The organism is Flavobacterium sp. GT3P67, from assembly GCF_004349155.1.
GTDB lineage: Bacteria > Bacteroidota > Bacteroidia > Flavobacteriales > Flavobacteriaceae > Flavobacterium > Flavobacterium ranwuense.
The window spans coordinates 1-57,671 of the sequence record NZ_SMLF01000006.1 but is presented as its reverse complement, the minus strand read 5'-3'; the positions used below and the strand labels follow the sequence as shown (position 1 = coordinate 57,671).

At 32.0% G+C, this 57,671-nt stretch carries 49 protein-coding genes and 1 other RNA gene (1 of these 50 running past the window's edge); 31 read left to right on the top strand and 19 right to left on the bottom strand.

Features of this window, described 5'->3' with window-relative positions; all coding sequences use genetic code 11:
* The 7 genes from E0H99_RS10845 to tsaD all read right to left on the bottom strand — a co-directional run.
* Positions 1-756: the 5' portion of a THUMP-like domain-containing protein gene (locus E0H99_RS10845; RefSeq protein WP_131995151.1), read on the bottom strand. The gene continues 426 nt to the left of window position 1, outside the view; 756 of the gene's 1,182 nt are visible here — the first part of the coding sequence; the start codon lies at positions 754-756; its stop codon lies off the left edge, out of view.
* Between the two features lie 2 nt (positions 757-758).
* Complete coding sequence (locus E0H99_RS10840) at positions 759-1,850, bottom strand: AI-2E family transporter (RefSeq protein WP_131995148.1); 1,092 nt, start codon at positions 1,848-1,850, stop codon at positions 759-761.
* Between the two features lie 76 nt (positions 1,851-1,926).
* Positions 1,927-2,874, bottom strand: coding sequence for a zinc metalloprotease (locus tag E0H99_RS10835; protein WP_131995145.1), 948 nt, complete (start codon positions 2,872-2,874; stop codon positions 1,927-1,929).
* Between the two features lie 219 nt (positions 2,875-3,093).
* Positions 3,094-4,038, bottom strand: coding sequence for a zinc metalloprotease (locus E0H99_RS10830; RefSeq protein ID WP_131995142.1), 945 nt, complete (start codon positions 4,036-4,038; stop codon positions 3,094-3,096).
* A gap of 509 nt (positions 4,039-4,547) precedes the next feature.
* Positions 4,548-5,186, bottom strand: a complete 639-nt coding sequence (locus tag E0H99_RS10825) for a DUF4159 domain-containing protein (RefSeq protein WP_131995139.1) — start codon at positions 5,184-5,186, stop codon at positions 4,548-4,550.
* A 19-nt stretch (positions 5,187-5,205) separates the two neighbouring features.
* On the bottom strand, positions 5,206-5,916 hold the full coding sequence (locus tag E0H99_RS10820) for a 16S rRNA (uracil(1498)-N(3))-methyltransferase (protein WP_131995136.1): 711 nt from the start codon (positions 5,914-5,916) through the stop codon (positions 5,206-5,208).
* A gap of 3 nt (positions 5,917-5,919) precedes the next feature.
* Entirely contained in the window at positions 5,920-6,942 is a 1,023-nt protein-coding gene (gene tsaD / locus E0H99_RS10815) for a tRNA (adenosine(37)-N6)-threonylcarbamoyltransferase complex transferase subunit TsaD (protein WP_131995133.1), read from the bottom strand.
* 225 nt (positions 6,943-7,167) lie between these two features.
* On the opposite strand from tsaD, the gene E0H99_RS10810 reads away from it, so the two are divergent.
* The 5 genes from E0H99_RS10810 (at position 7,168) to E0H99_RS10790 (ending at position 15,394) form a co-directional block, all read left to right on the top strand.
* Positions 7,168-11,574, top strand: a complete 4,407-nt coding sequence (locus tag E0H99_RS10810; protein ID WP_131995130.1) for a translocation/assembly module TamB domain-containing protein — start codon at positions 7,168-7,170, stop codon at positions 11,572-11,574.
* A gap of 386 nt (positions 11,575-11,960) precedes the next feature.
* On the top strand, positions 11,961-12,947 hold the full coding sequence (gene pfkA, locus E0H99_RS10805) for a 6-phosphofructokinase (protein ID WP_131995127.1): 987 nt from the start codon (positions 11,961-11,963) through the stop codon (positions 12,945-12,947).
* 73 nt (positions 12,948-13,020) lie between these two features.
* Positions 13,021-14,025 (top strand): type I glyceraldehyde-3-phosphate dehydrogenase, encoded by a 1,005-nt coding sequence (gene gap / locus E0H99_RS10800; protein ID WP_131995124.1) that lies wholly within the window; start codon positions 13,021-13,023, stop codon positions 14,023-14,025.
* Between the two features lie 139 nt (positions 14,026-14,164).
* Positions 14,165-15,016 carry an N-acetylglucosamine kinase gene (locus tag E0H99_RS10795; protein WP_131995121.1) on the top strand — a complete coding sequence of 284 codons (852 nt, stop codon included), beginning with the start codon at positions 14,165-14,167 and terminating at the stop codon, positions 15,014-15,016.
* 3 nt (positions 15,017-15,019) lie between these two features.
* On the top strand, positions 15,020-15,394 hold the full coding sequence (locus tag E0H99_RS10790; protein WP_131995118.1) for a methylglyoxal synthase: 375 nt from the start codon (positions 15,020-15,022) through the stop codon (positions 15,392-15,394).
* Here the strand turns inward: E0H99_RS10790 and E0H99_RS10785 are convergent.
* Together E0H99_RS10785 and E0H99_RS10780 are read right to left on the bottom strand one after the other, a co-directional pair.
* Complete coding sequence (locus E0H99_RS10785; RefSeq protein WP_131995115.1) at positions 15,375-15,755, bottom strand: RidA family protein; 381 nt, start codon at positions 15,753-15,755, stop codon at positions 15,375-15,377. The two genes, E0H99_RS10790 and E0H99_RS10785, sit on opposite strands and share 20 nt — an antisense overlap.
* A 39-nt stretch (positions 15,756-15,794) precedes the next feature.
* The gene (locus E0H99_RS10780; protein WP_131995583.1) at positions 15,795-18,545 is read right to left on the bottom strand and encodes a putative LPS assembly protein LptD; all 2,751 of its coding nucleotides are present in this window, start codon (positions 18,543-18,545) and stop codon (positions 15,795-15,797) included.
* An 83-nt stretch (positions 18,546-18,628) separates the two neighbouring features.
* On the opposite strand from E0H99_RS10780, the gene E0H99_RS10775 reads away from it, so the two are divergent.
* From E0H99_RS10775 to E0H99_RS10730, 10 genes are all read left to right on the top strand, one after another.
* Positions 18,629-19,798: an N-acetylmuramoyl-L-alanine amidase gene (locus E0H99_RS10775; protein WP_131995112.1), complete on the top strand. Its 1,170-nt coding sequence runs from the start codon at positions 18,629-18,631 to the stop codon at positions 19,796-19,798.
* A gap of 49 nt (positions 19,799-19,847) precedes the next feature.
* Complete coding sequence (locus E0H99_RS10770) at positions 19,848-21,017, top strand: N-acetylmuramoyl-L-alanine amidase (protein ID WP_131995109.1); 1,170 nt, start codon at positions 19,848-19,850, stop codon at positions 21,015-21,017.
* 50 nt (positions 21,018-21,067) lie between these two features.
* On the top strand, positions 21,068-22,033 hold the full coding sequence (locus tag E0H99_RS10765; RefSeq protein ID WP_131995106.1) for an MlaD family protein: 966 nt from the start codon (positions 21,068-21,070) through the stop codon (positions 22,031-22,033).
* 5 nt (positions 22,034-22,038) lie between these two features.
* On the top strand, positions 22,039-23,370 hold the full coding sequence (locus E0H99_RS10760; RefSeq protein ID WP_131995103.1) for a (Fe-S)-binding protein: 1,332 nt from the start codon (positions 22,039-22,041) through the stop codon (positions 23,368-23,370).
* 129 nt (positions 23,371-23,499) lie between these two features.
* Positions 23,500-24,291: a (Fe-S)-binding protein gene (locus E0H99_RS10755; protein ID WP_131995100.1), complete on the top strand. Its 792-nt coding sequence runs from the start codon at positions 23,500-23,502 to the stop codon at positions 24,289-24,291.
* Positions 24,292-24,362: 71 nt separating this feature from the next.
* A complete protein-coding gene (locus tag E0H99_RS10750; protein WP_131995097.1) occupies positions 24,363-24,845 on the top strand; it encodes an ABC transporter ATPase in 483 nt (160 codons plus the stop codon).
* A gap of 13 nt (positions 24,846-24,858) precedes the next feature.
* Positions 24,859-27,855, top strand: coding sequence for a glycoside hydrolase family 3 N-terminal domain-containing protein (locus E0H99_RS10745; protein WP_131995094.1), 2,997 nt, complete (start codon positions 24,859-24,861; stop codon positions 27,853-27,855).
* A 156-nt stretch (positions 27,856-28,011) separates the two neighbouring features.
* On the top strand, positions 28,012-28,632 hold the full coding sequence (locus E0H99_RS10740; RefSeq protein ID WP_131995091.1) for a phosphatase PAP2 family protein: 621 nt from the start codon (positions 28,012-28,014) through the stop codon (positions 28,630-28,632).
* A gap of 97 nt (positions 28,633-28,729) precedes the next feature.
* Positions 28,730-29,863, top strand: coding sequence for an N-acetyl-alpha-D-glucosaminyl L-malate synthase BshA (gene bshA / locus E0H99_RS10735; RefSeq protein WP_131995088.1), 1,134 nt, complete (start codon positions 28,730-28,732; stop codon positions 29,861-29,863).
* Positions 29,864-29,934: 71 nt separating this feature from the next.
* Complete coding sequence (locus E0H99_RS10730; RefSeq protein ID WP_131995085.1) at positions 29,935-30,363, top strand: protease complex subunit PrcB family protein; 429 nt, start codon at positions 29,935-29,937, stop codon at positions 30,361-30,363.
* Positions 30,364-30,411: 48 nt separating this feature from the next.
* Here the strand turns inward: E0H99_RS10730 and E0H99_RS10725 are convergent, their stop codons facing one another.
* Positions 30,412-30,918 (bottom strand): hypothetical protein, encoded by a 507-nt coding sequence (locus E0H99_RS10725; RefSeq protein ID WP_131995082.1) that lies wholly within the window; start codon positions 30,916-30,918, stop codon positions 30,412-30,414.
* Positions 30,919-31,035: 117 nt separating this feature from the next.
* Positions 31,036-31,875 (bottom strand): UDP-2,3-diacylglucosamine diphosphatase, encoded by an 840-nt coding sequence (locus E0H99_RS10720; protein WP_131995080.1) that lies wholly within the window; start codon positions 31,873-31,875, stop codon positions 31,036-31,038.
* Between the two features lie 194 nt (positions 31,876-32,069).
* On the opposite strand from E0H99_RS10720, the gene aroC reads away from it, so the two are divergent.
* From aroC to E0H99_RS10705, 3 genes are all read left to right on the top strand, one after another.
* Entirely contained in the window at positions 32,070-33,128 is a 1,059-nt protein-coding gene (gene aroC, locus E0H99_RS10715; RefSeq protein WP_131995077.1) for a chorismate synthase, read from the top strand.
* Between the two features lie 150 nt (positions 33,129-33,278).
* A complete protein-coding gene (locus E0H99_RS10710; RefSeq protein WP_131995074.1) occupies positions 33,279-34,559 on the top strand; it encodes a dicarboxylate/amino acid:cation symporter in 1,281 nt (426 codons plus the stop codon).
* A gap of 222 nt (positions 34,560-34,781) precedes the next feature.
* On the top strand, positions 34,782-36,989 hold the full coding sequence (locus tag E0H99_RS10705; RefSeq protein WP_131995071.1) for a response regulator: 2,208 nt from the start codon (positions 34,782-34,784) through the stop codon (positions 36,987-36,989).
* 124 nt (positions 36,990-37,113) lie between these two features.
* On the opposite strand, the gene E0H99_RS10700 is transcribed toward E0H99_RS10705, so the two are convergent.
* Together E0H99_RS10700 and E0H99_RS10695 are read right to left on the bottom strand one after the other, a co-directional pair.
* Entirely contained in the window at positions 37,114-38,367 is a 1,254-nt protein-coding gene (locus tag E0H99_RS10700) for a DEAD/DEAH box helicase (RefSeq protein ID WP_131995068.1), read from the bottom strand.
* Positions 38,368-38,479: 112 nt separating this feature from the next.
* Entirely contained in the window at positions 38,480-39,517 is a 1,038-nt protein-coding gene (locus tag E0H99_RS10695) for a formimidoylglutamase (protein ID WP_131995065.1), read from the bottom strand.
* A gap of 104 nt (positions 39,518-39,621) precedes the next feature.
* Here E0H99_RS10695 and E0H99_RS10690 point away from each other — a divergent pair, with 104 nt between their 5' ends.
* Positions 39,622-40,506, top strand: coding sequence for a hypothetical protein (locus E0H99_RS10690; protein ID WP_131995062.1), 885 nt, complete (start codon positions 39,622-39,624; stop codon positions 40,504-40,506).
* Between the two features lie 50 nt (positions 40,507-40,556).
* On the opposite strand, the gene hutI is transcribed toward E0H99_RS10690, so the two are convergent.
* A complete protein-coding gene (gene hutI / locus E0H99_RS10685) occupies positions 40,557-41,795 on the bottom strand; it encodes an imidazolonepropionase (RefSeq protein ID WP_131995059.1) in 1,239 nt (412 codons plus the stop codon).
* Positions 41,796-41,807: 12 nt separating this feature from the next.
* Positions 41,808-42,857 carry a glutaminyl-peptide cyclotransferase gene (locus tag E0H99_RS10680; RefSeq protein ID WP_131995056.1) on the bottom strand — a complete coding sequence of 350 codons (1,050 nt, stop codon included), beginning with the start codon at positions 42,855-42,857 and terminating at the stop codon, positions 41,808-41,810.
* An 88-nt stretch (positions 42,858-42,945) separates the two neighbouring features.
* Here E0H99_RS10680 and ffs point away from each other — a divergent pair.
* From ffs to fsa, 3 genes are all read left to right on the top strand, one after another.
* An RNA gene (gene ffs / locus E0H99_RS10675) (signal recognition particle sRNA small type) lies at positions 42,946-43,043 on the top strand.
* Positions 43,044-43,122: 79 nt separating this feature from the next.
* Positions 43,123-43,926 carry an SDR family oxidoreductase gene (locus E0H99_RS10670; protein ID WP_131995053.1) on the top strand — a complete coding sequence of 268 codons (804 nt, stop codon included), beginning with the start codon at positions 43,123-43,125 and terminating at the stop codon, positions 43,924-43,926.
* Positions 43,927-44,080: 154 nt separating this feature from the next.
* A complete protein-coding gene (gene fsa, locus E0H99_RS10665; RefSeq protein ID WP_066078774.1) occupies positions 44,081-44,737 on the top strand; it encodes a fructose-6-phosphate aldolase in 657 nt (218 codons plus the stop codon).
* 162 nt (positions 44,738-44,899) lie between these two features.
* Here the strand turns inward: fsa and E0H99_RS10660 are convergent, their stop codons facing one another.
* The 3 genes from E0H99_RS10660 to E0H99_RS10650 all read right to left on the bottom strand — a co-directional run bounded on the left by E0H99_RS10660 (position 44,900) and on the right by E0H99_RS10650 (position 47,414).
* The gene (locus E0H99_RS10660) at positions 44,900-46,339 is read right to left on the bottom strand and encodes an MFS transporter (RefSeq protein WP_131995050.1); all 1,440 of its coding nucleotides are present in this window, start codon (positions 46,337-46,339) and stop codon (positions 44,900-44,902) included.
* Positions 46,340-46,537: 198 nt separating this feature from the next.
* Positions 46,538-47,239, bottom strand: coding sequence for a LytR/AlgR family response regulator transcription factor (locus E0H99_RS10655; RefSeq protein ID WP_131995047.1), 702 nt, complete (start codon positions 47,237-47,239; stop codon positions 46,538-46,540).
* The gene (locus E0H99_RS10650) at positions 47,229-47,414 is read right to left on the bottom strand and encodes a hypothetical protein (RefSeq protein ID WP_131995044.1); all 186 of its coding nucleotides are present in this window, start codon (positions 47,412-47,414) and stop codon (positions 47,229-47,231) included. The genes E0H99_RS10655 and E0H99_RS10650 overlap by 11 nt, the downstream gene beginning before the upstream one ends.
* Positions 47,415-47,607: 193 nt before the next feature.
* Here E0H99_RS10650 and nagB point away from each other — a divergent pair, with 193 nt between their 5' ends.
* Both nagB and E0H99_RS10640 read left to right on the top strand, forming a co-directional pair.
* Entirely contained in the window at positions 47,608-49,545 is a 1,938-nt protein-coding gene (nagB, locus tag E0H99_RS10645; protein ID WP_131995041.1) for a glucosamine-6-phosphate deaminase, read from the top strand.
* Positions 49,546-49,848: 303 nt separating this feature from the next.
* Complete coding sequence (locus E0H99_RS10640) at positions 49,849-51,468, top strand: ABC-F family ATP-binding cassette domain-containing protein (protein ID WP_131995038.1); 1,620 nt, start codon at positions 49,849-49,851, stop codon at positions 51,466-51,468.
* A gap of 97 nt (positions 51,469-51,565) precedes the next feature.
* Here the strand turns inward: E0H99_RS10640 and E0H99_RS17230 are convergent, their stop codons facing one another.
* Positions 51,566-51,739, bottom strand: a complete 174-nt coding sequence (locus tag E0H99_RS17230; RefSeq protein ID WP_165930225.1) for a hypothetical protein — start codon at positions 51,737-51,739, stop codon at positions 51,566-51,568.
* A 214-nt stretch (positions 51,740-51,953) separates the two neighbouring features.
* Here E0H99_RS17230 and pyrR point away from each other — a divergent pair, with 214 nt between their 5' ends.
* The 7 genes from pyrR to E0H99_RS10605 all read left to right on the top strand — a co-directional run bounded on the left by pyrR (position 51,954) and on the right by E0H99_RS10605 (position 57,412).
* Positions 51,954-52,493 carry a bifunctional pyr operon transcriptional regulator/uracil phosphoribosyltransferase PyrR gene (gene pyrR, locus E0H99_RS10635; RefSeq protein WP_131995035.1) on the top strand — a complete coding sequence of 180 codons (540 nt, stop codon included), beginning with the start codon at positions 51,954-51,956 and terminating at the stop codon, positions 52,491-52,493.
* 52 nt (positions 52,494-52,545) lie between these two features.
* A complete protein-coding gene (locus E0H99_RS10630) occupies positions 52,546-53,472 on the top strand; it encodes an aspartate carbamoyltransferase catalytic subunit (RefSeq protein ID WP_131915943.1) in 927 nt (308 codons plus the stop codon).
* Between the two features lie 71 nt (positions 53,473-53,543).
* Positions 53,544-53,876: a ribonuclease Z gene (locus E0H99_RS10625; RefSeq protein ID WP_131995032.1), complete on the top strand. Its 333-nt coding sequence runs from the start codon at positions 53,544-53,546 to the stop codon at positions 53,874-53,876.
* A 294-nt stretch (positions 53,877-54,170) separates the two neighbouring features.
* The gene (locus E0H99_RS10620; protein WP_131995029.1) at positions 54,171-55,076 is read left to right on the top strand and encodes a ribonuclease Z; all 906 of its coding nucleotides are present in this window, start codon (positions 54,171-54,173) and stop codon (positions 55,074-55,076) included.
* A 101-nt stretch (positions 55,077-55,177) separates the two neighbouring features.
* A complete protein-coding gene (gene pdxH, locus E0H99_RS10615) occupies positions 55,178-55,822 on the top strand; it encodes a pyridoxamine 5'-phosphate oxidase (protein WP_131995026.1) in 645 nt (214 codons plus the stop codon).
* Between the two features lie 121 nt (positions 55,823-55,943).
* On the top strand, positions 55,944-56,486 hold the full coding sequence (locus E0H99_RS10610; protein WP_240723479.1) for a CAP domain-containing protein: 543 nt from the start codon (positions 55,944-55,946) through the stop codon (positions 56,484-56,486).
* 422 nt (positions 56,487-56,908) lie between these two features.
* Positions 56,909-57,412 (top strand): CAP domain-containing protein, encoded by a 504-nt coding sequence (locus E0H99_RS10605; protein ID WP_131995023.1) that lies wholly within the window; start codon positions 56,909-56,911, stop codon positions 57,410-57,412.
* Positions 57,413-57,671: the final 259 nt, after the last annotated feature.

Genomic DNA, 57,671 nt, shown 5'->3' with positions numbered 1-57,671 from the left:
AACAATGTTAACGGTTTTGATATTTATATTTCCAAAATAATCTTTGTGCAATTCCCATAATAATTCTTTTACTTCATTCTCTAAGGCTACGATATGAATGGTTTTTACATGTTTTAATTCAGATAAACCCGCTGATATATCAAGAAGAGGGGCAGTTTTTATTAGAACAGCATTTGAATTGGTAAAATAAAAATCAAGATTTTCCGGAACATTAGGTAAACAATCTTTAAGCATAAATACTTTTCCCTTGTCATCATTTCGTCTGGAAGGATCAATGTAAATCCAGTCCCATTTTAAATTTAAAGAAGACAAAGTTGCTAAGCTGTCTCCAGTGTAACAGGTGATATTGGAAACATTTAATTGTTTGAAATTGTGTTTTACTAGATTTGACAGCTCTGGATTGATTTCGCAATGTGCAACTGTTTTTATTTTTTTTGCAAAATAGTAATCATCAACTCCAAAACCTCCTGTTAAATCAATTAGAGATTCGCCATTTACAATTGAAGCTTTATAGGCTGCTGTTTTTTCGGATGAAGTTTGTTCTATTGAAATTTTACTTGGATAAATAATGTTTTTGGTTGAGAACCAATTCGGCAATTTATCTTTTGCTTTTGTTTTAGCTTCAATTTGGTTCAAAATAGAAATCCAATCTACATCTGGAAATGGATTTTTTTGCAGTGCTAACTTCGAAATGCTTTTGCTAATATTGTCATTGATAAACGTCTGTATTTCGACATTTAGAATCCTTATATCCAAAATTAAATATCTTTAGTTAATAGTTGAATGATTTTGTTTTCCGGGAAGAATTCTTTACCTATTACTTTAATTATGGTGTATAAAGGAACTGCCACAATCATTCCTAGTATTCCAAAAAGGAAACCTGCAATTAAGATTACAAGAAATATTTCCAGCGGATGTGAACTTACGCTTTTAGAAAAAATAATTGGCTGAGATAAATTATTATCGATAATTTGAACAATCCAAAAACCAATTAAAACATAAATGGTGGTCGGTAAAATTTCAGATTGGAAATCACTTCCCAGATTGCTTAACATAGTTAGAATTGCCGCTAAAAAGGATGCTATAAGAGGACCAATGTATGGGATAATGTTCAAAACCGCACATAAAAATGCAATAACAAGGGCATTTGGAACTCCAAAAATAAACAATACAATTAGGTATAAAAGGAATACAATAAATAATTGAAGTAATAATCCAATAAAATAACGCGACAACAAGTAGTTTATTTTTTCTAAAGAATTTAAAATCTGATCTTCATGGTTATTTTGGATTAATTTTTTTGCTCCTAAAATGAATATTAACCGGTCTTTCAGAAAGAAAAAAGTAATAAATAGTACTGAACCTAATCCTACACTCAAACTACTAATTGTGCCTAGAATTGTATTTAAAAAGTTAGGGATGAAATTAAAATTTATTTTAGAGGTAATGTTTGCTTCCTTTAAAACTTGTGCGGAATCAATTTGGTGGTTGTCTAAAAAAACAGTGATTTGATTGATTAACTGGACTATGTTTTTTTCAATTTCTGTTGTATTTAAAAGCGACAAATTTTCTCCTTGAGATAAAATCAAAGGAATGAACATCATTATAAAACCGAATATGATTAGTATAAAAATAAACAAAGTTGCTATTGTTGCAAAGAGATGATTGAACTTTAATCTTTTTTTGAAAAAGTCTAAAATAGGATTTCCAATTAATGTAAGTATAAAAGATACAACTAGATAAATTAGTACAGATTGAATTTTATAGAAGAAGAACAAGATTAAACCAACTAAAACCGTTGTTATTAATGCTTTGAGAATGCCATTTGAAATGGTTTTAGATGTAATCATATTGCTATTTTAGGTTATAAAGATAAAAAAAACTCGCTAACAAGTAGCGAGTTTTAAATTCTAAAAAATTAAAAAATTATATTCCGAAACCTGCTCTTGCTCCGCCTGAAACAAAAATTGCAGCCATTCTTGATTTTTGACCGTTAGAGAACATGTACATTCCTGCATCATCAGTATAATCCATGTAGTTCATTGTCATTTCTACTGGATTACCAGTACAAGTGCTATAATGTGGGTAAGCTGGAACACCATAATTAGCCGTGTTGTGTGTAGGTGTGTCAGAAACCAAATCACTTCCGCAAGTTGCATCGCCCCAAATGTGACGTAAGTTCATCCAGTGGCCCACTTCGTGGGTTGCAGTTCGTCCTAAATCAAATGGTGCAGAAGCTGTTCCTGTATTTCCGAATGCATTATCATCGATAACAATTCCGTCTGTAGAAGGAGCTCCGCCTGGGAACTGTGCATAACCTAAAATACCTCCACCCATATTACAAGACCACATGTTCAATACGGTTGTAGGTGTTGTAGGAGCGATTCCTTTTGCTGACTTCTTCATGGCGTTATTTGTCGACCATGAAGTTGTATTTGTAGATTTTCTAACGACACTTTGCAATACAAAAGTAATTCCTACATTGGCTTTTACACCTGAAAATAAAGCAGGAACTGAATTATAATCTGAGTTAGTCGCATTGAAATCTTGATTCAACACATCAATTTGAGACTGAATTTGTGCCAATGAAATGTTTTGAGCTGCTGTTCTGTACAATACATTCACTACAACCGGAATTTCAACTTTACCGTTTACCAAACGATTGGCTAACATCGCTTTTTGTGTAAAAGCTTCAATTTCGTTCATTCTTAAAGCTAATGTTGGATCGGCTTTCAATTGCGCTTCCAGTACTTCGTGTGATGCACAACCACGTTGAACGATTGAGTTTGTTGATGGAGCGGTTGATTCGGTTTCTTCATTTTGACATGAAAAAAGCATTATAAATGCCGTTGCGGATAAAATAATTTTTTTCATAATTGCAGTTTTTTATGTTGTAAATTGCTCTTTATCAGGTTAATGATAAGCAATTTACGATTATTTTCTCATTATAATGCTAAGGAGGCGTAAAATAATTGACTGCAAATCAGGGTTTTAGAAATTGTTTTTTTATAAATCACAAATTGATTGTTCATTATTCAAAACAAAAAAACTCGCTAACAAGTAGCGAGTTTTAAATTCTAAAAGACTAAAAAATTATATTCCGAAACCTGCTCTTGCTCCACCTGAAACAAAAATTGCAGCCATTCTTGATTTTTGACCGTTAGAGAACATGTACATTCCTCTATCGTCAGTATAATCCATGTAGTTCATTGTCATTTCTACTGGAGTACCAGTACAAGTGCTGTAATGTGGGTAAGCTGGAACGCCATAGTTAGCAGTGTTGTGTGTAGGTGTGTCAGAAACTAAATCACTTCCGCAAGTTGCATCACCCCAAATGTGACGTAAGTTCATCCAGTGACCTACTTCGTGAGTAGCTGTTCTTCCTAAATTGTAAACACCAGAAACTGTTCCGACACGTCCAAAAGCATTGTTGTCCATTACAACTCCATCAGTAGCAGAAGCTCCGCCAGGAAATTGTGCATAACCAAGAATACCACCACCCATATTACATGACCACATGTTTAAAACTGTAGTAGGTGTTGTAGGAGCAATCCCTTTTGGTAATTTTTTCATAGCATCATTTGTAGACCATGATGTTGTAGTAGTAGATTTTCTAACAACACTTTGTAAAACGAAAGTTATACCAACATTTGCAGCAACTCCAGAGAATAAAGCAGGAGTACTGCTGAAATCTGAATTAGTTGCATTGAAATCTTCATTCAATACATCAATTTGAGATTGGATTTGAGCATCAGAAATGTTTTCTGCAGCAGTTTTGTACAATACATTTACTACTACAGGAATTTCAACTTTTCCATTTACTAAACGACCAGTTAGCATTGCTTTTTGAGTAAATGCTTCAATTTCGTTCATTCTTAAAGCTAATTTTGGGTCAGCTTTTAGTTGTGCAGCTAGAACTTCTTGAGATGCACAACCGCGTCGTGCTAAAGCACTAGTTTCTGGTGCTGCTTCTGTTGTGTCATTTTGACAAGAGAAAAGCATCAATAATGCTCCGGCAGATAAAAGAATTTTTTTCATAAAATTTTTGTTATAAATTAATAGATTTGGTTAATTATTTCACAATTTTATAACAATTTTTTCACAAAAAAAATTTTATTAAAAAAAAAATTTAAAAAAAATTTAAAAAAAAAATCATTCTATTGATTTTACTGCTTTTAGCTAATTTCACGATTTTTGATTTAGAAGTACTTTCATACAATTTTTTTTAGTAAAATTCTAAATCTAAAAAATATAGTTATAATGAAGTCATTTAAGAGATGTTTTGCCATTAAATAAAATAATGTCATAAATGTATATGAAATTAATGTTTTTTATTTTTGTTGGAAGTAAACTTTTGGATGTTATTTTTAATAATTGTAGGTGTAACATCTATTTCTTTGAGAGATTTTTTTGTCCATCCGAATTCGGAATTTTTTTTAAATTATTTAGATCAAACAAATAAAAAAATATCATTTATAAAGAAAACGACCTATTCAAATCTAAATTTGAATAGGTCGTTTTGAAATGGAATCTTGAAAACAGAACTCTTAATTATTAAAAATATAACTAATAATATTGGCACCCATTTTTAATGCTTTCTCCCGAACATCAATCGGGTCGTTATTGACTTCTGGATCTTCCCAACCGTCCCCTAAATCACATTCATAGGTGTAAAGCAACACTAATTTATTTTCTACAAATATTCCGAAGGCTTGTGGTCGTTTTCCATCGTGCTCATGTATTTTTGGCAATCCGTTTGGGAATGAATACGGTTTTTGAAAAATGGCATGATTGGCTGGGATTTCGATTAAGTCACTATTGGGGAATATTTTTTTTATTTCTTTTCGAATATATTGATCCATACCATAGTTATCATCAATATGAAGAAACCCTCCGGCGAGTAAATAATTTTTAAGATTATTAGTGTCAGCATCATTAAAAACAACATTTCCATGTCCTGTCATGTGGATGTACGGATACGAAAATAAATCTGGGCTGCTGGGTTCAACAGTTGACGGTTTTATTTTTATTTTGGTATTGATATTGGCATTGCAATATTTTATCAAATTGGGTAAAGAAGTAGGATTTGCATACCAATCACCACCACCGCTATATTTAACCAAAGCAATTTCTTGTGAAAATGTTGGTATTGAAAATAATAACAGTAGATAAAATATTTTTTTCATAATTATATAAAATCAGTTCTTATTTTTCTTCATTGACAAAAATTACACTATGACAGGCAACAATTGCTGCGGTTTCAGTTCTTAATCTAGTATTGCCTAATGAAACTGGTATAAAATTATTTTCAAGTGCTAAAGCAATTTCTTTTTCCGAAAAGTCACCTTCTGGACCTATGAGTAATGTTATATTCTCATTGGGTTTCAAAACTGATTTTAGTGTTTTTTTCTCTGTTTCTTCGCAATGTGCAATCAGTTTTAAACCTCCTTTTTCAAGTTTAATAAATTCTTTGAAAGTTACAGCATCATTTAATTTGGGCAAATATAATTCATTAGATTGCTTCATAGCTACCAACAAAATTTTATCAAATCGTTCATTATTAATGACTTTTCGCTCAGAATGATCACAGATAATAGGTGTGATTTCGTGTATGCCTATTTCGGTTGCTTTCTCCAGAAACCATTCATAACGATCATTCATTTTAGTTGGTGCTACCGCCAAATGCAAATGAAATTTTGAAGCTGGTGCTTTTTCAAATGAAAGAATTTTAACGGTGCATTTGCTATCCGAAGCTAATGTAATTTCTGTTTTAAATAAAAAACCTAATCCATTGGTTACAAATAATATATCTGTATCTTTCTTGCGTAGTACTTTAATGATATGTTTGCTTTCTTCTTTTTCAAAAGAAAAAGTTTCTGTAGATTCAGTAATATTTGGATTGTAGAATAATTGCATAATTTATAATTGTATTCTTGCTTTAGAAACGACAGAAGAAGTTTCAAATTTTTGTGATAAAAACTTTTGATAACCTACAATTCCAATCATTGCAGCATTATCGGTAGTGTATTCAAATTTAGGAATAAAGGTTTTCCAACCGTATTTATTCTCTGTTTCTTTTAATGTGCTTCGGATTCCTGAATTTGCAGAAACTCCTCCGCCAATTGCGATTTGCTTTATTCCGGTTTCCTTTACTGCCAATTTTAATTTGTCCATTAAAATTTCAATAATCGTATGTTGAATGGAAGCGCAAATGTCATTGAGGTTTTCGGCAACGAAATTCGGATTTTCTAATTTTTTCTTTTGAATGAAATATAAAATAGCCGTTTTTAAACCCGAAAAGCTGAAATCCAATCCTGGAACTTTTGGTTTTGTAAATGCAAAGGCTTTTGGATTTCCTAATTGTGCATATTTGTCAATTAAAGGACCGCCTGGATAGGGAAGACCCAATATTTTTGCACTTTTATCAAAAGCTTCACCTACCGCATCATCAGTGGTTTCTCCAATAACAGTCATGTCAAAATAGCCGTCCACTTTTATAATTTGAGTATGCCCGCCGCTAATGGTCAAAGCCAAAAAAGGAAAAGTAGGTTTCTCATATCCTTCTTCATCTATAAAATGGGCTAAAACGTGTGCTTGCATATGGTTTACAGCAATCAAAGGAATTTGCAAAGCAAGAGCAATCGATTTTGCAAACGAACTTCCTACTAAAAGTGACCCCATAAGTCCCGGACCTTGTGTAAAGGCAATTGTCGATAGCTGTTCTTTTTGTATATTTGCATTACGAAGCGCGGCATCTATTACCGGAACTATGTTTTGTTGATGTGCACGAGAAGCTAGTTCAGGAACCACGCCACCATACTGATTATGTATAAGCTGATTTGCCACAACATTTGACAACACTTTATCGTTTTGTAAAATGGAAGCAGCGGTATCGTCACAGGAACTTTCGATGGCAAGAATAAAAACCTCAGGATTTTGCATAAAAAGGCACAAATTTTGAATTACATTTGACAAGTCGATTATAAAAATCGTTTTGTAGCAGCCAAAATTAAAGAATTTTTATTTAAGGTGCTTCCGTTTCCAAAGGCAAAATGAAATATTAGAAAATTTAAATAGTATATAGGTATCAAAAAAATTAAAAAAATAGTATTTCGTTCTCTACTTGGACTAATCCTACTTTTGTTGGTGCTTGCTATTGCTCTTACCATGCCATTTGTTCAAACAAAAATTGCTCGATATTTTACAAATAGTATCAATAAAGATTTTGGTACTAATATTAGCATTGATGAAGTTGCCATTTCAGTTTTTGGAGGGGTAAAATTTAAAAAAGTATTAATTCGTGATCATCATAAAGATACTTTAATTTATTCCAATAGAATTTCAACAACTATTTTAGAAGGTAAAAAAATGCTCGATGGAGATTTAATCTTTGATGATTTAGATTTGCATGGGCTACTTTTTAATTTAAGAACGTACAAAAACGAAAAACAATCGAATCTCGATAAGTTTATTGCCGCTTTTGAAACTGGAAGACCATCAAGCAAGAAATTTTTACTAAAAGCAAACAAGTTGAAAATTTATGATGGTCATTTTATTTTGACAGATGACAATCGTGAGAATCCTAAAGATTTAGATTTTACTAAACTTAACGCTTCTGTAACTGATTTTAAAATATACGGTCCAGATGTTACCACCATGATTGATAGAATGTCATTTTTGGATTTTCGTGGTTTGTATGTTAAAAATTTAAGCTCAAAATTCAGTTATTCAAGAAAGAATATAAAGCTGGAAAATCTTGATTTGTTGACCAAAGAATCAACATTGAAAGGGACGGTTTTATTAAAATATAAAATTGAAGATTTTTCTAATTTTACGGATAAGGTCCAGTTTGATATAAAATTAGACGCAGCATCAATTGCTTCAAATGACATTCGTTATTTTTATAAAGAATTAGGCAGAAACCAACATTTTTATACCAAAGCAAGTATAAAAGGAACTCTTAATGATTTGAAATTTAAAAATTTAGAATTAGTTGATGACCGTAAGACACGAATTAATGGTGATATCAATTTTAAAAATTTGTTTGCTAGAAAAGGGCAAAAATTTTCGATGTATGCTAAGTTTGATAAGTTAACGTCCAGCTACGATGATTTAATCGTAATACTTCCCAATATTTTAGGAAATAAATTACCTACTTCTTTAAAAAAATTAGGAAGATTTACCGCTAGAGGAATTTCTAGTGTTTCAACTACAGCCGTTGACGCTGATTTTTCTATGATTACCGCATTAGGAAAAGTAACTTCTAATTTAGAAATACAAAATATTGATGTAATTGATAAGGCTTCCTATTTAGGGAATGTGATTTTAGAAAACTTTGATATTGGGACATTATTTGATCAAAAAGAGTTAGGTAGCGTAAGTTTGAATATTGATGTAGATGGAAAAGGTTTTAAACGAGAATATCTTGATACTGAAATCAAAGGAGATATTAGTCAAATAGATTATAAAAACTACAATTACACTAATATTGTTGTCGACGGAAAGCTAAAAAGCCCTAATTATAAAGGTCAGATATCTATAAATGATCCTAATTTGAGTATGACTTTTGACGGTTTATTGGATTTAAGTAAAAAAGACAGCCGATACGATTTTCATATCAATGTTGAAAATGCAGATTTAACTAAATTAAAATTAGTAAAAGATTCTGTTTCTATTTTTAAAGGTGATGTTGTAGTTGAGGCTTCTGGAAACAATATAGAAAATTTTCAGGGAAATGTTTACATTAATAAAACGTCTTATCAAAACAAAAAGGGAATCTACAATTTTGATGATTTTACTATAATTTCCAGTTTCGACCAAAACAGAATAAGAACCATAACAGTAAACTCTCCGGATATTGTTGAGGGTGAAATTGTAGGTAAATATGAATTCAATCAATTAGAGAATTTAGTAAAAAATTCTTTGGGAAGTCTTTACACAAATTTCAAACCTAGTAAGGTAAAAAAAGGACAGTTTCTTAAATTTAATTTCTCGATTTATAATAAAATCATCGAAATATTTTATCCTGATATTTCAATTGGTTCTAATACTATAGTTAAAGGTAATATAGATTCTGATAATCAAGAATTTAAACTTAATTTCAATTCGCCTCAAATCATAGCTTCCAATAATATATTTGATAACATTAGAGTTTCGGTAGACAATAAAAATCCACTGTATAATGCTTACATTGAATTGGACAGTATCAAAACTAAATATTATAAAATTCGTGATTTTAGTGTGATAAATGTGACCATGAAAGATACTTTGTTCTTTCGTTCTGAATTTAAAGGCGGATCAAAAGGAGAAGATTATTTTAATCTGAATTTATATCATACGATCAATGCTGCCAATAATAATGTAGTTGGAATCAGTAAATCAGAAGTTAAATTCAAGGACTATCTTTGGTTTTTGAATGAAAATGAAACGCCAAATAATCAGATTGTTTTTGATAAATCATTTAAAAACTTCAATATTGATAATATAATATTGTCGCATGAAAATCAGTCTATTTCGTTAATGGGTGCTTTTAAAGGCGCGAATATTAAGGATTTGAAATTAAGCTTTAAAGATGTAGATCTAAACCAAATTACGCCCGCCAATAATAAGTTTGTTGCGCATGGAAATATTAATGGAGAGGTAAATTTCAAGCAAAATAATAATGTTTATCAGCCCACATCTTCTATCGTAATTGATAATTTGAATGTAAATAAAACGGATTTAGGTACTTTGAATTTTGATATTGAAGGCGATGAAAGTCTCAGAAAGTTTGCAATAAATTCTAATTTAGAAAATGAAAATTTGGAATCCTTTAATGCGAATGGAAGCTTTGAAATAGTTAACAAAGAAACGATTCTTGATTTAAAACTAAAATTCGAGAAGTTTAATATTGCAACTCTAAATTCATTGGGCGGAGAAGTTTTATCGAATATTAGAGGTTCTATATCTGGAAATTCCACTATTGAGGGAAATCTTAAAAAACCAAATATAAATGGACGTTTGTTTTTAGATAAAGCTGGTATAACTATTCCGTATTTGAATGTTGATTATGCATTGAGTAACAATACAATTATTGATCTTACTGATGAGAAATTCCTGTTTAGGAATAATACACTTACGGATACTAAATACGGAACAACAGGGAAATTAAACGGAAGTATTGAACATAATAATTTTGCAGATTGGAAATTAGATTTAGCTATTAATTCTAAAAGGCTTTTAGCGTTAGATACTCAAGACAGCGAAGATGCCGCTTATTATGGAACTGCTTTTATCAATGGTATCGCCACTATAAAAGGACCAACGAATTCTTTGTTTATAAAAGTAGACGCAAAATCTGAAAAAGGAACGGCTATAAAAATCCCTATTAATAATGCCGAAAGTGTAAGTGATAATGTTTTTCTTCATTTTGTGACTGCTCAAGAAAAATACAATTTGAAAAATGGTATTACTGATAATACCAGAAATTATAACGGACTGGAATTAGAGTTTGATTTTGATATTACTCCAGATGCCGAAGTAGAAGTGATTTTAGACCGAAATACTGGTCATGGAATGAAAGGAAAAGGTTTTGGATCATTATTGTTTAAAATAAATACTTTAGGAAAATTTAATATGTGGGGAGATTTTCAGGCGTATGAAGGAACCTATAATTTTAAATATGGAGGCCTTATTGATAAGAAATTTGCAGTTAAAAAAGGAGGTTCTATTTCTTGGGAAGGTAATCCGATGAGAGCGCAATTAAACCTAGAAGCGGTATATAAAACGACAGCAAATCCTGCGGTATTATTAGATAACTCATCTTTTAATACTAAAGTGCCTGTTGAAGTAGTTATTGGTATTCGAGGCGATTTGACCAGTCCAGAGCCTGATTTTAATATCGAATTTCCAACAGTAAGTAATGTTTTGAAATCAGAAATTCAATATAAATTAAATGATAAGGATGTAAGACAAACACAAGCCTTGTATTTGTTATCATCTGGTGGCTTCTTAAGTCCGGAAGGAGTAAGCCAATCTGATTTTTCAGGAAGTTTATTTGAGACAGCTTCTAGTATATTAGGTGGAATCATACAATCTGATGATGAGAAATTTAAAGTGGGTCTCAATTTTATTGGTGCCGATAGAAGAATAGGAAAAGAAACGGATGGACGATTTGTAGCAACAATTTCATCAAAAATAAATGAAAGGATTACAATTAACGGAAAACTAGGTGTTCCTTTTGGAGGGATTAATGAATCAGCAATTGTAGGAGATGTTGAAGTTCTATATAGAGTTAATGAAGACGGAACACTTAATTTACGCCTTTTTAATAAAGAAAATGACATTAATTATATAGGTCAAGGAATTGGGTATACACAAGGTTTAGGGGTCTCCTATGAGGTAGATTTTGATACTTTTAAAGAGTTAGTCAATAAAATTTTTAAAAACCTAAAAATTGACAGAGCTACCGTGCCAGTTGCCGAAGATCAAGATTCTGATATGTCTCCAGATTATATAAATTTTTCTAAGCCTAAGAAATCCAGTACAAAAAAGATCAAGAAAAATCAAGAAGGTTTACTTCCTGAGGAAAACTAATGAGTTGGTCTTTTCAAATTTAATACTATGAATTCTGAATAAGAATGCAGTTCAATAAGAATAGCTATTAATAATTCATCTACCAAGCGCAGTATATAATAATAATTATTTTTTAAAGTAGAGAGCGGAAAAATACTCTTTTTACATCTTAGTAATAAATAGTTACTACATTGTGTTGGTTTGCAATCAAAAAAATAAGTAAATTGTTAATTATCAAATAAAAATCAATTTTTATTCAATTTTGTTAAATAAAATCCTTTTTATTTTGGTTTTTTAAAAACTTATTAACGAAAACGTTTGAATTTAAAACGCTTTACTAATTTATTAAAAACACAGCATTCAAAAGTGCTGAATGTTTGCTAATTTTACACTTTAATACTTAAATAATGCCAAAAACAATAAAAAAAGTTGGCGTTCTGACTTCGGGAGGTGACTCGCCAGGAATGAATGCAGCTATTCGATCAGTTGTTCGTACATGTGCTTATCATAATATAGAATGCATAGGAATTTATAGAGGATACCAAGGAATGATTGAAGGAGACTTCAAAGAAATGGGACCTCGAAGTGTAAACAACATTGTAAATAAAGGAGGGACGATTCTTAAATCAGCTCGATCTTTAGAATTTAAAACTTCAGAAGGAAGAAAAAAAGCACACGAAAATCTTACTAAAGCAGGAATTGATGCTTTAGTAGTAATAGGAGGTGACGGTACTTTTACTGGAGGTTTACTATTCAATACTGAATTTAATTTTCCAGTAATGGGAATCCCGGGAACTATTGATAATGATATTTTTGGGACGAGTCATACTTTAGGGTATGATACTGCTTTAAATACTGTAGTAGATGTAATTGATAAAATTAGAGATACTGCAAGTTCTCACAACCGATTATTCTTTGTAGAAGTAATGGGAAGAGATGCTGGGCATATTGCTTTGAATGCAGGTATTGGTGCTGGAGCGGAAGAAATTTTAATTCCTGAAGAAAATTTAGGATTAGATAGATTATTAGAGTCACTGCAAAAAAGTAAAGCTTCGGGTAAATCATCCAGTATAGTTGTTATTGCTGAAGGAGACAAAATTGGTAAAAATGTATTCGAATTAAAAGATTATGTTGAAGCTAATTTACCTGAATACGATGTTAGAGTTTCGGTTTTAGGCCACATGCAAAGAGGTGGTTCCCCATCTTGTTTTGATAGAGTATTAGCCAGTAGATTAGGTGTAAAAGCCGTTGAATCTTTATTGGAAGGAAAGTCAAATTATATGGTTGGATTGCAAAATGATAAAGTAGCGTTAACGCCTTTAGAACAAGCAATTAAAGGGAAAACAATGATTGATAGAGAATTATTGAGAGTTTCAGACATTATGTCTACATAAGGGGTTAAAGTTTATTGTGAGGAAATTAGGCTTTAGGTTGAGTTAATAAAAATAAACAAAAAATTAAAGTAAAATGTCGAAAGTAAAATTAGGAATAAACGGATTTGGAAGGATTGGAAGAATTGTTTTCAGAGAATCTTACAATAGAGATAATGTAGAAGTTGTAGCAATCAACGATTTATTAGATGTAGATCACTTAGCTTACTTATTAAAATATGATTCAGTTCACGGTCGTTTCAACGGAACTGTAGAAGTAAAAGAAGGAAAACTTTTTGTAAACGGAAAAAATATCCGTATCACTGCTGAAAGAAATCCAGCAGATTTAAAATGGAATGAAGTTGATGTTGATGTAGTTGCAGAATGTACCGGTTTCTTTACAACTATCGAAACTGCAAACGAGCACATCAAAGGTGGTGCTAAAAAAGTAATTATTTCTGCACCTTCTGCCGATGCACCGATGTTTGTAATGGGAGTAAACCATGAAACAGCAAAAGCTTCAGATATTGTAGTTTCTAATGCATCTTGTACAACAAACTGTTTAGCTCCTTTGGCTAAAGTTATTCACGATAATTTTGAAATCGTTGAAGCGTTGATGACTACAGTTCACGCAACAACTTCAACTCAAATGACAACTGATGGTCCTTCTAGAAAAGACTGGAGAGGTGGACGTGCTGCAAACCTAAATATTATTCCATCATCAACAGGTGCAGCAAAAGCGGTTGGAAAAGTTATTCCATCATTGAACGGAAAATTAACAGGTATGTCTATGCGTGTTCCTACTGCTGACGTTTCTGTTGTTGATTTAACTGTAAAAGTGGCCAAAGAAACTTCTTACGAAGAAATTATGGCAGTTTTGAAAAAAGCTTCCGAAACTACAATGAAAGGTATTTTAGGATATACTGAAGATTTAGTTGTATCTCAGGATTTTATTTCTGATCCAAGAACTTCTATTGTAGATGTTCACGCTGGAATTGGTTTGAACTCAACTTTTTTCAAAATCATCTCTTGGTATGATAATGAATATGGATATTCTAGTAAATTGATTGATTTATCAGTACATATTGCAGGTCTAAAATAATTCTATATATTTACAAATCCCGTTATAGTAATAATAGCGGGATTTTATTTTTTGTTCACTTTTTTTAAATGCAAATTTTTACTGTAAACATTTTAAATTAGAAAAACGAAACACAAAACCAAAAAAAAACCAAAAAAAAATGAGATTATTAGTTGATAGTGGTTCTACCAAAGCCGATTGGATTGCGATAGATGATGCCGGGAAAGTATTGTTCACAACACAAACATTAGGATTGAATCCAGAAATTCTAGATGGAGATGAAATTATTGAACGTTTGAACGATCGTTTTGATATTTTACAAAATAAAAAAGAGGCCACTCATTTATTTTTCTATGGTGCAGGTTGTGGAACTGATAGAATGAAAATTTCACTTTCACAAATTTTTCAAAACTATTTTCCTAACGCAATTATTGTTGTTGAAGAGGATACGTATGCTGCAGTTTATGCTACAACACCTAAAGGTGAAAAAGCTATTGTCAGTATATTAGGAACTGGATCTAACTGTAGCTATTTTGATGGAAAAGAATTGCATCAAAAAGTGCAATCATTGGGATATATCGTTATGGATGATTGTAGCGGTAATGTTTTTGGAAAAGAATTAATCAGAAAGTATTATTTCAATAAAATGCCAAAAGAATTGGCAACAGAATTTGAGAAAGAATATGATTTAGATCCGGATGCTATTAAAAGTAAATTATATAAAGAAGCGAATCCTAATGCTTATTTAGCAACATTTGCAAAGTTCTTAATTCAACATAAAGATACTGAGTTTTGTAAAAAAATAATTTTCAAAGGAATGAAATCTTTTGTAAAAAATTATATTAAACAATATGATAATTGCAAAGAAGTACCCGTTCATTTTGTTGGTTCCATTGCATTTTATTTGAAAGAAGAATTGCAAGAGACTTTCGATAAATATGAACTGAGTTTAGGCAATGTACTAAGAAGGCCAATTGATGGGCTTATCGCGTATCACATCGCTAATAAATAACTTATGGAAATAGCTATTATTGCTCATGATGTTAAAAAAGCAGATTTAGTTCAATTTCTGAATAAAAATAAAGTCATTTTACAAGAGGAAAAAATAAAGCTGATTGCAACCGGGACTACAGGAAGTAAAGCTGAAAATTCAGGTTTCAAAGTAAAGAAAATGCTTTCGGGACCTTTAGGAGGTGATGCTCAAATTGCAGCCAGAGTCGCTGAAGGGAAAACTAAAATGGTTTTCTTTTTTAAAGATCCATTATCGAGTCATCCTCATGAAGCCGACATAAATATGCTTATTCGCGTTTGTGATGTTCATAATGTGCCATTGGCAACCAATGAAGCAACGGCACAATTATTATTAGATGCTATTGCACAGCAATCATAGAAATTTCAACATTTACATTTTTTGGCAGACCGGCCACTTGAACCGTTTCACGAGCTGGAGCGGTTTTTTCGTTGAAATAAGAACCGTATACGGTATTTATTTTTCCAAAATCATTCATGTCCATGATGAATATGGTTGTCTTTACAACATTTTCAAATGTCATTCCTGCAGCTTCAAGTACGGCTTTCATGTTGTTCATTACTTGCTCTGTTTCGACTTCAATGTTGTCTATAACCAATTCCATTGTTGCAGGATTTAAAGCAATTTGACCAGAAGTGTATAGCGTATTTCCTTTAAGAACTGCTTGATTATAAGGTCCGATTGGAGCTGGAGCATTTTCTGTAAAAATTATCTTTTTCATAATACAGTTTTTTTATATAGTAGTAAGTTTAAAAATCAATTATCTATTGATGGTACTTCGTTTGTCCCATTTGATATCACTAAGAACACCAGATTTTATTCCAATAAAGAAACCCCAATTCGCATTTGTACCAAATGGTGACCAGTTAAAATCCATTCTCCAACTCAATAAATCCCTCTCAAAACGAAGTTGGGTGAAAGTAACTCCATTTTGAACAAAGTCATAACCGGTAGATACTCCAGCTTTCCATTTTGGAGTTATGTCAGCATTAGCTGAAATCATAATGGAATTTCCAATGATTTTATTTTCTCTATTGTTGTTTCCGTACGTTAAGGAATAGGCAAATGTCATGTCCCAAGGCAACTTTGAATTAAAGAATTCTGAGATCTTATCTTCTCCTTCGTCTTCTTCCTCGTCTTCAAATTGACTTCTTCGGTTGTCGCCTAAGTCCGTATTTGTTCCAAATAAATCGTCTTCACGACCACCGTTTCTTTGACTTTGAGTATTTTTATCCTTATCAGTTTTGTCCTTTCCTTGGCTCGAAATAGAATAATTTAAGGTCATATTAGAACTGGTCATTCTAAAAAGACTTCCGCCATTATCAATATTAAATACATTAATTCGGTTTCCAGAATTGTCAATGGCATAAGGGTCTAATGTAGCCCCAAAATTGACATTCATTTTATTATCTAATAATGTTGTTCCACCACTAACTCTTATAGGAGAAAAGGCAAGTGAAGTTACACCATCGGCATCAAGGTTATAACTAGTGGAAAGGTTCAAGTTATTAAGAAGCATTATTTTTTTAGGTTCCACCTTAGTACTGTCTTTGTCTGTGACTTTTGCCTCAAAAGTATTGCTTAAATCAAAGCCTAAAGTATTGGAATTATTTAATCCCGGAGCGCCAAAAATTCCGCTTTCAAATCTTGAATATTGCTGTGTCATGGTTCCAGTTGCGTCTGAAGCATAAGTATCATAATACTTTTCAAAACTAGGAGTGTAGCCATACGAAACAGATGGTCTCATGACGTGTCTTATCGATTTGATTTTTTTATCATTGCCAAAATTAAAAGTTCCATAAATAGTTGTTCCTACGCTAGATGAAAAAGAGTAAGTTCTAAAAGCGTCAAATCCATTTATGGTTTTATCAACAACTTTACTTTGATCAACATCATAGCTTCTTTCAATTGTTTTGGTATACCATATTTCCTCGTAATTCATAGAGGTAGAAGCACTGAAATATTTAAATAATTTAAAATTGGTGCTTAATGGAATACTGTGTTGAAAACCAACTTTTGCATCTCTAAACATTTGTGGTTTAAAGAATAAGGAATCATTTGTAACGATACTGTTTCTACCGTTTAAATTGTACTGTAAATTTATGTTTTTGAAAAAACCTTTTTTCACGCCATCCTTACCTACAAAAGGATAAATCCTGTCGACACTTAATTGTAGTGTTGGTAAAGTCATATTGATTTCTTCCGTTTGAGTGTTTTGTGAATGTGTGGCTGTCAATGACATTCTGACTTGAGGAACTGTAGTAAATGTTTTTGAATACGATATCGAAGAGCTCAATGTATTATTAAGATTTGATCCAATATTAACCTGATTGATGGATTGCTTAAAATATTTACTGCTTCCAAGATTTACAGATGCTGAAAAACTTGAATTAGGATTTGATTTAGAGTCTTTGGAATGCGACCATTGGATGTTATAAATATTTTGTTTCAAATAATCTGGGTATCCTCTTTCACTGGTGATTAAATTTTCGAATCTAACATTCAAGTTTCCTCTGTAATTATATCTTTTGGCATAACTGGATTCAAAACGCAATCCATAACTTCCATTGGTGTAATAATCCCCCAAAACAGTTAAATCATAATTGTCGCTTAAAGCAAAATAGTACCCTAAATTTTGAAGAGAAAATCCTCTGTTGTTAGAGTCGTTATAGCTTGGTAAAATTAATCCTGAAATACTGGTTTCTTTACTCATTGGAAAGAAAGCAAAGGGTAAAGCTATTGGAGTAGGAACGTTTGCGATAACCATATTGGTTAATCCAGTCACTACTTTTTTGCCTGGAATAAATTTTACTTTATTAGTTTGGAAATAATATTCGGGATTATCGACATCTTTTGAAGTAGTAAAACGAGCCCCTTTTAAAAAATAAACAGAATCGTTTTCTTTTTTTGTGACAGCAGCTTTTATTTTAAATTCTCCTTGATCGGATCTTGAATTCCAGATAAGAGCTTTTTTTGTTTTAAAATTAAAACGAATAGAATCCGGTTCTACTACATTTGCGCCCTGTTTGAAATTTGGATATTGAGTGAAAGCACCAGTTGAATCTTTGATTCGTCCCGCATAGACTTCATTTTTTTCATAATCCATAACGATTATCCCAGATTTCAATTCGATATCTTGGTAATACAATTCCGCTTTGTCGTATAATGTGATTAGCTTTTTCTTTTGATCAATTTTAGCATATTGATCCGCTTTGTATTTTACCTTTCCGTCAAGAAACGCCTTTTTAGGTTTTACACTGTCTTTTTTTATGGAATCAGTTTCTTTTGTAACCGTTAAAACAGGAGTTTTCTTTTTGTTAGCATCTAGAGTGGTACTATCTGCTTGTTTGTTTGCGGATATGGACGTCTTTTTTTTTGTTATATCTTGAGAATATAATTTACCAGATCCTAATGATAGGAAAATTGATAATAAAACGATATTAAATAAGTTTGTATGCAAAGGTTTAAATGCTATTTTTGTATAATTATGGCCTGTTTTTTGACATGTCAAACTTACATATAATTTTTTGTCAAAAATAGTCAAATAAAAAATTTTATGACGGTAGTGTTTTAATTAAATTAACTTTTGGATTTATGCGTATTAGATATAAAATAAAAACAATATTAACTTTTATGTTGACGATAATTTCTTTATCGAGCTTTAGTCAATCCAATGTTTTCAGGGTGACTTTAGATGCGGGTCACGGAGCACATGATTTTGGAGCTGTTTATGAAGGGCGTGTGGAAAAAAATATTGCTTTGGCAGTAGTTTTGAAAGTGGGAAAGCTATTAGAATCTACAAAACAAATGGATGTCAATTATACCCGAAAAACGGATGTATTCATTGATTTAATTGAAAGAGCTAATATTGCCAATAGATTTAACGCTACTATTTTTGTTTCGATTCATTGTAATGCCAATAGAAATACTGCTGCCGATGGTACTGAAACCTATGTAATGGGTTTGAGTAAAGTTGCTTCTAATCTTGAAGCTGCAAAGAAAGAGAATTCTGTAATTACTTTGGAAAAGGATTACAAGCAAAAGTATGAAGGATTTGATCCAAACTCCCCGGAAACTATGATAGGAATGACCTTGATGCAGGAGGAATATTTAGACAATAGTATTTCACTGGCAAGTAAGGTAGAAGATTCTTTTGAAGATTTAGGAAAAAGAATAAGAGGAGGAGGGGTTAAGCAAGCTCCTTTTATGGTGCTTCATAAAGCATACATGCCAAGAGTATTGATAGAAATGGGTTTTATTTCTAATACAATTGAAGGAAATAAATTAAATTCAGAGGATGGTCAAAATGAAATAGCCAGAGCTATCGCAGATGCAATTATCAGTTATAAAAAAGAATATTTTGGTAATGGTGAAACTGAAATTTTTGAAGAGTCGCCTTCGCAAAAAATTAATGAAAAACCAATAAGAGATACTGTTGCTCCTGCGAAACCAAAAATGATTTCTCAACCTGCAGTAGAACTAACACAAGTAAAAAAAACAGTTGATAATTCTAAACCTTTATTCAAAGTACAACTTTCAGCCAGTAATAAAAAATTAGAATTAGTACCAAAAAATTTTAATGGACTTAAAAATATTTCTGTAGCCTTTGAAAACAGGGTTTACAAATATATGTATGGAGAAACTTCTGATTATGATGAAGCAAAAAAGCAATTAAGCGAGGCAAAAGAAAAAGGATATAATTCTGCATTTTTGATAGCATTTAAAAACGGAGAGAAAATTAATATTCAAGATGTAATTAAATAATAACTGCTTATCCTTTTTATATTAAATTTGTAAATAAAATACTCATATTTTGAAAATAACCAGAGCATTCAAAACCACAATTTTAGTTCTATTTCTATTTTCCTGCTTCAATGCTTTTTCTCAATCCAATCAAAAGTTTACTGTTATTTTAGATGCGGGTCACGGAGGTAAAGATCCTGGTAATTCCTATCATGGTTTTGTTGAAAAAGAAATTGCGCTTAAAACGACTTTAAAGCTAGAAAAATACCTCAAAAAAGATAATGACATTCAAATTGTTCATACAAGAAAAGCAGATGTTTTTATAGAATTAAAGGATAGACCAAAAAAAGCAAATAGTCTCGATGCTAATTTATTTGTTTCTATACATTGCAATTCTGTTAAAAATCCAGTTCCCTTTGGTACAGAGACTTTTGTAATGGGTCTGGCAAGAAGTAAAGGGAATTTAGAAATTGCTAAGCAAGAAAATTCCGTAATATTATTGGAGAAAGACTATAAGCAAACCTATAAAGGATTTGATCCCAAAAATCCTGAAACTTTGATTGGATTAAAAATTTTGCAAGAAGATTATTTAGACCGAAGTATAAATTTAGCTTCAAAAATTGAAAATAATTTTAAAAATAAATTGCATCGAAAATCGAGAGGTATAAAACAGACTCCTTTATGGGTTTTGGATGCCGCATATATGCCAAGTGTATTGATTGAATTGGGTTTTTTATCCAACAGTGAAGAAGGACTTTATTTAAATTCAGAGGAAGGACAAAACAATATGGCAGAAGCTATTGCATCGGCTATTATTGCTTACAAAAAAGAATATTTTGGAACGCAATCCAATGAGAATTATGAAGAGCTTCCGTCCAAAAAAGTACTTAAAAATGATAGAAAAGACACTTCGAAGAGTACTACATCAAAACGAATTATAGAGAAACAAGTTTCGCAAAAACAAGAGTCGAAAACACAAAATTCAGATGTGGTTTTTAAAGTTCAATTTGCAGCCGGAAATAAAAATATTAAATTAAAGCCAACTAATTTTAAAGGATTAAAAAATGTTTCGGTAACAACAAGTAATGGATCTTTGTATAAATATGCATATGGCTTAACGTCAGACTATAATACTGCAAAACAGGATTTAAAAGTTGTAAAATCCAAAGGATATGCTTCGGCGTATATAATTGCATTTAAAGATGGAAAGAATATTAGTATTCAAGAAGCGCTTAAATAATTACAACAAGTCAAATATTTTATATTAAATTTGTAAAAAATACTTAAATTTTGAAAATAACACGAGAAATTAAAACTGCTATTTTAGTAATTGCATCTATTTTATTATTCATCTGGGGCTACAGTTTTTTGAAAGGAAGAGACCTTTTTACTAATTATAAAACATTTTATGTTGAATATAAAAGTGTAGAAGGTTTAGCCACATCTGCACCCGTTACGCTAAACGGATTAGTTATTGGTAAAGTGAGCAGTATTACAATAGATGAAAATACAGGTGTATTATTAGTTGAATTACAATTAAAAACTGATTTTCCAATTTCTAAATCGAGTACAGCTTCTATTTATGAGCCGGGATTTATCGGTGGAAAACAAATTGCAATTATTCCTAATTTTGATGGTAAAACATTAGCTGTTGATGGTCAAAAATTGCAAGGTGCCGTAAAATTAGGACTGACGGATAAAGTTGGTGATCAATTAGCCCCACTTCAAGAAAAATTAGAAAAATTACTGGAAAATACTGATAAATTAATTTCAGGATTGAATAATGTTTTGGGCCAAAAAGGACAAGAGGATTTAAAACTTACTTTAGCGGAATTGAGCAAGACTATTGAACAATTTCATAAAGCTTCTTTAAGTCTGAATACTATATTAGATGAAAATAAAACTCAAATAAATGGTGTTGTTACCAATTTTAATAAAATATCTGGTAATTTTTCTAAAATATCTGATTCATTGAATAAAGCCGATTTAGGAAAAACTGTTAAGAATTTAAATGCAACTTTAGGCAGAGTCGATGGTATTATGAGTGGCTTGGAATCTGGTAAAGGTTCTATTGGTAAATTATTAAACGATGATGCTTTCTACCAAAATATTAAAAGCACCACAAAAGAATTAGAATTATTATTGCAAGACGTAAGACTTTATCCAACCAGATATGTCAATGTTTCTTTGTTTGGAAAGAAAAACAAGCCTTATGTTGCTCCTGTAAACGATTCTATATCTAATGTAAAAAATTAGCAAATATGAGCTATTTAGACAATATTTTATTTGCCATTCTTTTGGTAATTGGTTTTGGTTATTTTTATACAAGCGTTAAAAAAATAATTAGAAATATAAACCTTGGAACCGATGTAAATCGTTCAGATAATCCCAAAGCGCGATGGACTAATATGGCCATGATTGCTCTTGGTCAATCCAAAATGGTGAAAAGACCCATTGCTGGAGCATTGCATATTATAGTCTATGTAGGTTTTGTAATTATAAACATAGAATTATTAGAAATTATTATTGATGGACTTTTTGGGACACATCGTGTGTTTGCTTTTTTAGGAACTACTTATGATGTATTGATTGCTTCTTTCGAAATTTTGGCTCTTTTAGTTTTAGTTGCAGTAATCTCTTTTTGGATAAGAAGAAATATCATCAAACTAAAGCGATTTGCCAATCCTGATTTGACTGGAGCACCTAAAAATGATGCTAATTATATCTTGTATTTTGAGGTGGTTTTAATGACATTGTTTTTATTAATGAATGCTTCTGATTTGCACTTACAAAATGTTCCTGGAGGTTTTTCTCATTTTATTAAAGCAGGTTCATTTCCAATCAGTCAATTTATTGAACCATTATTTAATGGAATGTCTAATGAATTAGTGATGCTTCTTTCCGAAATATTCTGGTGGTTGCATATTACCGGGATTTTGATTTTCATGAACTATCTTTATTTTTCTAAGCATTTACACATTCTGTTAGCATTTCCAAATACGTACTTTGCAAATTTAAATCCTCAAGGACAATTTGATAATTTAGAGTCCGTTACCAAGGAAGTAAAACTGATGATGGATCCTAATGCTGATCCCTTTGCGGCAGCACCAGTGGATGAAAATGCAGTTCCAAGTAAATTTGGAGCAAGTGACGTTCAGGATTTAAATTGGGTTCAGTTATTGAATGCTTATACATGTACGGAATGTGGTCGTTGTACTTCATCTTGTCCTGCGAATATAACAGGTAAAAAGTTGTCTCCACGTAAAATCATGATGGATACAAGAGACAGGATGGAAGAAGTAGGAAGAAATATTGATTCCAATAAAGGTATTTTTATTCCGGACAACAAAACATTATTGAACGATTATATTACACCTGAAGAACTTTGGGCATGTACATCATGTAATGCTTGTGTTGAGGAATGTCCTGTGAACATAAGTCCGCTTTCAATTATCATGGATATGAGACGTTATTTAGTAATGGAACAAAGTGCTGCACCAATGCCAATTAATGCCATGATGACTAATATAGAAAATAACGGTGCGCCTTGGCAATACAATCAGCAAGATCGATTGAATTGGAAGAATGAATAATTGTTTAACTGGTTATTTGTTTAAGGTTTATCTAATAAAATGAAATAACAAATTTCCGCTTACTCGAATAATCAAATCAACGAATAAACAAATAAACGTTTAATTGAATAACCGAATCAACAAAATAGTATGTCAGAGAATTTAATAGTGCCAACTATGGCCGAAATGTTAGCTCAGGGGAAACAACCAGAAGTTTTATTTTGGGTCGGTTGTGCAGGAAGTTTTGATGATAGAGCAAAGAAAATAACAAAGGCATTTGTTCAAATTTTAAATCGTGCCAATGTATCTTTTGCTGTTTTAGGTACTGAAGAAAGTTGTACTGGAGATCCTGCAAAAAGAGCCGGTAATGAGTTTTTGTTTCAAATGCAAGCCATGATGAATATTGAGGTTTTGAATGCATACGAAGCAAAAAAAATTGTTACAGCTTGTCCGCATTGTTTCAATACACTAAAAAATGAATATCCGGAATTAGGCGGAAAATATGAAGTAGTTCACCATACGGAATTTTTGAAATCATTATTAGATGATGGAAGATTGACCATTGAAGGAGGACAATTTAAAGGGAAACGAATTACTTTTCATGACCCTTGCTATTTAGGAAGAGCCAATAATGTGTATGAAGCACCAAGAGATTTAATTCTTAAATTGGATGCCGAGTTAGTAGAAATGAAGCGCTCTAAAGCTAACGGTTTATGTTGTGGTGCCGGTGGTGCCCAAATGTTTAAAGATGCTGAGCCTGGAAATAAGGAAATCAACGTTGAAAGAACCGAAGATGCATTAGAAACAAAACCAGAGATAATTGCTGCGGGTTGTCCTTTTTGTAATACCATGATGACTGATGGTATTAAAAACAAAGAAAAGGAAGGCGAAGTAAAAATTATGGATATTGCTGAATTGATTGCTAATGCACAAGATTTGTAATAAAGTATCAATCTAAAATTGATCACTTTTTTCATTTAAAATTTATAATTCACAATTTATAATTAATTATCATGTACGTTCCATTTGAAAATTTGCCCGAAGAATCTAAAATCTGGATTTATCAATCAAACAGAAAGTTTTCGGACGCCGAATTTTCTGAAATAGAAACCGCCTTGCAATCCTTTCTTGAAGATTGGGCTGCACATGGTACGAGTTTAGAATCATCGTATCAATTAAAATACAACCGATTTATCATTATTGCCGTAAATCAGGATGTACAAGCAGCAACGGGTTGTTCTATAGATTCTTCTGTAGAATTTATTCAAAGTTTAGAACAAAAATATACGGTTGATCTATTGGATAAAATGAATGTTACTTTCAAACTTGGAGAGCATATTGCCCACAAGCCTCTGATTGATTTTAAGAAAATGGTTAAAGATAAAGCGGTTACTGAAAACACAATAGTTTTCAATAATCTCGTTAATAATATAGAAGAATACAATGAATCTTGGGAAGTACCAGCCATCGACAGTTGGCATAGTCGCTTTTTTTAAACAAAACAGTTCAATGAGAAAAATAGGAATCAAAATTGTTTTATTTTATGTCTTATTTTTCTTTGTTGCTACTAGTTGTGTTGGGACAAAAATTAACAAGCCTAAAGTAAATCTAGCCAATATTCCGTCTGAAATAGAGAATCTTGACAGTAAAAATCCAAGTAACATTCCGACGCTTTTTGAAATATCCCCCGAAGGTAATAAATGGGTAGATAGTGTTTACAATGCAATGACTTTAGAGGAAAGATTTGGGCAATTATTTATGGTTGCCGCTTATTCTAATAAAGATACTGTACACTTCAACGCCATTGATAAACTAATAGAGGAAAACAAAATTGGAGGGTTAATTTTTTTTCAAGGTGGTCCTGTTCGTCAAGCAGAATTAACCAATCGTTTTCAATCGAAGTCAAAAATCCCTTTATTTCTTGGTAGTGATGCGGAATGGGGTTTGAGCATGCGACTTGATTCTACGTATTGTTATCCTTGGAATATGACTCTTGGGGCCATCCAGGACATGAAATTGTTAGAGAAAGTTGGTGTTCAAATGGGAGAACAAAGCAAGCGATTAGGGCTGCAATTTAACTTTGCTCCAGTTCTCGATATCAATACAAATCCCAGAAATCCCATTATAGGTTTTCGCTCTTTTGGTGAAGATAAATTTAAAGTTACAGAACGTGCCATTGCTTTAATGAAAGGTGTTCAAAGTCAAGGAACCTTTTCTACCGGAAAGCATTTTCCTGGACATGGCGATACCGAAACGGATTCTCATAAAGGATTACCAACCATTAATTTTGCTAAAGAAAGATTAGAGCAAGTAGAGTTTTATCCCTATAAAGAAATGTTTCACGAAGGACTTTCGTCTGTTATGGTGGCACATTTAAACGTTCCCAGTTTAGAATCAAGACCTAATTACCCTTCCTCTATTTCCTATAATGTGGTAACCAATATTCTTCAAAAAGAATTGGGATTCAAAGGACTTATTTTTACTGATGCGTTGAATATGAAAGGAGTGAGCAACTTCATGGTACCCAGTGAAATTAATTTTGAAGCTTTTATGGCTGGAAATGATGTACTGTTATTTCCTGAAAATGTTCCTGCTGCAATTGAAAAATTTATGCTTGCTTATTCTCTTAATTTATTTACAGACGAAAGATTGGCCTTTTCTGTAAAGAAAATATTGAAGTTCAAATATAAAGCGGGTTTAAACTCTTATAAACCTATTGTAACGGATAATTTATATGAGGATTTAAATTCCTCTAAAAATGACGCTTTACAGTATGAGTTGTATGAAAATGCAGTTACTGTTCTAAAAAATACGGCTGCTGTTTTACCAATAAAAAATTTGGAAAAACAAAAAATTGCCTACGTAAAAATAGGAGATGACAGCAATGATGCGTTTATTTCGACTTTAAAAAAATACGCTGAAGTAACAGTAATTGCAGATGCTAATTTGGACAGTTTACAAGTGAAGTTACAACCATTTACAACTGTGATCATTGGATACCACAAATCAGATGTTGCTTTTAAAAATGACGATTTAAAATCAAATGAATTATTTAAGATCAAATTTTTAGCCAAAAACAATAATGTGATTCTGGATGTTTTTGCGAAACCATATTCGTTATTGCCCATTACAAATTTTGATGAAATCGAAGGATTGGTCGTTTCCTATCAAAACAGTACTATTGCACAAATAGTTTCTGCAGAACTAATTTTTGGAGCGATTGAAGCCAAAGGAAAATTACCCGTTTCAATCAACACTAGTTTCAAAGTAAATTATGGATTGCCAACCGAAAAGTTAAATCGCTTAGGATTCACAACTCCAGAAAATGTAGGAATGAATGCTACAATTTTGTCGAAAATTGATGGTATTGCCAATAAAGCGATTAATGGTAAAATGACACCCGGAATTCAGGTTTTGGTAGCCAGAAAAGGAAAAGTAATTTATCAAAAATCATTCGGACATCACACTTATGATAAAACTTTGAAAGTTGAAAATTCAGATATTTATGATGTTGCCTCATTGACAAAAATTCTGGCTACGCTACCCAATGTAATGCTGCAATACGATCAGCAAAAAATTAATTTGGAAACTACATTAGAAACAATGTGTCCTATTTTTAAAGATTCCAATAAAGCGAATATTAATTTTAAGGATTTATTGTCCCATTATGCTGGACTTGCCGCTGGAATTCCATTTTATAAAGCTACTATGGATAAATCAAAATTTCCTTCGGAAGTTTATTTTAGAAAAATTCCTGAAGAGCAGTTTTCTAAGCAATTAGCAGACAGTCTTTTTATAAGAAATGATTTTAGTGACACAATTATGAAAATGATTGTTAAGAGTAAAGTTTCATTGAAAAAAGAATACAAGTACAGTGATCTTACTTTTATGATTTTGAAGGATTATTTAGAAAAAACAACGGGTAAAACATTGGATGTTTTAATTCAAGAGAATTTCTACCGTTCACTCGGAATGAATAATTCAAGTTTTAATCCATTGGCTAAATTTGATATAAACAGAATCTCACCAACAGAGACAGATACTTATTTCCGTCATCAGCTTTTGCAAGGATATGTCAATGATTTGTCGGCGGCTTTAGAAGGCGGTGTTTCCGGTCATGCCGGCGTTTTTTCGAATGCTATGGATGTGGCTAAAATAATGGAACTTTATCTGCAAAAAGGAAGTTACGGTAATCAGCGGTATTTTTCTGAAAAAACATTTGAAGATTTCAATACGTGTTATTTTTGTGCTGCAGGAAATAGGAGAGGTGTTGGTTTTGATAAACCACAATTGGGTACTGAAGGACCTACGTGCGGTTGTGCTTCCATGACAAGTTTTGGACATACCGGTTATACAGGAACTATGGCTTGGGCCGATCCCGAAACGCAAATTGTCTATGTATTTTTATCCAATAGAACTTTCCCCGTTGCAGGTGAAAACAGATTATCTAAAGAAAACATTCGTGAAGATATCCAGAAGGTGATTTATGAAGCGATTGTAAACTAACCAAATTAATATATTAATTAGTACTTAGCCCAAATGAAATTAGCAAACAATTTCATTTGGGCTATTGCTATTAAAAGCGCTTTTGTGAGTTTTATTTGAAGTATTTAGTTACAAACTTTACCCTGTATTATAGTATATTTGGGCCAAAACAGCTTGATGAAAAATAAGAATACCGTTTTTATAAAAGTCAATTTAATTGTATTGCTTTTTTGCATGACGTTTGTAAATGCTCAAAATATGGATATAAATATTCTACGCGATATTAATGTAGATAGAAATAAGAACTTAGATCCTACTTTTAAATTGGTAACGAATAGTGCGGTCCCATTTAGTATTGCAACTCCCATTATTGTATATTCTGTTGGTTTAATAAAGAAAGATAGTTCCATCAAGAAACAGGCAATTTTTATAGGAGAAACATTTTTAGTGAATGCTTTTATTACCACTGCATTGAAACATACTATGAAAAGGGACAGACCATTTGAAACCTATCCCGATATTGATCAAGCAACATCGGCAGTGGAGAGTTCATTTCCTTCCGGTCATACTTCTTTAGCTTTTGCAACAGCAACATCACTGAGCATAGCATATCCCAAATGGTATGTAATTGCGCCATCTTTTGTATGGGCAGGAGCAGTAGGATATTCACGAATGCATTTAGGGGTTCATTATTCAAGTGATGTATTTGCAGGAGCAATTATAGGAAGCGGCTCGGCTTACCTCAGCTATAAAGTGAATAAATGGATAAATAAAAAAAGATCTGGAAAGGACAAATAGCGCATGAAACAATGTAATTATCTTTTATAGTATTTAACTTAAATTTCCATAAAAGGCATTCCTATTTTTCTTAAATTCGTTTCATTAAAACACATACATGAAAATTGCAATAGTTTGTTATCCTACCTTTGGAGGAAGTGGTGTTGTCGCTACAGAATTAGGTCTTGAATTGGCAAGACGTGGTCACGAAATTCATTTTATAACGTATAGCCAACCAGTTCGTTTGGCTCTTTTAAATCCAAATGTACATTACCACGAAGTGAATGTCCCGGAATATCCATTGTTTCATTATCAACCTTACGAGTTGGCTTTGTCAAGCAAATTGGTAGATATGGTAAAGTTATATAAAATCGAATTGCTTCACGTGCATTATGCTATTCCGCATGCTTATGCTGGGTATATGGCAAAACAAATGCTGAAAGATGAAGGAATTAATATTCCAATGGTGACTACACTTCACGGAACGGATATTACATTAGTTGGGAATCATCCGTTCTATAAACCAGCAGTAACTTTTAGCATTAACAAATCTGATTTTGTTACTTCGGTTTCCCAAAGTTTGAAAGATGATACCCATAAGTTATTTAATATAAAAAACGAAATTGAGGTGATTCCTAATTTTATAGAATTAGATAAAAACGTCAATGATCCTACTATTGCTTGTCATCGTTCCGTAATGGCAAAGGAAAATGAGCGAATCATTACTCATATCAGTAACTTCAGAAAAGTAAAACGAATTCCGGATATAATTAAAATTTTCTATACGATTCAAAAAGAGATCCCTGCTAAATTGATGATGGTAGGGGATGGTCCTGAAAAAGAAAAAGCAGAATATTTATGTCAGGAATTAGGAATTCAGGATAAAGTGATCTTTTTTGGAAACAGTAATGAAATCGATAAAATTTTGAGTTATACAGATTTATTTCTGTTGCCATCTGAAACCGAAAGTTTTGGACTTGCCGCCCTCGAAGCTATGGCATGGAGAGTCCCTGTAATTTCGAGTAATTCGGGAGGTTTACCAGAAGTGAATTTTGACGGTATTTCAGGATATTTGAGCGATGTGGGGAACACGGATGAAATGGCACAAAATGCTTTGAAAATTTTAAAAGATGATGCTACTCTGAATAAATTTAAAGAAAATGCACTGTCTGTCGCAAAACAATTTGACATCAAAAACATCTTACCACTTTATGAAGAATTATATAAAAAAGCCATAAAAAAATACACATAGATTTTACATTTTCTATAATAGAAGAAAGTAACGTTTTTTAAATTTAATCTATTAATCAATAAAATTCTGCAATGAAAAAAATAGTATTATCACTAGTGGCTTTAACGTTAGTTTCCTGTGGAGCAACATCTTCAAAAAGTTCCGATAAAAATTCTTTATATGAAGTCTTGACACAACAGACGAATGGCGGTGCAAGTATTCGTTTTTTTGAGATTCTTTCGGAGCCAAATGAAATTGCAATGCTACAGAATGATGAAAATTTAAAAAATAAAATTGGTCCGAATGATATTCAGACTTCTAATTTTATAGTTTTGAATATGGGTGAAAAAACTTCGGGAGGTTATAGTATAGGAATTGATACTGTAGTTGAAACCGATAAAAATATTGTTATCACCATAAAAGAAACGATTCCTGAGCCCGGGAGTATGGTTACACAAGCATTTACAAATCCTTTTTGTGTAGTCAAAATAAATTCCAAGAAAGAAATTATTTTTAAATAAAAAAACGCCACTAGCAATAGTGGCGTTGTTACTATATGTTCTAAAATATTAGAATTGATATCTAAGCGCTAAAGCTACATCAGAGCCATAATTGTTTTCGTAATATCCATTTCCTCCAAATTCAGGTCTGAAATCTAATGAAATTAACAAAGGAATGTCAAAGTTGTATTCAATACCAATATCTCCAGCAGCAAATACAAAAGTATCATTAACTGAATCGTTATTATTGTCATCATAACTGTAGCTTCCTACACCACCACCTACACCAGCATACCAGTTAAAACCACCATCAATGTTCCAAACCCATTGGTACAAAGCTGCTAATTTTATTGCATTGTCATCATAACCATTATTGTTATAGTTACTTCTGTTTCTCCAACCTAAATCAAGTTCAAGTCTATTGTTGCTTCCTAATGCTCTTTGGTAAGAAAGCTCTCCACCAAAACCATTATTGCCACCAAAACGTAATCCTAAAGCATTTTTTGAAATATCTTGTGCTTGTGCGGCAAATGCTAATCCCATTAACATTATTGCCGATAAAATAATTTTTTTCATAAGTAAGTTTTTATAAATACAAATGTATAATTTAGTAGGATATGATGCTTATAAGATTTTATATAAAAGTTATATAATTTACATTTTTTTAGAATTTTGATACTTTTTAAACTAGTATTACATTAGAATATTTTGTTTCGAGAAAAATGCTGTAGCCACTATTTGATTACTCAAAATATCTTCCATTTCAAAAAGATTTTCTTCTTCAACATAGTTTGCTTCAGAATAACTATATAATTTCCAGCGTTTTTTATTGTATTCTAATGCAGTCAAATTCTCCACCCAATCTCCTGAATTCAAATATAAAGTAGTCCCATTTTTGTTTTCCTTATGAATCATTTTTGGTTCATGGATATGTCCACAAATAACATAATCGTATTTTTTTTCGATGGCTAATTCAGTTGCTGTCTCTTCAAAATCAGAAATGTGTTTTACTGCTTTTTTTACGCTTGCTTTTATCTTTTTAGAAAAAGAATAGGGTTCTTTCCCCAATTTTGACAAGCACCAATTAACAAACCGGTTTGAAAGTATTAAATAATCATACCCTAAACCTCCCAGTTTGGCAATCCACTTTGAATGTTGGACAGAAGCATCAAAAACATCACCGTGAAATATCCATGCTTTTTTGTCATCGAGATCTAAAACTAATTTGTCAACTAATGCGAAATTACCCATATTCATATCGCTGAATTTTCGGAGCATTTCATCATGATTTCCTGTGATGTAATAAACTTTTGTTCCTTTGGATGCAAAGCTTATAATTTTTTGTATAACTTTTAAATGCGCTTTTGGAAAATAGGATTTTCGGAATTGCCATACATCTATAATATCACCATTCAACACTAATGTTTTAGGCTTTATAGAAGATAAATAATTATAAAGTTCTTTAGCATGACTACCAAAAGTTCCAAGATGCACATCAGAAATCACCACTAACTCGACTTTTCTTTTTTTCAAGGTATTTGAATTTGAAGTTTACCAAATTAATAGAATTATTAGCAATAAAAATGAAATTAAAGGTTAAGAAATCTAAGACAAGATTAAATTAATATCAATAAATATGAAATGTTCCTTAAAACTTTATCCCGAAATCTCGGGATAAGCTTTTAAACTTTAAACTAAAATGGTACTTTTGTTCAAAACTAATTATAATGGCAGGAAATAGCTACGGAACACTATTTAGAATAACAACTTTTGGAGAATCACATGGTGAAGCATTAGGCGGTATAATAGATGGTTGCCCTCCTGGAATAACTATAGATTTAGATGCAATTCAATTTGAAATGTCAAGAAGAAAGCCGGGTCAATCGGCTATAGTTACCCAACGTAAAGAGCCGGATGATGTACAATTTCTTTCCGGAATATTTGAAGGTAAAACAACTGGAACGCCCATAGGTTTTATTATCCCGAATACCAATCAAAAATCAGACGATTACTCTCATATAAAAGATAATTATAGACCCAGTCATGCCGATTATGTGTATGAAAAAAAGTATGGTGTTCGTGATTACCGTGGTGGTGGACGAAGTTCTGCACGTGAAACCGCCAGCAGAGTGGTGGCTGGAGCGGTAGCCAAACAAATGTTACCAGAAATAAAAATCAATGCTTACGTTTCTTCAGTAGGTCCTATTTTTTTAGAAAAATCATACCAAGAATTAGATTTTTCAAAAACTGAAAATAATCCTGTTCGCTGTCCTGATGAAGCATCAGCGGTAATTATGGAGGAATATATTCGTGATATTCGCAAACAAGGGGACACTGTAGGTGGAACTGTAACGTGTGTGATTCAAAATGTGCCTATTGGTTTAGGAGAACCTGTTTTTGACAAACTTCATGCTGAATTGGGTAAAGCCATGCTTTCTATTAATGCCGTAAAAGGATTTGAATTTGGAAGTGGTTTTGATGGAGCTAAGATGAAAGGAAGCGAGCACAATGATTTATACAATCCTGATGGAACAACTAAAACGAATCTTTCAGGGGGAATTCAAGGAGGAATTAGCAACGGAATGGATATTTATTTCCGTGTGGCTTTCAAGCCTGTAGCTACAATTATGCAAAAACAAGAATCATTGGATAACAAAGGTAATATTACCGAGATGACCGGAAAAGGACGACATGATCCTTGCGTGGTTCCTCGTGCAGTGCCTATAGTTGAAGCAATGGCTGCCATTGTACTTGCTGATTTTTATTTGATAAACAAAACCTATTAATACTAATTTTTGAAGCTTTTCCTGCTTTAATCTTTCCCTTGCTTGGCAGCAAACAAGAAAAACATATTGTTGTAAAGAAAATTTACTGGACACTTATGAGAATAGAAGAAAAATAATCAGGGCTAAGACTAAAACCTAACAATCAATTTAATGAATACCAAAACAACTAAAAAACCATCTTTTTTTTCAGGATTAACGGGACAAATATTAATAGCTATGGTTTTGGGTGCCATTCTAGGTATTATAATTCATAATTCAATTTCTGCGGAAGCAGCCCAAGGCTTTAGTGCAAAAATTAAAATCCTCGCAACAGTTTTCATTAGATTAGTTCAAATGATTATTTCGCCATTAGTTTTTACAACGCTTGTTGTAGGAATTGCAAAATTGGGGGATATTAAAGCAGTAGGAAGAATAGGCGGTAAAGCGATGGGTTGGTTTTTTACGGCTTCATTCGTATCGTTATTATTGGGAATGTTTTTTGTAAACATACTTGAACCGGGAGTCGGGCTTAATTTATCAAATGTTGATTTAGGGTCTGTTTCAGAAGTTACTGCAAAAACTCAAAATATATCTTTTGAAAATTTTATTGAACATATTGTACCAAAAAGTATTTTTGAAGCAATGGCTACCAATGAAATTTTACAAATTGTGATTTTTTCTATTTTCTTTGGTTTAGCGGCAGCAGCACTGGGGGATTATGTAAAGCCCGTTATAAATGCTTTAGATAAAACGTCTCACATTGTCCTTAAAATGGTAAACTACGTAATGAAGTTTGCTCCAATAGGAGTTTTTGGCGCAATTGCCGGAGTATTCGCCGTAAGAGATTTTCAGGAATTAGCGATTACATATTTCAAATTTTTTGGTTCATTCTTAGTTGGAATTTCATCACTTTGGCTGGTATTAATAGTGGTAGGTTACATTTTTCTAAAAAGTAGAATGACTGTTTTACTTAAAAGAATTGTGAGTCCTTTAATTATTGCTTTTGGAACAACCAGTAGCGAAGCAGTTTTTCCAAAATTGACTGAAGAATTAGAACGTTTTGGAGTAAAAGACAGAATCGTTTCTTTCATGTTGCCACTAGGTTATTCATTTAATCTAGATGGAAGTATGATGTACATGACCTTTGCCAGTATTTTTATTGCTCAAGCCTACGGTATTGATTTAGATATAGGAACACAAATGACTATGCTTTTAGTTTTGATGCTTACCAGCAAAGGAATTGCAGGTGTCCCAAGGGCAAGTTTAGTAGTAGTTGCAGCAACTTGTGGTATGTTTGATATTCCAATTGAAGGAATCGCATTAATTTTACCAATAGATCATTTTTGCGATATGTTTCGTAGTGCAACAAATGTTTTAGGAAATGCTTTGGCTACATCAGTTGTTGGGCAATGGGAAGGTGATGATGAAAATGAAGCTGTAATTTCTGAATAGTTATAATTTAAGTTTTTCTGGTAAATAATATATTTAACCTGTTCAATTAGTTGAGCAGGTTTTTTTATGTTTAAAAATTAAATTTTAAACATTTTTTAATTTTACGGCTAGTAATCCTCTTTTTTTGAATATCTGTTTATTCTGTTTATTTTAATATATAATGTGTATATATCGTTCCTTTTTTTATTAAAAAAATGTATATTTGATAAACCCTGATTCTTTATGTATAATTTACGGATTGTTTTATTACTATTGTTTGTATTAAATTATTTTGGTGATAATTCAATTGCACAGACAAGAATATATTCAAAGAAAGAAATCACTAAATTAACGGATCAAGCGTCCCAATACTTTAAGGATGCTAATTTTGAAAAATCTTTGGATATTTCTAAATTAGCGCTTCGTTCCGCTATTGACGCTAATGATTTGTATGCTATTGCTATTTCCTATATTACAATTGCAGCGAATTATGCTGAGATGGCTGAATTTGATAAAGCCATATTTTTCTACAACAAGAGTCTATTCTATGCTGATAAGACGAATAATGACATTTTAAGAGAAAAGATAAATAACAATTTAGGTAATATCTATTGTTTTGAGAAAAAGCAATATGTAAAAGGAATAAAATTTTATGAAAACTCCCTTAAGTACAGTCAAAAATTAGCAGATACCAATCAGGTTTTTATGACTAAACTTAATATTGCGTGGGCTTATTTTGATATTGGTCGTTTTGAAAAAGGTTTGCCAAGTTTGGAATTTATCAATAAGTATAATAAAAAACATGGTGATGAAACAACCACTGTAGCTTTAAATATGCTAAATGCAATGTATTATGGTTACAAAGAAAACCATAATAAAGCGACATTATTTTTTTTAAATGCTATAAAATTTGGAAATAAAGGAAATGAAAAGTCAGATTTGTCCTTTGCACATCTAGAATACTCTAAATATTTACTAAAAAAGGGAGATCATAAAAAAGCATATGAAAATCTCGAGCGTTATAATGCAATTACTGATGAACTCTACAATAAAGAAAAACTTGATAAAGCAAGTGTAGCAGGAATAAATTTAGAATTAGACGAGTATAAAAGAGAAATAGATAAAATTGAAATTGAAAAAAAGACTCAACTTCAAAGTTTAGAAAAATCTAAAACTATAGTACTACTATTTATTATTATATTTTTAGTATTGTTGCTATTGCTCTATTCTTTATTCAAAAATAATAATTATAGGAAGAAAACGAATGCTGAGCTTTCTGAAACCAATAGGGAATTAATAATTGCCAAAGAAAAAGCAGAGGAAGCTTCCGTATTAAAATCACAATTTGTCTCTACAATCAGTCATGAATTAAGGACTCCTTTATACGGTGTGGTAGGAATTACTAATATGTTACTTGATGAGCATAAAGAATTAGCGCATAGCCCGCATTTAAGTTCTCTTAAATTTTCAGCCAGATATTTATTATCATTAGTAAATGATATTCTGCAAATTAATAAAATTGAAGACAATAGAATTATTCTTGAAAATTTGACTTTTAATATTTCTGACGAAATTAATATGATTAAAAGTTCATTATCTTTTATAGCCAAAACAAATGATAATGTTGTTCAAGTGAATGTTGATCCAAATATTCCAGAATACTTAATAGGTGATAAGTTAAGGCTTTCTCAAATCATTATGAATTTGGTCAGTAATGCATTGAAATTTACAAAGAAAGGCGAAGTAAGCATAAATGTAAATTTGGTGAGAGTTGAGGGAAAATCTCATTTTTTAGAGTTTAAAATCCAAGATAACGGAATAGGAATTCATGCCACTGACCAAGAAAAGGTTTTTGATAAATTTGTTCAGATTAGTAGAAAAGAAACTGATTATCAAGGAACCGGTTTAGGACTTTCCATTGTAAAGCAACTGTTAGGTTTGTTCAATAGTGATATTTCGCTCGAAAGTGCAATAGGAAAAGGAACATCATTCAAATTTGTAATTGCTTTTGAATTTAATCCTGCGCGAACAACTGAAATTATCAATAACATTCAAGTTGATGTGAGTTCAACCCAAGTGGTCAATGTTTTAGTAGTAGAGGATAATCATATAAATCAAGTCATTACCAGAAAAACTATTGAAAAGAACAACTATAAATGTAGTGTTGTTGACAATGGTTACGCTGCATTGGAAATACTGGAAAAAGAGAATTTTGATGTAATATTGATGGATATTAATATGCCTTTAATCAATGGTTTTGAAACTACAAGAAAGATTCGTCTAAAAGGTATCGACATACCAATCGTAGCATTAACGGCATTTGATAAAGCAGAAATAATCGAAGAAGCTCTTTCAGCCGGAATCAATGACATCATTATAAAACCTTTTGATTCAATTAAATTATTTGAAATCATCAGTATTCTAATATCAAAACCTAAAAGTATATCTTAATTTATTTTTGTTAATCTTGTTTTTAAAAATTGCTTTGTGAGAAATTTTAATTTTAATAAAAATGCCTTTTGTTTTGTAGACAAAAGGCATTACTTACAGATGAAAATTAAAGAGTAGTATCTAATTAATACCAGCGTTTTTTATTTTGTTTAGAAACTTCTGATTTTCTTGATTTATGAGCTCCACCACTACGGTTTGAATTTTTTTGCTGGGATCCAGGAGCAGTTTCCGGACTTCCTGAATGCCAAGGATAAGGATGATCATTTACGGTTTTTACATCCACTTTTATTAATTTCTGGATGTCTTTCCAATAGGTATGTTCGTCTTTACTGCAAAAAGAAATTGCAATACCTCCATTTCCCGCACGACCGGTTCTACCAATACGGTGAACATAGGTTTCAGGAATATTAGGTAAATCAAAATTAATTACAAAAGGCAATTGGTCAATATCAATTCCTCTGGCTGCAATATCAGTTGCTACCAAAACTCCAACTTCTTTGTTTTTGAAAGCGTCCAAAACGCGTTGTCTTGCATTTTGTGATTTGTCACCGTGAATGGCTTCTGCGGCAATATTGTTTTTTCGTAATGCTTTTACAACATTATCAGCACCGTGCTTGGTTCTTGAAAAAACCAAAACATCGGATAGATTTTCATTTTTAATTAAATGATATAGTAAATTTCTTTTTTCTGTTTTTTCAACAAAATAAACGCGTTGTTCTACATTCTCAGCTGTAGACGAAACTGGCGATACGGTTACTGTTGCTGGATCAGTCAGAAACATTTCGGCTAATTCTCGGATAGCCATTGGCATTGTAGCTGAGAAAAATAATGTTTGTCTGTTTTTTGGCGTAAGCTTTACAATTTTCTTTACATCATTTACAAATCCCATATCTAGCATTTGATCTGCTTCGTCAAGAACTAAAGTGTGTAAATGATCTAAATCGATAAAACCCTGTTTGTGTAAATCAAGCAATCTTCCTGGTGTCGCTACCAAAATATCCACACCATTTTTTAAGGTATCAACTTGCGGATTTTGCGATACGCCACCAAAAATAGTAAGTTGTGTCAAATTCGTGTACTTACCGTAAGTATCAAAACTTTGTCCAATTTGGACTGCTAATTCACGTGTAGGAGTAACTACTAATGCACGAATTTGTTTTGCTTTTTTTGAAGAACCCACAATTCGGTGTAATTGATGTATTATTGGAATAGCAAATGCGGCTGTTTTTCCGGTTCCGGTTTGTGCGCAACCTATTAAATCTCTTCCTGCTAATACAATAGGAATAGATTGTTCTTGAATAGGAGTTGGGTTAAGGTAGCCTTGTTCAAATACGGCTTTTTGTATACTTTTTGAGAGCGATAAATCTTCGAATAACATATTTTTGGTATTAAATATCTTGTATTAAGTACATAGATAGTGCAACAAAGATAGTGTTATTTCTCGATTTGGTTATTTGGTTATTGGTTTAACCGATTTCTCGATTAAAAAGTTAAACAATATTCTGGTTGGATTTAATAAAATCAGTTACTAAATATCCTATAAGTTTACCTATTAAATGATTGTTTTTTTCTTCACCTAAATCAGGTGCACCTTCACAAATATGCAAATACCCTGCATTTTTATTTTTTGCAATATAGGATATAAATTGGCGAAGTTGCTCCACTGAGAAACCACTCAAAGTCATTGCGCTACAAGCAATATTAGGAATCGAATCCAAATCTATCTCAATTCCAAAAAAGTCATCATTTATAAACTCTAATGCTTGAGCCATTTCTAGATTAAAATCTTTCTCTTTTCTAATGTTTATACTATCATAGGTATTGTAGCGTACGCGGTCTTCTATTTTTTTAATTATATCCAATACACTTTTGGAAGTATAATTTTCGTGTAAACCAAAAATAAAATATTTCTTTAAAAATCCTTCTTCAAACGCGTATGAAAAACCATTACCGCTGTGGCGTCCTTCTAAAATTCTAAAATCAGAATGGGCATCAAAGTTTATAGCATTAATAGGTCTACCTTTTGCAAGTGCAGATCCTTTTATGTTTCCGTAGGAATTATTATGTCCGCCACCTATAACTATAGGAATTTTACCTAGTTTTATAATGTTGAAGATTATATGAGAGACATCTTTGTCAATTTTTTCTACTAATTGACTTAATTTAGATCGATCGTCAATATCATTAAAATCCAAATGCTCAACTTCTTTCATTTCGACGCTAACATTCAACTGGCCTAATACAATAAGTTGGCTTCCTTTACAAAATCTATTATGCTGAATATTAGCGATACTTTTAATGGCACTATCCCAAGCTGATGCTGCACCAGGCCTACCAAAATTAGCTCTTATGCCTATATCTTCCGGGATTCCAAACAATACATATTTTGCCTCGCACGTTTTTAGAAACTCTACAGGATCAGTCTCTTTTGGAACAGTTATCATTTTTTCTCCAAATTTTATTTCACCACTTCTATGGTTCGTAATTTTTGCAAGATCTTTGATTGTAAACGGGATGATTTTTTCCATTAAAAAAAATTTTTTTTTCAAAAATAATATAATTACATTAACTTACGTTATTACGTGGTTATATATTGTTAAATTTGTAAAATAAAATAAATTAAATTAAAAAGATGGAAAATCAAAAAAGCAGTTCAAGTCTTAAAGCGGTTATAGCAGTATTAGCTATTTTATTAGTGGGAAGTTTAGTTTATATTTTTAAAATGACTTCAGACACAGAGATCGTAAAAACAGAATTGAAAACTACATTGACTGAAAAGGAATCAGTTATGAAAGATTTACAAGAATTAAAATCAACGTATGATGCTGCAATTGCAGAAAACACATCAATGTCTGATGAGTTAATTCAAGAAAGAGATAAAGTGGTGAACTTAATGGGCGATTTAAGTAAATCGAAAGGCGATGTAGCTTCATTATCAAAATACAAAACCCAATTCAATGCTTTGCAAGGAAACATGAGGGTTTTAATGGCTGAGAATGATGGGTTGAAAAAACAAAATACAACTTTAACTACGCAACGTGATAGTACGGTTGTAGTTTTAGGAGAGACTAAAAAGAATGTTGAAGCATTAACTGGTCAAAATGAAGAATTGACAAAAGCGGTTGAAATTGGTTCAAAATTGACGGTTCTAAACACTAGAGGATCTGCTTTTAAATTGAGAAGTTCTGGTAAACAAATCGAAACTGATAAAGCGAGCAGAGCTGACGTTCTTAGAGTTAATTTTACAATTGCTGAAAATCAAATTGCTAAATCTGGTGATAAAACCTATTATGTTCAAGTAATTGATAGTAAAAACAATGTTTTAGGTGATAAAAAAACAGAGACTTTTGGTGAGAATACTTTAACATACAGTTTTTTAACGAATGTTAAATATGAAAACAAAACAATCAATGTTTCGGAAGATTTAAAAGGAAAAGATTTTGCTAAAGGAACGTATTTTATCAATATTTTTGATAGAGATATATTGGTTTCTAAAACAAGTTTTGTTTTAAGATAAGAGTAATTCAGTACAGCATAAAAAAAGAGGAACGTAATGTTCCTCTTTTTTTATGCAAAAATTTCACCTTCGATCAATACAGTGTCAATTAGATTACTGCCAAAAGCGTAAGGTAATTGATAGTAAGAGGGAATGGGTTTCGTAATTATTAGATTTGCTTTTTTGCCAACAGTTATGCTTCCGTGGGTTTCTGAAATTCCCATTGCGTAGGCTCCGTTTATTGTGGCGGCATTTATGGCTTCTTCGGGAGTCATTTTCATTTTGATGCAAGCCGTTGCCACTACAAAGTTCATATTTCCTGATGGAGTAGAACCTGGATTGTAATCGGTTGCGAGAGCCAAAGGAAGTCCGGCTGTTATCATTTCTCGTGCTGGTGTATACGGAATACTTAAAAAATAGGAACACGAAGGCAGCGCCACTGGCATTGTTTCGGTGTTTTTTAAAGCTTCAATATCTTCTGTTTTCATAACTTCTAGATGGTCAACAGAAAGAGCATTGTACTTTACTCCAGCTTGAATTCCTCCAATAGAGTTGAACTGATTGACATGGATTTTTGGCTTTAAGCCAAATTTAATTCCAGCCTCCATGATTTGTTGGGTTTCATCAACAGTAAAATAACCGGTTTCACAAAATGCATCGATGAAGTCTGCCAGTTTATATTTTGCAATTTCAGGAAGCATTTCGTTGATGATTAAATCAATATAGCCTTCGTGATTTGTTGCATATTCCAATGGAAAAGCATGAGCGCCAAGAAAAGTAGCTTTTATTGTTATTGGATAGTTTTGAGCTAAACGTTGAATCACGCGAAGCATTTTTAGTTCTCCTTCAATTGTCAATCCATATCCCGACTTAATTTCGACGGCGCCAGTTCCTAAACGCATGACTTCTTCCAGTCTAGTCTTGGATTGGTCATAGATTTCGGCTTCAGTGGATTCATTGAGTTTTTTAGCTGAATTTAAGATCCCACCGCCACGATTAGCAATTTCTTCATAGGTCATGCCATTGATTCGATCTACAAATTCCTGTTCGCGATTGCCGGCATAAACAATATGCGTGTGACTGTCGCACCAAGACGGTAAAACCATTTTTCCGGTAGCATCAATCGTTCTATCAACATGTATTGCAGGTAGATTCTCCATGGAACCAAAATCAGTAATCAAGTTGTCTTTAATTACTAAAAAGGCATTTTTGATCGTTGGAAGAATAGCCATTTCAGCACCGGAAACTTTAGCTATAGCTGTTTCTCGAATCTGAAGTAATTCTTTTATATTGATAATTAGCGTTGTCATTTTATATAATAATTACTCTGAAACTTTGATTTCAAACATTTTATTCCAGTTTTTACCGGTTACAAAAATGGTTTTTGTTTTGGGGTTGTAGGCAATTCCGTTTAAAAAGTCGTCTTCGGTAACTTTTATTAATTTTCTTAAACTAGACAAATCTAATACCGCTTCTACTGCACCATTTCTAGGGTTTATGATAGCAATTGCATCTTTTTGCCAAATGTTACCATAGATTAAACCATTAATCCACTCCAGCTCGTTTACACTTTTTATTTTAGTGCTAGTTGTATAAACGTTGATGTTGTCTACTATTTTAAGTGTTTTCGGATCCATTTTCCAAATTTTTTCGGTTCCATCTGATTGGTATAAGTATTTACCGTCATTTGTCAATCCCCAGCCTTGAATATCTTTATCATAAGTAAAGGTTTTTTCAAGTTTTAAAGTGTTTGCATTATAGATAAAACCTGTTTTTTCGGTCCATGTCAATTGAAATATTTTATCATTCAGTATAGAAATTCCTTCTCCAAAATAAGCCTTATCTAAGTCAACTTGTTCAAAGACTTTTCCGGTTTTATAATCGTATTTTCGGAAATGAGAAGTTCCATTTTGTCCAGTACTTTCATATAAAGTGTCTTTGTAGAATTCTAAACCTTGGGTGAAAGAAGCCGTGTCGTGCGGATACGTATTTACAATTTTATATTCTAATAATTTCGGCTGAATATTAGAAACTAATTCCACTCTTGTGGTAGCTTCTGAGTTTTGCCCCTCATAATAAACTAAAGCCTTTAGGTTTTGATAGCCCAATTTTTGATCTTTCAGTTCAAAAGTTAGTTTGTCTATATTTTTTTTAGTAGCGACCTTTTTGTCGTTTACATAATAAATAATACTGTCAACAGTTTTCGAATTTGGGTTTAAAATTCCTAGTTCAATCGCTTCTTGAGGTTGGTATTGCTCCTTGAATTTAGAATTATCAAAGGCAAATAAAGAATTTTCACCTTTTTTTGTATCTCCACAATTAACCAGTAAGGTTCCTAATAAAATGATAGATAGTATGTTATAATTTTTCATAATGTAAAATTTGAATAGCCCAATATACAACGTTATTTTAATAGGTGCAAAGCACTTGCAAAAATATAAAAAGTTTGTATATTTGCACCGGCAAGTCCTACACGACCAGCTCCTGCAGACTCCCCCAGGATGGGAACATAGCAAGGGTACGTGGTTGAGCGGTGCGATGTAGGTCGCTTGCCATTTTTTATTTCTTACAAAAGTAGTCTTCCTTCGGGAGGATTTTTTTATTTTTGGACCTTTCGTACAACTAACATCGATAATCATGAATAAAGTAGTTCTAATTACAGGAGGTTCCTCAGGAATAGGAAAATCTATTGGCGAGTTTTTACATAAAAAAGGTTTTGTTGTTTATGGAACAAGTAGAAACCCGGAACGAGTTTTAAATTCGGTTTTTCCATTGGTCGCTTTAGATGTTAGGGATACGGATTCAATCCATATGGCTGTAGCCAAAGTAATTGCTATTTCAGGAAGATTGGATGTTGTAATCAATAATGCAGGTGTTGGAATTACAGGACCGCTGGAAGAAATTCCAATGCATGAAATCAAAAATAATTTTGAGACTAATTTCTTCGGTCCAATTGAAGTGATGAAAGCGGTGTTGCCACAAATGCGTTCACAACAATCGGGATTGATTATCAATATTACGTCTATTGCGGGTTATATGGGTTTGCCATATCGTAGTGTTTATTCAGCTTCAAAAGGTGCTCTTGAACTCATAACGGAAGCGTTGCGCATGGAAGTGAAATCCTTTGGCGTTCACATTACAAATGTGGCTCCGGGTGATTTTGCGACTAATATTGCTTCGGGACGTTTTCATGCTCCCGTTATTAAAGGTTCTGCTTACGAAAGTCCTTATGGAAATACATTGAGAACTATGGATGAACATGTGGACAGTGGCAATAATCCTAATGAAATGGCAGAAGCAGTGTATAAAATTATCCAAACTCCTGAACCTAAAATTCATTATAAAGTAGGTGTTTTTATGCAAAAGTTCTCGATTGTATTGAAGAGAATTTTACCGGATAAAGTATATGAAAAAATGCTTATGAACCATTATAAGTTGTAATTTTGCACCGAATTTTAGGAGCATGAGAGATTGCAGTGAAAATCCTTTTACTTTTTTCTTTAAAAAGTAAAAGATTATAGCGTAAAGCCCGACCCGAAGTTTTTCACGAAGGGTCATGCCCAAATTATAAAACACACAATTAAATAGATATATTATGAAGTTTTTTATTGACACGGCTAATTTAGCTCAAATTAAAGAAGCACAGGCATTAGGCGTTTTGGATGGTGTTACAACTAATCCATCATTGATGGCAAAAGAAGGAATCACAGGTAAAAATAGCATTTTGAAGCATTATGTTGATATTTGCAACCTTGTTGATGGTGATGTAAGTGCTGAAGTGAATGCTTTGGATTACGACGGAATGGTTAAAGAAGGAGAGGAATTAGCTGATTTACACGAGCAAATCGTAGTAAAATTACCTATGACTAAAGAAGGTGTGATGGCTGCTAAATATTTCTCTGATAAAGGAATAAAAACAAATGTAACTTTAGTATTCTCTGCTGGTCAGGCTTTATTGGCTGCAAAAGCGGGTGCTACTTATGTTTCTCCGTTTATTGGTCGTTTGGATGATGTATCTACAGACGGTTTAGCTTTGATTGAAGAAATCAGATTGATTTATGATAACTACGGTTATGAAACTCAAATTCTTGCAGCTTCAGTTCGTCACACGATGCACATTGTAAACTGTGCAAAAATTGGTGCTGATGTTATGACTGGACCATTGTCTGCAATTTACGGTTTGCTGAAACACCCATTGACTGATATTGGATTGGCACAGTTTGTTGCTGATTTCGAGAAAGGAAATAAATAGATTTGAGATTGCAGATTAACGATTTCTGATTTGAGATTTCGGTATAAATAAAAACTCCCATTATGCTTAGCAAAATGGGAGTTTTTTTGTTTTGGTATTTAGTAATTTAAGAATGCTTTGTAATTAGATAGTATAACAATCGTTAATCTGCAATCAAAAATCTTAATGTCCTCCAGATAATTTTTTATCAAAACTGATTCCTTGTGTTTTAAGAATTCCGCTTACTTTCCAAGCGTAAAAAGCCAAGTAAGCAAAACAAAGTACACCAATTATATAGCTACTTTGGATTCCGATGCTTTCAGAAACAAATCCTTGTAACCAACTGATAACTCCTCCACCCATAATCATCATAATCAAGAAACTACTTCCCTGACTGGTATTTTTTCCTAATCCGCTAACCGCTAAAGTAAAAATACAAGGCCAAAGTGTACTACAAAATAAACCAACACTTGTAAATGCATATACACTTACCATTCCACTTGTAGTCATTCCTATTAAAAGAGCAATGATTCCTAAAACTGAAAAGATAAGTAACATTCTTGCTGGATTTCCTTTACTGGCAATATCGGCTGCAATTAATACTAGAATAACTAATCCGTAGATATAGAAAGGAGTTAGGTCGTGTTTTGCTATTGCATTAACTGCTAAGAAAACCCCAAATGCCAAATAAGGCGCAATAAAACGAAGTATTTTTTGTAAACTCATGTCGTTTGTAAAGGCTTCAACGGCTCCAGTCCAACGACCAATCATTAAACTGGCCCAATACAAAGAAATATAAGGAGCTACATCTTGGGTCAAAAATCCTAGTTTACTTTCCATATAAGCAGGAAGATTACTTGCCGTAGAAACTTCAACTCCTACATATAAAAATATAGCAATCATTCCCATAACTAATTGTGGATATTGTAAAGCTGATTTTTTTGCAATTCCACCTTCGTTATTCTCAGCTTCAACAACCAATGCTGGTTTGTCCGGTAAAGAAGAAAATTTTAATAATATCGCTACAAGTAAGAAAGCCAATCCTAATACTAAATAAGGAATTTTGACACTTTCGATACTCATTATTGATGTACCACCTGTATTAGAACCAAATATTGCAAAACTCACAATTAAGGGGCCAATTGTAGTTCCAAGATTATTAATTCCACCAGCCATAGTCAAACGTTGAGAACCAGTTGCAATAGGTCCTAATGCAATAGCTAATGGATTGGCTACAGTTTGCTGTAAAGAAAATCCTAGTGCCACTATAAATAAGCCAGATAACATTAATGGAAAAGAACCTGTGTTTGCTGCTGGATAAAACAGTAATGTACCCAAAGCAGAAATAGCCAGTCCTAATGACAAACCATTTTTATACCCTATTTTGTTTACTAAATCTTCTTTTATTAAATAGGAAATTCCCATATATATCAAGGAACCTACAGTGTAAGCAATGTAAAAAGCAAGAGATACTAATTGACTTTCTCCTTGTGATAAGTTAAAAGCAGTTTTAAAAACAGGTATTAAAATGTCATTACTTGCCGCTACAAATCCCCAAAAGAAGAACACTATCGCTAATGGAATAAATTGTCCCCATTTGGTCTGTAAATTTTCTGTATTCATAATTGTAAATTAATTAGATTTTTTTTAGTTATTATTTCTTAAAAAATTATTAAAGACCGTAAATATATTTGTTAAGTAAATTAAAAAAAAATTAAAAGGAATAAATATTGTTAGAATTATAGAATAACTAATGTTTACAGAAAAATGTGTATTTTTTTTAGTTTTTTTCTTATTTTGAATAAAGTATTTGTAAAGAATTTATTCTAATATTTTACTTTTCACCTCTTTACTGTAATTTCGTCCAATGGGTAGGGTATAAGAAAGTATTTGAATTCGATTTCCCTCTATAGATTTTACTTTATCAATCGCGATAGTATACGATTTATGAATTCTCATAAATCGATCCAAAGGCAATTCTTCGGATAATGAGGTTAATGATTTAAGTGTGATATAGGTTTTGTCAGTAGTTATGACTTTTATGTATTCTTTCATTCCTTCGATAAACAGGATTTCATCCAGAGTGATTTTAATCATTTTTTTATCTACTTTGATAAAAATATAGGGTTCGATTCGATGGCTTTCAATTTTGATGTTGTTTTTTAAATTGAATTCGGCTTCAATTTTATGAATGCATTTAATAAATCGGGGTAACGCTATGGGTTTTACCAGATAGTCTAAAACATCCAGTTCATAGCTTTCGGCTGCAAACTCCCTAAAAGCGGTAGTAATGACTATTTTAGTTTTATATTCAATTAATTTAATCAATTCAAATCCAGTCATGACTGGCATGTGTATATCTAAAAATACAACATCGATAGTGTTATTATTTATAAACTCCAGTGCTTCTATAGGATTGTAAAATGTTCCTACAATTTCAAAATCTGAAAAATTAGTAAAATAATTTAACAGGACTTTTGTAGCTAGCGTTTCATCATCAATCAAAACACATTTAATCTTCATTTTCAATAGGTATTTGCAAACGGATGATATAATAATTGGACTTTACTTTTATAGTTGGTGAAAGTACAAAATTATTTAATATTTCGAATTGCAATATAGCGTGATCAACAACTTTATAATTGAGATTATAAAAGCAAGTTTTGTTTTTCTCGAAACGCATTATTGAATAAATCATGTCGTTTGTTTAAATTTTTTGACTGTTGGTATATTTTATTTTTTCAAAAAAAACGTTTTAGGTAGTTTTATACCGAGATTAAGTTATGATAGTCAACATATCTTAAACATTTAGTTAAAGATGAAATCAATAGGTTGCATTTGTGAAACAAGTAATATCAACAGAGTAAGTAAATCGAATAAAAAAAATAAATATGAAAAATGCTTTAGAAATTAAACCAGACATTAGTTATAAAAGTGTGGGTAAATTTGAAGATACTAGATTTGAAAAAATTCATAATGAAATTTTCAAAAACTCGGTAGAAGCTTCAAAAATTGTTGCTCAAGAAATAGCGCAATTAATCAAATCTAAGCAAGAAAAAAATAAACCTTGTGTTCTTGGTTTGGCTACAGGCTCTTCCCCTGTAAAAGTGTACGAAGAATTAGTACGTATGCATAAAGAGGAAGGCCTTAGTTTTAGTAACGTAGTCACTTTTAATTTGGATGAATATTATCCAATGACTAAAGAGAACAATCAGAGTTACCATTACTTCATGCATCAGCATTTGTTTAATCATATTGATATAAAACCTGAAAATGTAAACATTCCCGATGGAACTGTAGCTATCGAAGATTTGAATCAGTATTGTGTTGATTATGAAATGAATATTAGGAATTCTGGCGGTCTTGATTTTCAACTATTAGGAATAGGGCGTACTGGTCACGTAGGTTTCAATGAGCCAGGTTCTCATATCAATTCAGGAACTCGAATTATTACTTTGGATCATATTACCAGAGTCGATGCTTCGTCTGACTTTAATGGTATCGATAACGTACCGAAAAGAGCAATCACAATGGGCGTGTCTACAATCTTGCGATCTAAAAGAATTGTTTTGATGGCATGGGGACAAAATAAAGCTGAAATTATAAAGAGAACCATTCAAGGCGAAATAAGCTCTGAAGTTCCTGCTACATTTTTGCAAAATCACGCTAATGCCACCTTTGTATTAGACCAATCCGCAGCTTCAGAGTTGACACGATTTAAAACTCCATGGTTGGTTGGAGAATGTATTTGGACGCAAGAATTAAAAAGTAAAGCCATTGTTTGGTTATGTCAAGAAACAAATCAGTCGATTTTAAAATTGACCGATAGAGATTACAATAATAACGGAATGTCAGATCTTTTGGCGCAAGAAGGTTCTGCCTACGATTTGAACATTAATATGTTCAACGTATTACAGCATACCATTACGGGATGGCCAGGTGGAAAGCCAAATACAGATGATTCCAATAGGCCTGAAAGAGCCAATCCTTCCAAAAAAAGAATTATTCTTTTTAGTCCACACCCAGATGATGACGTAATTTCTATGGGAGGAACTTTTTCAAAATTAATAAAACAAGGACACGATGTTCATGTTGTGTACCAAACATCAGGTAATATAGCCGTTACGGATGATGAGGCACTTAAATTTGCCGAAGTTTGCAACGATTTTATTGGCAAAACAGATTGTAATATTGATTTTCCTGCTGTAATAGATTTCATAAATAATAAAACAGAAAATCAAATTGATTCTCTGGATGTTCGAAAATTGAAAGGACTTATCAGACGTCGTGAATCTTATGCCGCAACAAGATATATTGGACTAAAAGATGAATATACTCACTTTTTAGATCTTCCTTTTTACGAAACAGGACAAATAAAGAAAAATCCGTTAGGATCTGAAGATATCGCCATCGTAAAAGATATAATTGCAAAAATAAAACCACATCAGGTTTTCGCTGCAGGTGATCTTGCTGATCCACATGGAACTCACGAGGTGTGTCTTAATGCCATTTTCGCAGCCATGAAAGAATTGAAACCAGAGCCGTATATGAATGATTGCTGGTTATGGTTGTATAGAGGCGCTTGGCATGAGTGGGATATTCACGAAATTGATATGGCTGTGCCGTTAAGCCCGGATGAGGTCTTGTTGAAAAGACATGCTATTTTATACCACCAATCTCAAAAAGACAGAGTGATGTTTCAAGGAAATGATTCAAGAGAATTCTGGGTTAGGGCTGAAGACAGAAATAAAAATACCGCTAAATTATACGATAATCTTGGTCTTGCAGAATATGAAGCTATCGAAGCTTTTAAACGTTTTGATTATTAAAAAATAAAAGCAAGAATGTATAGAAAATAAATTCAAAGTGTGAAAGGCAATTATTAAAATTGAGTTTGGTTATTTATATTTTAAGCCTTTCTATTTTGAATAAATATTAGTTTTTTTTATAATTCATTAATATGGTTTGTTTAAAAGAAAATGATATTATAAACCTGGCATTTTGTGCCAGGTTTTTTTTTGATTAGTCTTTTAATGATAAGCTAAATACAATTCATAAAAATCTACTTTTTTGGATAAAAAAAATCAGTATTTTTTTCGTATTTTTGCAAAAATTTTATAAAATAAATATTCATGTTAACAGTAAATAATTTATCAGTTCAGTTTGGCAAACGAATTTTGTTTGACGAAGTAAATACTACCTTCACGCACGGTAATATCTATGGAGTTATCGGAGCCAATGGCGCTGGGAAATCTACTTTTCTTAAAATAATTGCAGGTGAAATGGATCCAACATCGGGACATATTCATTTGGAACCAGGAAAACGTATGTCGGTTTTGAACCAAAACCATAATATGTTTGATGAAAGTACCGTTCTTGAGACCGTGATGATGGGGAATAAAACCTTGTATGCGATCAAAAAAGAAATGGATGCTTTGTATTTAGATTACAATGATTCAAATGCAGACAGAATAGGAGAGTTGCAAGTACAATTTGAAGAAATGAATGGTTGGAATGCTGATTCTGATGCAGCATCAATGTTGTCCAATCTTGGGATTACAGAAGACAATCATTATACGTTGATGGGAGATTTGGAGGGTAAAATAAAAGTTCGTGTGCTTTTGGCACAAGCTCTTTTTGGAAATCCTGATTTACTTATTATGGATGAGCCTACCAATGATCTGGATTTTGAAACCATCGCTTGGTTAGAAAATTTCTTGGCTAATTATGAAAATACAGTAATTGTAGTTTCTCACGATAGACACTTCTTGGATTCTGTTTGTACACATATTTCGGATATTGATTTCAGTAAAATAAATCATTATTCAGGGAATTATACTTTCTGGTATGAATCAAGCCAATTAGCGGCTAAACAACGTGCGCAACAAAATAAAAAAGCAGAGGAAAAGAAACAGGAATTAGAAGAATTTATTCGTCGTTTTAGTGCGAATGTAGCTAAATCAAAACAAGCTACTTCCCGTAAAAAAATGATTAGCAAGTTGAATATTTCGGAGATAAAGCCATCAAGCCGTCGTTATCCAGCGATTATTTTTGATCAAGAGCGTGAAGCAGGAGATCAGATTTTGAATGTACAGGATTTAAGCGCTTCTGTAGATGGAGATATACTTTTTAAAGGTGTAGATTTGAATATGGCAAAAGGCGATAAAATTGTGCTTTTTTCTAAAGATTCTCGTGCAACTACTGCTTTCTACGAAATTTTAAACGGAAACCAAAAAGCCGATTCAGGAACTTACGATTGGGGAGTTACGACCAACCAAGCCTATTTACCTGGAGATAACCATTCGTTTTTCGAAAACGATTATTCTCTTGTAGATTGGTTGCGACAATGGGTAAAAACCGAAGAGGAACGTGACGAAGTAAATATTCGTAGCTTTCTTGGGAAAATGATTTTTTCTGGAGAAGAAGCTTTGAAAACCTGTAACGTTTTATCAGGAGGAGAAAAAGTACGTTGTATGTTGTCTCGAATGATGATGGAAAGAGCGAATGTTTTAATGCTGGATGAACCAACAAATCACTTAGATTTGGAATCGATTACAGCGTTTAACAACTCATTAAAAAACTACAAAGGTTCTGTGATTTTTACCACACATGATCATGAGTTTGCCCAAACGGTTGGTAATAGAGTTATTGAATTGACACCAAATGGTGCGATTGACCGTTACATGACATTTGATGATTATCTTGATGATGAAAAAGTACAAGAATTGAGAGCTAAGATGTATACTGTTTAAAAAGCAGTTTTAAAACATTGATTTAAAACTCCTGCAATTGCAGGAGTTTTTTGTTTAAATATGTTTTAAATAGAGTCAGACTTTAAATAATCTTCAATTATTTCTTTCCGAAAATTTTACTTACAATAAAAGCAATGATGGCTAGTACTGCAACCACAATAAAAATACCGACACCAACTCCCGCTTTAAATATACCTTCTATAATTGAACAACTTGTAAACGATAGTAATACTACTAAAAGCATTAACAATCTGGTTAGTTTTTTTTGCATGATTTTTATCTTTAATTTGAAATATAAAATTACTAAATAGTAAAGCTTGTTTGTTATATAATTTGTATTGTTTTTTGTAAAATTAATTTTAATAAAAAATAATATATATTTGGATTTTATTATAGAGTATTGGTATTATCATTTTCTCTCTTTTTAATTATAAAATCATAAATCGGAATTCGTATATTTGCAAAACCAAACAACACACTTTACAATGAGTCAAAAAGTATTACTTACTGCAAAAGAAGTTACTATCATATTACATCGTTTGGCCTGTCAATTAATTGAAAAACACTTAGATTTTTCAGACACAATTTTTGTAGGTATTCAACCAAGAGGTGTTTTTTTAGCAGAACGGTTGAAAGAAATATTAGAAAAAGAATACCAAACACCTGAAATTCAGTTGGGCTATTTGGATATTACCTTTTTCAGAGATGATTTTCGAAGAACTGAGAAGCCATTAGAAGCAAATAAAACCAAGATTAATTTTATCGTTGAAAACAAAAAAGTTATTTTCATTGATGATGTTTTATTTACCGGACGAAGCATTCGCTCCGCTTTGACAGCCATTCAATCTTTTGGAAGACCATCAGAAATTGAACTTCTAGTTTTGATTGACAGACGTTTTAGCCGTAATTTACCAATACAACCCGATTATCGCGGAAGACAGGTAGATGCTATAAATAACGAAAAAGTTAAAGTGAGTTGGAAAGAAAATGAAGGTGAAGATGGTGTATATTTAATTACAAGTTAGATACTAATTTGTTTCAAAGTCTAACATTAAAAACTAATAATCGTAAAAAGAAATGAAAGAATTAAGCGTAAATCATTTATTAGGAATAAAATACATCAACAAGAATGATATTGACCTAATTTTTGAAACAGCCGATCATTTTAAAGAAGTTATCAATCGACCAATTAAGAAAGTACCTTCCTTACGAGATATTACTATTGCCAATATTTTTTTCGAAAACAGTACCCGAACAAAACTCTCTTTTGAATTAGCACAGAAACGTTTATCGGCTGATGTAATTAGCTTTTCGGCGGCACAATCTTCCGTAAAAAAAGGAGAAACATTAATTGATACTGTTAATAATATACTTTCGATGAAAGTAGATATGGTGGTTATGCGGCATGCTAATCCCGGAGCTGCATATTTCCTGTCTAAAAATGTAAAAGCCAGTATTGTAAACGCAGGAGATGGTGCCCACGAGCATCCTACACAAGCCTTATTAGACAGTTATTCAATTAGAGAAAAACTTGGCGAAGTGGCTGGGAAAAAAGTAGTGATTGTAGGTGATGTTTTGCACTCCAGAGTTGCCTTATCGAATATTTATGCGTTACAAATGCAAGGAGCAGAGGTGAAAGTTTGCGGGCCTAAAACTCTTATTCCCAGATATATTGAATCCCTTGGTGTAACGGTAGAGCCTGATTTAAGAAAAGCCCTTGAATGGTGTGATGTGGCGAATATGTTACGCGTGCAAAACGAAAGAATGGATGTGAATTATTTCCCGTCAACAAGAGAATACGCTCAACAATATGGAGTTGATAAAACACTTTTGGATTCCCTAAATAAAGAAATTATAATTATGCATCCGGGACCGATCAACCGTGGTGTCGAAATTACCAGTGAGGTGGCTGATTCACATCAATCGGTGATTTTAAACCAAGTCGAAAATGGTGTGGCAATTAGAATGGCGGTTATTTATCTTTTGGCATCAAAAATTCAATAATTTAGCACAAAACTTTGTAAATTAGTTGTTTATAAACTTCTCTGCCTTGAGTAGACTTAGAAATTAAAAAGATGAAAGTAGATCAAAAAGGACACACAATAAGTATTAGAGACACGCAAGGTGATTTTACCTCTTTTTTAATGAAGGTTACGCATCAATATAAAACATTTGAAAAACATAATTTAATTATAGATCTTTTGTTGTACAAAGATTTATCTGCGGGTAACGTAAAATTATTTATGCCTTTATCAAAACTTCATAAAAAAGCTAAAAAATCATTTGTTATAGTTACTTCGGAATTTGATTACAATGCAGTTCCTGAGAAATTGACTGTTGTTCCTTCTTTATTAGAAGCACATGATATTATAGAAATGGAAGAGATTGAAAGAGATTTAGGCTTTTAAAAATATTTTGATGGATTTTTATAGCAACAAAAAAAGAGTACCTATTTTTAGAATTATTTTATTAATATGTTTTTTGGTTTTACTGTGTGTTAATCTAAATAATGTAATCATTAATAGCAATTCAAGTAGCTGTTGGGGAATAGTTGCCAATTTATTATTAGCGGTTTCTATGGCGCTACAAATCAGAAAATACAACAAGGAAAAGAATATTGATAGTTTATAATTTAGTTATAAATAACGAAATGTGAATGTTCAATTTTTATTTCTATCCTAACTTTAAATTGAAATTAAAAATTGAAACTAACAATCCTTGGTTGCTATGCAGCAACACCCCGAACTTTTACGAATCCTACTTCCCAGATTTTAGAAATAAAAAACAGAATTTTCCTGATTGATTGCGCAGAAGGAACCCAAGTGCAGTTGCGAAAAAATAAAATCCGATTTTCTAAGATAAATCATATCTTCATTTCTCATTTACATGGAGACCATTTTTTTGGATTAATAGGTTTAGTATCTACTTTTACTTTACTGAATAGAACCACTGATTTGCATATTTATGGTCCAAAGGGAATCCAAGAAATCATCAAGTTGCAATTGAGATTATCTAATTCTTGGACTAATTATGGTTTGTTTTTTCATGAACTGGAATCCAATGATAGTGAAGTCATTTTTGAGGATGAAAAGGTTTTGGTAAAAACCATTCCTTTAAAACACCGTGTTTACACAAATGGTTTTTTATTCCAAGAAAAAACTGCGGAGCGGAAACTTAATTTGGATGCCGTTCAAAATTATGAAATCGATACCTGTTATTATCAAAAAATAAAAAACGGAAAAGACATTACTTTGGAAGACGGGCGAGTTATTGAAAATGACAAATTAACATTTGATCCTATTCCAGCAAAAAATTATGCTTTTTGCTCTGATACTGCATATAATGAAGCTATGATTCCAATTATAGAAAATATTGATGTTTTATACCATGAATCAACTTTCCTGCAATCAGAAGAAAATTTAGCTAAAAAGACATTGCATTCCACTGCAAAAGAAGCGGCTACAATTGCTTTGAAAGCTAATGCACAGCAATTAATTTTAGGACATTATTCAACTCGATATGAAAATATTGAACTTTTTAAAGAAGAAGCCGAAACTGTTTTTCCAGAAGTGCTTTTGGCTGATGATGGAAAAAGCTTTGAGTTTTAAAAAAGAGGATTAATTTATTTAGAATGTAAAATTGATACTTAGATTTTTTAGATGGTTGGAAATCTAATTATCAAAAAATCTAATCATCGAAAAATCAAAATATGAAAGACTTAGGTAATTACAGAAAATCGTACGAAAAGAGTGAGCTATTAGAATCAAATATTCCCGAAGATCCAATAAATCTTTTTAACAGATGGTTTCATGAGGTAGAGGATTTTGGTGGCGACAGCGAAGTTAATGCTATGACGATATCTACATTAGGTTTAGATGGATTCCCAAAAGCCAGAGTTGTTTTGTTGAAAAAATTTAATGAAGAAGGATTTATTTTTTATACCAATTATAATTCAGAAAAGGGTAGGGCTATTGCCGAAAATCCTAAAATATGTCTTTCTTTTTTTTGGCACACTATGGAGCGTCAGGTTATTATAAAAGGAATTGCCCATAAAACGACAGAAGCTATTTCAGATAATTATTTTGAAACCAGACCTGACGGAAGTAAATTAGGAGCAATCGTTTCTAACCAAAGTGAAGTGGTACCTTCTCGTGAATATTTAGAAGAAAATTTAAAAGAGTTAGAAAAGGATTTTGACGGTATCGTAATTCCAAGACCGAAGTATTGGGGAGGATTTCTGGTAACTCCTTTAGAGGTAGAATTTTGGCAAGGAAGGCCTAATAGATTACATGACAGAATTCGATATAGTAGTCAAGATGATTTTTCTTGGAAAATTGAACGACTATCTCCGTAAAGTAAGAAATAGCTTTGTAAATAGTTAACAATGTGTGTTTTAACGATTTTTTGTGTTGTAGTTAGGTATTATATCATGTAAGTTTGCAGACGATATATTTTAAACTTAAACTACTATTATTTTGAAATTAAATTTTTTTGGAGCACGTTTGTTCATTATTGTGCTATTAACAATGAATTCCTGTTCTACTGAAGCTGTTCCTGTAGAACCAACAACAGTTACTTCTCCAACACCGACACCTCCAGTTTCAAATGTGGTACCGCCTGCAACGGATGCCAGAACATATACCTATAACGCTATTGAAACAGAAACTTTGAATTTGATAAATGCTTATAGAGTTCGTATTGGGTTAAAAACGTTATTAAAAACAGACTATATATCTAATAAAGCGCAAGAGCATGACAACTATATGATTGTCAATAATGTATTAAATCATGCTGGTTTTGATGCACGTTCCCAAGATATTATGAATGTTTTAAGAGCTAAAAGTGTAGGAGAGAATGTCGCTTTTAATTACAGTACAGCTCAGGCTGTTTTTAATGGCTGGTTGGCTAGTTCTGGCCATAAGGCAAATATTGAAGGTGATTTTACTCATTTTGGAATTTCAATACGAGTGGATTCAGCCGGGAAAAAATATTATACAAATATCTTTGCAAGAATATAATTATATTTTTTTAGAATTTCGAAGCTACTTTGCCTAAAGTAAATTACTTGTATTTTTAGAATAGTTATTAAACTTTTAAATAATTATCTATATAATGAAAAGCTTAAAGAAACAGCCATAAACGACTGTTTCTTTAAGCTTTTAAACATTAATTAAAAAGCAATTGTTATAAATTATCGAAATCTGTTGAGTTGATATTATTTTTATATATTCTAGTCAAGAAAACTTCTCTTGGAAAATCGATCGCTTGTTATCATAATGTAAGAAATGTATATGTAAAATTGTTTTTATTATGTATTTCGTCGATTATTTTTGGTATTTTAACGATAAAAAATGTATGTTTGAATAAGAAATAAGAACATTTAATTTATTTGTTAAAGAAGTTTGCCCCACAATCTCCTTTAAACTTAAACTACTATATTATGAAGATAAAAATACTTCGTGCATTATTGCTCGTTACTGTGATTTGCACTATGAATTCCTGCTCATCCGATGATTCTAATTCTCAGACTACTGAAGCATCTGCACAAAAAGTAGTAAGTTATTCTTATAATTCTATTGAATTAGAAACAATGGCTTTGATTAATAAACACAGAATTAGTGTTGGATTAAAACCTTTGGAAAAAATTAATCACATGTCTTACAAGTCAGAAGAACATGATAATTACATGATCGCAAATAATGTAGTTAATCATAATGATTTTGTAGCTCGATCTGAAAACATCATTAAAATTTTAGGTGCTAAAACTGTAAGTGAAAATATTGCTTACAATTATAATACACCTCAGGCAGTTTTAGAGGCTTGGTTAGCAAGTCCTAGTCACAAAGCAAACATCGAAGGTGATCATACTCATTTTGGAATTGCAATAAAAGAGAATCCTGCAACTGGTAAAAAGTATTACACAAATATTTTTGCAAAAATATAAGTTGAGTTTGTTTTTTAAACTAAAAGGCTGTCTTCTCCCCAAAAGACAGCCTTTTATATTTATATCAGAATCTAAAGAGATAATTAATAAACGGTTACATAATTTTAATACGATTGTTTGAATAGAGAAGTCCAATGAAAATTATTTCATTGGACTTCTTATATTGTGTAAATTAGTTTGTGTCTAATTAACTTGTGTAAAGATCCTTTTTCATAAAAATGGCTATATTAAATGAATAGGCTGTCAGACAATAGTTAAT

What these genes read in the sequence shown, in the direction of transcription:
- E0H99_RS10825 (WP_131995139.1), bottom strand. Translation starts at nt 5,186, where the DNA reads ATGAAAAAAATATTTTATCTACTGTTATTATTTTCAATACCAACATTT.
- bshA (WP_131995088.1), top strand. Translation starts at nt 28,730, where the DNA reads ATGAAAATTGCAATAGTTTGTTATCCTACCTTTGGAGGAAGTGGTGTT.
- E0H99_RS10745 (WP_131995094.1), top strand. Translation starts at nt 24,859, where the DNA reads ATGAGAAAAATAGGAATCAAAATTGTTTTATTTTATGTCTTATTTTTC.
- E0H99_RS10785 (WP_131995115.1), bottom strand. Translation starts at nt 15,755, where the DNA reads ATGAAAAAGATAATTTTTACAGAAAATGCTCCAGCTCCAATCGGACCT.
- E0H99_RS10820 (WP_131995136.1), bottom strand. Translation starts at nt 5,916, where the DNA reads ATGCAATTATTCTACAATCCAAATATTACTGAATCTACAGAAACTTTT.
- E0H99_RS10840 (WP_131995148.1), bottom strand. Translation starts at nt 1,850, where the DNA reads ATGATTACATCTAAAACCATTTCAAATGGCATTCTCAAAGCATTAATA.
- E0H99_RS10650 (WP_131995044.1), bottom strand. Translation starts at nt 47,414, where the DNA reads ATGATTTATTCAATAATGCGTTTCGAGAAAAACAAAACTTGCTTTTAT.
- E0H99_RS10690 (WP_131995062.1), top strand. Translation starts at nt 39,622, where the DNA reads ATGGAAAATCAAAAAAGCAGTTCAAGTCTTAAAGCGGTTATAGCAGTA.
- nagB (WP_131995041.1), top strand. Translation starts at nt 47,608, where the DNA reads ATGAAAAATGCTTTAGAAATTAAACCAGACATTAGTTATAAAAGTGTG.
- E0H99_RS10640 (WP_131995038.1), top strand. Translation starts at nt 49,849, where the DNA reads ATGTTAACAGTAAATAATTTATCAGTTCAGTTTGGCAAACGAATTTTG.
- E0H99_RS10740 (WP_131995091.1), top strand. Translation starts at nt 28,012, where the DNA reads ATGAAAAATAAGAATACCGTTTTTATAAAAGTCAATTTAATTGTATTG.
- E0H99_RS10655 (WP_131995047.1), bottom strand. Translation starts at nt 47,239, where the DNA reads ATGAAGATTAAATGTGTTTTGATTGATGATGAAACGCTAGCTACAAAA.
- E0H99_RS10755 (WP_131995100.1), top strand. Translation starts at nt 23,500, where the DNA reads ATGTCAGAGAATTTAATAGTGCCAACTATGGCCGAAATGTTAGCTCAG.
- E0H99_RS10660 (WP_131995050.1), bottom strand. Translation starts at nt 46,339, where the DNA reads ATGAATACAGAAAATTTACAGACCAAATGGGGACAATTTATTCCATTA.
- pdxH (WP_131995026.1), top strand. Translation starts at nt 55,178, where the DNA reads ATGAAAGACTTAGGTAATTACAGAAAATCGTACGAAAAGAGTGAGCTA.
- E0H99_RS10775 (WP_131995112.1), top strand. Translation starts at nt 18,629, where the DNA reads ATGCGTATTAGATATAAAATAAAAACAATATTAACTTTTATGTTGACG.
- E0H99_RS17230 (WP_165930225.1), bottom strand. Translation starts at nt 51,739, where the DNA reads ATGCAAAAAAAACTAACCAGATTGTTAATGCTTTTAGTAGTATTACTA.
- E0H99_RS10760 (WP_131995103.1), top strand. Translation starts at nt 22,039, where the DNA reads ATGAGCTATTTAGACAATATTTTATTTGCCATTCTTTTGGTAATTGGT.
- pfkA (WP_131995127.1), top strand. Translation starts at nt 11,961, where the DNA reads ATGCCAAAAACAATAAAAAAAGTTGGCGTTCTGACTTCGGGAGGTGAC.
- E0H99_RS10630 (WP_131915943.1), top strand. Translation starts at nt 52,546, where the DNA reads ATGAAAGAATTAAGCGTAAATCATTTATTAGGAATAAAATACATCAAC.
- pyrR (WP_131995035.1), top strand. Translation starts at nt 51,954, where the DNA reads ATGAGTCAAAAAGTATTACTTACTGCAAAAGAAGTTACTATCATATTA.
- E0H99_RS10605 (WP_131995023.1), top strand. Translation starts at nt 56,909, where the DNA reads ATGAAGATAAAAATACTTCGTGCATTATTGCTCGTTACTGTGATTTGC.
- E0H99_RS10790 (WP_131995118.1), top strand. Translation starts at nt 15,020, where the DNA reads ATGGAAATAGCTATTATTGCTCATGATGTTAAAAAAGCAGATTTAGTT.
- aroC (WP_131995077.1), top strand. Translation starts at nt 32,070, where the DNA reads ATGGCAGGAAATAGCTACGGAACACTATTTAGAATAACAACTTTTGGA.
- E0H99_RS10705 (WP_131995071.1), top strand. Translation starts at nt 34,782, where the DNA reads ATGTATAATTTACGGATTGTTTTATTACTATTGTTTGTATTAAATTAT.
- E0H99_RS10680 (WP_131995056.1), bottom strand. Translation starts at nt 42,857, where the DNA reads ATGAAAAATTATAACATACTATCTATCATTTTATTAGGAACCTTACTG.
- fsa (WP_066078774.1), top strand. Translation starts at nt 44,081, where the DNA reads ATGAAGTTTTTTATTGACACGGCTAATTTAGCTCAAATTAAAGAAGCA.
- hutI (WP_131995059.1), bottom strand. Translation starts at nt 41,795, where the DNA reads ATGACAACGCTAATTATCAATATAAAAGAATTACTTCAGATTCGAGAA.
- E0H99_RS10725 (WP_131995082.1), bottom strand. Translation starts at nt 30,918, where the DNA reads ATGAAAAAAATTATTTTATCGGCAATAATGTTAATGGGATTAGCATTT.
- E0H99_RS10795 (WP_131995121.1), top strand. Translation starts at nt 14,165, where the DNA reads ATGAGATTATTAGTTGATAGTGGTTCTACCAAAGCCGATTGGATTGCG.
- tsaD (WP_131995133.1), bottom strand. Translation starts at nt 6,942, where the DNA reads ATGCAAAATCCTGAGGTTTTTATTCTTGCCATCGAAAGTTCCTGTGAC.
- E0H99_RS10835 (WP_131995145.1), bottom strand. Translation starts at nt 2,874, where the DNA reads ATGAAAAAAATTATTTTATCCGCAACGGCATTTATAATGCTTTTTTCA.
- E0H99_RS10810 (WP_131995130.1), top strand. Translation starts at nt 7,168, where the DNA reads ATGCCATTTGTTCAAACAAAAATTGCTCGATATTTTACAAATAGTATC.
- E0H99_RS10625 (WP_131995032.1), top strand. Translation starts at nt 53,544, where the DNA reads ATGAAAGTAGATCAAAAAGGACACACAATAAGTATTAGAGACACGCAA.
- E0H99_RS10700 (WP_131995068.1), bottom strand. Translation starts at nt 38,367, where the DNA reads ATGTTATTCGAAGATTTATCGCTCTCAAAAAGTATACAAAAAGCCGTA.
- E0H99_RS10695 (WP_131995065.1), bottom strand. Translation starts at nt 39,517, where the DNA reads ATGGAAAAAATCATCCCGTTTACAATCAAAGATCTTGCAAAAATTACG.
- gap (WP_131995124.1), top strand. Translation starts at nt 13,021, where the DNA reads ATGTCGAAAGTAAAATTAGGAATAAACGGATTTGGAAGGATTGGAAGA.
- E0H99_RS10730 (WP_131995085.1), top strand. Translation starts at nt 29,935, where the DNA reads ATGAAAAAAATAGTATTATCACTAGTGGCTTTAACGTTAGTTTCCTGT.
- E0H99_RS10750 (WP_131995097.1), top strand. Translation starts at nt 24,363, where the DNA reads ATGTACGTTCCATTTGAAAATTTGCCCGAAGAATCTAAAATCTGGATT.
- E0H99_RS10670 (WP_131995053.1), top strand. Translation starts at nt 43,123, where the DNA reads ATGAATAAAGTAGTTCTAATTACAGGAGGTTCCTCAGGAATAGGAAAA.
- E0H99_RS10830 (WP_131995142.1), bottom strand. Translation starts at nt 4,038, where the DNA reads ATGAAAAAAATTCTTTTATCTGCCGGAGCATTATTGATGCTTTTCTCT.
- E0H99_RS10710 (WP_131995074.1), top strand. Translation starts at nt 33,279, where the DNA reads ATGAATACCAAAACAACTAAAAAACCATCTTTTTTTTCAGGATTAACG.